Consider the following 56,359-nt stretch of genomic DNA (forward strand, 5'->3'; position numbering starts at 1 on the left):
TCGTGAACCAGCTCGGCGGCTGACGGCGGCCACCCCGCCGCACCGATCCGCCGCACAGGCCCGCGGGACCGCGCCCTCAGGGGCCCGCACCCGCGAGGCTGTGAGAGGGACCTGCGGCCACGCACGAGGGCGGGGTACGGGCTTGTTCGGCCCGTACCCCGCCCTCGTCGTCCGGCTCGTTCAGCTCGTCACGCGGCTCAGACCGCGGAGCCCGCCTTCCACTCGGCCCAGCTCATGTTCCAGCCGTTGAGCCCGTTGTCGGGCTGGACGGTCTTGTCGGGCGAGCCCTTGACCTCGACGACGTCGCCGATCATCGAGTTCTCGTAGAACCAGGCGCCGTCGGTGCCGGCGTCGTTCGCGCCGCGCTTGTCCTTCAGGCCGACGCAGCCGTGGCTGGTGTTGCCCGAACCGAAGGGCGCGCCCCAGTAGTTGCCGTGGATGAAGGTGCCGGACGTCGACAGCCGCATCGCGTGCGGGACGTCCTTGATGTCGTACCCCTCGGCGCCCTTCCGGCCGAAGCCGACCGTGTCGCCGTCCATGCGGGTCTCCTTGTGCTTCTCGGAGATCACCATCTTGCCGTTGTACGTGGGGTTCTTCGCGCTGCCCGCGGAGATCGGGATGGACTTGAGCTCCTTGCCGTCCCGCACGACCGACATCTTGTGGCTCTTGACGTCGACGGTGCTGACCTGCGAACGGCCGATGTTGAACGTCACCGTCTTGTCCTGCACTCCGGTGATGTTCTGGGCGCCCTTCACACCGTCGAGCTTGAGGTCGAGGGTGACCTTGGAACCGGACTTCCAGTACTCCTCGGGGCGGAAGTCGAGGCGCGTGTCGTCGAACCAGTGCCCGACGACCTCCTGGCCGCTGGTCGAGCTGACCTTGATCGCGGACTGGACGGCCTTCTTGTTGCTGATGGCCTTGTCGAAGTTGATCGACACCGGCATGCCGACGCCCACGGTGGCGCCGTCCTCGCCGGTGTAGGTGCCTATGAAGCTGTTGTTCGGCGAGACCGTGGTGAAGGTCGAGTTCTCCACCGACTTGCGGCCCTCGCCGTCCTCGGCCTTCGCGGTGATCTTGTACTGCGTCGCCCGCTCCAGTTGGTCGTTCGGCTTCCACGTGCGGCGGTCGCCGGACATCGTGCCCTCGACGGTCGTGCCGGACTGAACGGCGGTCAACTTCACGTCGGTGAGCTTGCCTTGACTGACGACCACCTTGCCGGCGGTGTTGATGCTCGCGCCCTCGGAGCCGTCCTTGCCGGCGATCTTTATTCGGGCCACCGAACTCTTCTTGCCGCGCGCCTCGGACTTGGCCTTCTCCGCTCCGCCACCGCCGTCCGACGTGCTGCAGCCACCCAGTGCCAGCACCCCGCCGAGCACCGCAGCAGTCACGGATATCGCTTTGCGGTGCGTACCCAGCGTCGTCACAGACTTCTCCATCGCGTCAGAATCCAAGCTCCCCGAATGACCGCGCACTCCCCCGTGCCGGACCAAGGGGACATGTGCGGACCCAGCTCTACGGAACAGAACGCACTGAGGCTGGTGACCGGTTCCACACGTGATGAAACTGTGGCCCAGCACACGTGGCCCTGGGGATGAAGCCTGCCACCACACCGCACCCAACGGCGAAACGCCTGGTCAGAGGGGGTGGAGAAGGGCGCTCCGACGCGTGTTCGGGCTCCGGCGCCGCGTTTCAGCCCCGGTGCCCGCCCGAGGCGTATCCGGCGGCGTCGACGGCCTCGCGGATTCCGCCGTCCTCGCCCGGGTCCTGCTCCGGCTCGCCGTCCACGTCGTCTTCGAGATCGCCGTCCATGTCGTCGTCGAGATCGCCGAAGGGCGGAATCGCGCCGAGCCCGTCCTGCCGGACCTCCTCGCTGCCCCAACTGGCGTGCGCCAGCTCCACTCCCGGCAGCTCGCGCACGAGGTCGAACGGGTCGACGAGGTAGGCGATGGCCTCGCCCGCGTCCCCGGCGACGGACTCCCTCGCGTGCTCCCGCTCCTCGTCCGGCATCAGCTCGTCGCCTTCCACCCGGGCGAGGGCGGACCTGGTCAGCGCGCGCGAGTCGGCGATCTCGACGACCAGGTCCACGTGGAGCCGGATGTGCGGCCCCGAGCCCGTGGGGTCGGTGCGCGGTGTCTCGTCAGCGTCCATGTACGGAGCGTAAGCGCAGCGGAGGCGCGGGTTCCGTAGGACCCGCGGCGGTCTATAACATCGGCCACCGCGCCGTCAGTTCGTGGCGTGCGCACCGCTCGTCGCTCGTCGCACCACAGCACTCGGAAGGGGCTATCCAGTGCCCGCAGCCGGACTCTCCACCGTGTCCGCACACCGCCGGTCCCTGATGACCGCGACTGCCTCCGGCGCGGTGCTCTGCGCCCTCTGGTTCGTCCCCACCGCCAAGGCGGTCCCGGACGGTACGGGCACAGACGTACGGCACGCCGGCCACTCCGCCGTGACACACGGCGCGGCCCTGGACGGCGGCCCCCACTCGGGAGCCGGCGCGATGGAGAGCACCGCGGGACGGCCCGCGGGCGTCAACTCCTCGGACCCGGGGGCCATCGGCTCCCCTTACGTGCTGGGCGGCCTGGCGCTCGCGGGGGCCGGCGGCGCGCTGGTCATCCGTTCGCGCCGCCGGGCGGCCGGTCTCCGCGCGGCGTCTCAGGCGAGTGCGCCCGTCACCGACTGAGCCGCGCCCACCAGGGCCCCCGTCCTGACGAACTCCTCGCACGCCGCCAGGTCGGGTGAGAGGAAGCGGTCGGGGCCCGGGCCCTCGACGCCCGCCCCGCGGAGCGCTCGCAGGATCGCCGTCGCGGCGCCGCCCGGGGTCAACCGGCCGCCCTCCGCCCGCAGTTCGACCGCACGCGTCGCCGCGTAGAGCTCCACGGCGACGACTCGCGTCAGGTTGTCCACAGCTGTGCGCAACTTGCGCGCCGCGGACCAGCCCATCGACACGTGGTCCTCCTGCATCGCCGAGGACGGGATGGAGTCCGCGGACGCCGGGACCGCCAGCCGCTTCATCTCGCTGACCAGGGCCGCCTGCGTGTACTGGGCGATCATCAGCCCCGAGTCGACTCCCGCGTCGTGCGCGAGGAAGGGCGGCAGGCCGTGCGAGCGGTTCTTGTCCAGCAGCCGGTCGGTGCGGCGCTCCGCGACGGAGGCGAGATCGGCCGCGGCGACGGCGAGGAAGTCCAGCACGTACGCCACGGGGGCGCCGTGGAAGTTGCCGTTGGACTCCACGCGCCCGTCGGGCAGCACGACGGGATTGTCGACGGCCGCGTCCAGTTCCCGCTGCGCGACGGTGAGGGCGTGCGCGAGGGTGTCCCGTCCGGCGCCGGCGACCTGGGGCGCGCACCGCACCGAGTAGGCGTCCTGCACGCGGGGCGCGTCGTCCTGGTGGTGCCCCGTGAGACCGGAACCCGCGAGCACCTTCCGCATGTTGGCGGCCGACGCGGCCTGCCCCGGGTGCGGACGTATGGCGTGCAGCTCGGGCGCCAGGACCTTGTCGGTGCCGAGCAGCGCCTCCAGGGTGAGGGCCGCGGTGATGTCGGCCGAGGTGAAGAGGCGCGCGAGGTCGGCCCCCGCCAGGAGCAGCATGCCGAGCATGCCGTCGGTGCCGTTGAGGAGGGCCAGTCCCTCCTTCTCGCGGAGTTCGACGGGGGCGAGGCCGTGTTCCTCCAGCAGTGCGGCGGCCGGGGCCACCGTGCCGTCGGGTCCCTCGGCGTCGCCCTCGCCCATCAGGGCCAGCGCGCAGTGCGAGAGGGGGGCGAGGTCCCCGGAGCAGCCGAGGGAGCCGTACTCGTGCACGACGGGGGTGATCCCGGCGTTCAGCAGGTCGGCGATGGCCTGCGCGACCTGCGGGCGCACACCGGTGCGGCCCGAGGCGAGCGTCTTCAGGCGCAGGAACATCAGCGCCCGCACGACCTCGCGCTCGACGCGCGGCCCCATGCCCGCCGCGTGCGAGCGGACGATGTTGCGCTGGAGCTGCGCGCGGAGTTCGGGGCTGATGTGGCGGACGGCGAGGGCACCGAAGCCGGTGGAGACGCCGTAGACGGGTTCGGGCTTCGCGGCGAGGTCCTCGATGTGGCGCCGTGCGGCCTCCAGTGCCGCCACGGCCTGCGGCGACAGCTCCACGCGTGCGCCCTCACGGGCGACGGCGATGACGTCCTCGGGGGTCGTGCCGGACTCACCGAGCACCACGGTGTGCATAGTCATATTCAGGCACCCTAGAGAGTGAATCGATTCCTGTCACGACCGGGGCCTCGAACCGCTTCCCCCGCCGGCACGCTCCCAGCCCGCCTCCGCCACAGGCCCGTGGCCCGCCCGGCGTCCCGCTCAGCGACGCCCGCCGGCCCGCCCCGGCACGTCCGGCCCGCCGGCGGCCCCCGGCTCCCCGGGCTGCGCACGGGCCTCCCCCGCGTCGTCCGGCAGCCCGTCGCGGTCGGCACGGTCTCCGTCAGCGGTGCGGGACCCGCCGTCCCTGCCCGTCCCCTCGCCCGGGGACGGCTCGTCCGCACCGCTCGGCGCGTGCCCGCGGAAGTGCCGGCGGTCGCCTGGCGGCGCCGCGGCCACGGGCGCCTCGTCTACGGCGCTCCCGGCCGCCGCCTCGTCCGCCTCGTCCGCCTCGGACGCGTCGGCGAGCCGTACGACCGGGCCGGAGACACCCCCGTCCCGCCCCGCCACCACCGGACGGCGGGCGCGCGCCGCCTTCGCCCGGTACTGCGCGGCGTCCGCGAGCCGGAAGAGGCGCGCCGCGGAGCGCACCGGCCCGATCGGGTCCCCCGTCGACGCCACGCCGCAAGCCACCCCGTCCCCCGCTTGGAGCCCGGCGGCCATGCGGCAGACCTCCTCGGCAGCCCGCACCACCCGGTCCGCGTCCGGTCCGACCGTCAGCAGGCAGAACTCGTCGCCGCCCAGCCGTGCCGCGAGTGCGCCCGGCAGGGTCGCCCCGCACAGCGAGAGCACTATCCCGAAGCGCTCCAGCAGCCGGTCGCCGGCGGCGTGCCCGAGTTCGTCGTTGACGCGTTTGAGGCCGTTGACGTCGCAGACGACGAGGCTGACGACCGTCCCGTCCTCGCGGTGCCGCTGGAGGCCGTCCTCCAGCTTCCCCTCGATGGCACGGCGGTTGGCGAGCCCGGTCAGCTGGTCCGTGAAGGCGAGCCGGCGCACCTCTTCGAGCTGCTCGTTCTGCGCGATCCCGGCGGCGATGATCTCGGCCAGTATCGTCGCGAAGTGGGCGTCCGACTGGTCGAATACGGGTTCCCCCACCCCCCTGGCGACGTACAGCTCGCCCCAGGCCCTGCCGTGCAGCACGATCGGCGCCACGACGCAGCAGCCGCGCCCCCGGCGGCGCAGGGCCTCGACCCGCGGATGGACGGGTATCGCACCGCCGGCGGGCCCGTCACCGGCGTTCCCCTCGCCCGCGGTCTCGATCCAGGCGTGCGGCTCGTCCTTGCCCTCCACCCGCCAGCGTTCGCGGAGGGACTCGGTGATCTCGGGGAAGTCGTGCACCGGATAGGACTCGGCGTCAGGGAACTCGCTCTCACCCGCGGCCAGCTTCCCGACGTTGACCAGGACGTCCAGCCGCCCGCGCGCCCTGTCCCAGGCGGATATCGCCGCGAACGCGCCGTCCATCGCCGCGCACGCCCGCACAGCGGCGGCGTGCGCGACCTCGCGGTGCGCGGAGTCGCGGGGATGCGCGTCGCAGAAGCGCTGCGCCGTCGTCATGGCCTGAGCCAGCTCGACGACCGCCCGCAACCGTGGGTCCTCTCCCATGAGTGCCAGGCTAGAAGCGTTCCGCCCGGCCCGCCGTCCGGCTTGCTCCCGGTACGGGCCCTCCGCGGGACCGCTCCGCGGCGGCCTTCCCCCGGGGGATCGCGGGCCGGGGCGGCCGTGGCGCCGCCCCGGCGCGGTGGACGTCTTTCACTCCCCTGGCCACTGCGGCTTCCGCTTCTCGTTGAACGCCGCGACGCCCTCGGCCCGGTCCCCGGAGAACGCGACGGTGCGCCAGGCGGCGTCCTCGATCTCCAGACCGGCGCTCAGGTCCAGCCCCCAGCCCGTACGGAGCGCACGCTTGGCGGCCCGCAGCCCGACCGGGGAGTTGCGTGCGATGCGGCCGCCCAGGGCGAGCGCCTCCTCGCGGTCGCGACCCTCCTCGACCAGCTCGTCGACGAGGCCGAGGCGGTGGGCCTCGGCGCCCTCGACGCGCCGGGCGGAGAAGATCAGTTCGGCGGCCCGTGCCGCTCCCACGCGGCGCGGCAGCAGCTGCGTACCGCCGCCGCCGGGGATGACGCCGACCGAGACCTCGGGCAGTCCGACGACGGCGGTGGGATCGGCGACGATCACGTCGCAGGAGAGCGCCAGCTCGAAGCCGCCCCCGAGCGCGTAGCCGTGCACGGCCGCGACGGTCGGCATCGGAAGCTCCAGGACACCGGTGTAGGCGGCGCGCGCGGTCGGCCGCTGGCGGCCGAGTTCGGCGTCGCTGAGCGAGTTGCGCTCCTTGAGGTCGGCCCCGACGCAGAAGGCCCGCTCGTGCGTGGAGGTGAGCACGGTGGCGCGTACGCCGCGGTCGGCGGCCAGGTCCGCGCACGCCTCGGCGAGACGGGCCGCCAGCTCGCTGGAGACGGCGTTCATGGCGCCGGGCCGGTCCAGGACGAGTTCGGCGACGTGGGTCTCCGCGTCCTTGCGGACGGCGATCCACTCCCCGTAACGCTCTTCGCTCACGCTGCTCATCGACGCCTCCGGTTAACGCTCGCTCACCTGTGTCCGTGGGTCACTGTACGGTCCGCCCGGAGGGCCGGGACGCCCGCCCTGTCAGACCCTTCTGCGACGCTCCCGGGCATGGAAGCGACACTGCAGCTGACCGTCGACTGCGCTGATCCGCAGCGGATGGTGGCCTTCTGGACCAGGGCTCTGGGCTACGTGCCCGAGCCTCCTCCCGGGGGCCACGCCACGTGGCGCGAGCACTGGGCTGCCATGGGTGTGCCGGAGGAGGAGCTCCCCGAGGGCGCCGGTGAGACGCCGGAGTCGATCGTCGACCCGGAGGGCCGGGGGCCGCGCCTGTGGTTCCAGAGAGTCCCCGAGGCCAAGACGGTCAAGAACCGGGTCCATCTCGACGTCCTGGTCGGCGGCGGCCGCGGCACCCCGCTTCCCGACCGGACCCGCCGGATCACATCCAAGATCGAGGAGCTGACGGAGGCGGGCGCCACGGTCATCCGGATCATGGACGAGCCGGGCATGGAGTACTACTGCGCCGTGCTGCGGGACCCGGAGGGGAACGAGTTCTGCGTCGGCTGACGCGGCCTGCTGCTGCGAGACGCACCAGCGCCGGGAGAACCAGCCGCGGCCCGCGTCCCCCGCGGCCCGGAGCCCGCTGCCGCCCGGCGGCGCGAGCAACAGGGTCAGCGGCGCGCCAGCATCCAGGGTTCGACGACGCCCAGGCCGCGGACGGGCCGCTGGTACAGCGGCTGGAGCGCGAAGCGGTAGCCGGAGAGGTCCTCGGTCTCCTTCTCCGACTCGGGGGCGTCGCCGGCGCCGACGAGCTCCGCCCGGAAGGCGCCGTCCACGAGCACCCGGTCCTTGGGAGCTATCGACGTCAGCCTGCTGGCGAGGTTGACGGTGTTGCCGAAGACGTCGCCCATGCGGGTCGTCATCGTGCCGAAGGCGATGCCGACGCGCAGCTCGGGCATCGTCGGATCGTTGGCCATGGTCTCGATCAGGCGCAGGCCGATCTCCGCGGCGGTCCCCGCGTCCTCCGCGACGTAGAGGATCTCGTCGCCGAGCGCCTTGATCAGACGTCCGCCGTTGGCGGCGACGAGGTCGGCCGCCGTGGTCTCGAAAGCCTCCACGAGTTCGCCGAGTTCGTCGTCCTCCAGGCGGCGCGTGAGCCGCGTGAAGCCGACGAGGTCGGCGAAGGCGATGGCCTGCCGCCGGTCGACGGTCTCCTCGTCGTCGAGGGCCTGGACGACGCGTCCGGTGGCCGCGGCGAGCTGCCGCCGCCACACGTAGACGAGGAACTCCTCGAGCTCCGGGAGGAGCAGCTGCACCAGCGGATAGGTGACCTCGTTGCGGGTCATGCCGGGCTCGGGGGGCTCCGTCAGCCCCATCAGGAACGAGTCGATCTGCCAGTCCGCCAGCCGCGACGTGGTCTGCCCGGTGGACCGGGCGACCTGAACGGCCGTCGCCTCGCTGAGCAGCCCGGCCTCGACGAGGCCCGCGAGGCGGCGCAGCGCCAGCACGTCCGCCTCGGTGAGCGCCCGGGCCTGGCCGACGTCGGCGAAGCCCATGGCCCGCCAGAAACGCGACGCCAGCTCCATGGAGACCCCCGCGGCCCGGGCCGCCTGGAACGGGGTGTACTGCCGGGACGAGCCGAGGATCAGCTCCTCGATGCGCAGGGCGCTGGGATCGTCGTCGCTCTCGCCGCTGCCGCCCTGCACGCGGGGCAAGGGCTGGCCTGAAGGCTGCGGCGGACCGGCGGGACCGTCGGATCCGGGTGCGGTCGCCTCGGCGGGACGGGCTGCATGAGCGGTGGGCGCCGCTCGTGGAACCGGCCGCTCCGGTGGCTGCGCCGCGTCTCCCGGCTCCGCGTCCGATGCCGGCTGCGACTCGGACGCACGTGCGGGCGTGTCCGGTTCATCGTCGGCCACTGTCCGCCCCTCGCCAGGCCCGGTCGTACCTGCGCACTGCCCTTCCGTTCTCTTGTCGAGATCTTCGGGGATCACCGGGACGCGCCGCATCCGCATCCCCTCCGCCGCGTGCCAACAATACGGCAGCAGTCCGCTGAACAGGCCCCTCTGTGGACGCTCCGGCGCACTCGTGCCACCGACTCGGCACATCGCCCGCCCGCCCGTCACCGACGGCGATCCGGCGTGCACCCACCGCCGATCCGCGCGCCTTCGCGGGGCCCGCTCCGGCAAGATCGCACGGCCCCTCGGCACGGCCGCGCCGGATCACCGCCGCCCCGCGGTCACGCCCCCGTGCCCCCGGCCCCGCGCAGATGCACGATGTCGCCCGCGGCGACGGGGCGCTGCACGCCCTCCTCCGTGCCGATGACGAGCCGCCCGTCGCTGTCGACGGCCACCGCTTCGCCGACCAGTTCCTCGCCCCCGGGAAGCTCCGCCCGCACCGGGCGTCCGAGCGTCGAGCAGCCCGCCGCGTACGCCTCCAGCAGGCCGCTGCCCAGCGGATCGCCGTCGGCGGCGCTCCAGCGCCCGTACCAGTCCTCGACCGAGCGGAGGACCGCGCGCAGCAGCGGGTCCCGGTCGGTGCACCGCGCGCCCGCGAGGACGAGCGATCCGGCGGCGGGGACGGGCAGTTCGGAGCCGCTGAGGGAGACGTTGACGCCCATGCCGAGGACGACCGCGCCCGGCCCCTCCGGCGTGCGCCCCGGGCCCCCGCCCTGCTCCACCGCGGGCAGCGAGGTGCGCTCGGCGAGGATGCCGCCGATCTTCCGCTCCGTGCCGCCGGTCCCGACGAGGATGTCGTTCGGCCACTTCAGGCCGGTGTCCACTCCCACGGTACGGGAGAGCGCGCTCGCCACGGCCACCCCGGCGAGGAGCGGCAGCCAGCCCCAGCGCTCCTGCGGGGCGGGGGGCTGGAGCAGCACCGAGACGAAGATCCCGGAGCGCGGCGGCGCGTTCCAGCTGCGGTCGAGCCGGCCGCGGCCGGCCGTCTGCTCCTCCGCGACGAGTACGGCGCCCTCCTGCGCTCGGCCGTCTCGTGCGCGCTCCACGAGGTCGGAGTTGGTGGAGCCGGTGCTCTCGACGACGTCGACCGAGGTCCACAGGCTGTCGGCCCTGGTCAGCGCACGGCGCAGCGAGGCGGCGTCGAGAGGGGGGCGGTCGAGGTCCGACCAGCGGCTGCCTGAGCTGTCGGGCGAGTTGGGCGTCATGACGTCAGCGTAGATCCGCGGGCGGGGGCGCCGCCCCCGCTGCGGGAGCGGGCCCCGGCCGGGGCGTCCCGCGGGCGGCGGAGACGCCCCGCGCCTCGCGCCCGGGGGTTCGGCCCGCCGTTCGCAGGCCGCGAGTGTGGCCAACGCCGCACCGACGATGGCCTGCTTCGCGGATAGCCTACGAACCGGTAGCCGCACGCGACGAGTAGGAGCCGCACGCTGATGTCCGAGCAGTCCGAGCAGGCGAGCCCTGACATCCACACGACCGCGGGGAAGATCGCGGATTTCGAGCGCCGGGCCACGGAGGCGACGCATGCGGGCTCGCAGCGGGCGGTCGAGAAGCAGCACGCGAAGGGCAAGCTGACGGCTCGGGAGCGGATCGACCTGCTGCTGGACGAGGGGAGCTTCACCGAGCTGGACGAGTTCGCCCGGCACCGCTCGACCAACTTCGGCCTGGAGAAGAACCGCCCGTACGGCGACGGCGTCGTCACCGGCTACGGCACCGTGGACGGACGTCCCGTCTGCGTCTACTCGCAGGACTTCACGATCTTCGGCGGTTCGCTGGGCGAGGTCTACGGCGAGAAGATCGTCAAGGTCATGGACTTCGCGCTGAAGAACGGCTGCCCGGTCATCGGCATCAACGACGGCGGCGGCGCGCGTATCCAGGAGGGCGTCGTCGCGCTGGGCCTGTTCGCGGAGATCTTCCGCCGCAACGTGCACGCCTCCGGCGTCGTGCCGCAGATCAGCCTCATCGTCGGCCCCTGCGCGGGCGGCGCCGTCTACTCCCCGGCGATCACCGACTTCACGGTGATGGTGGACCAGACGTCGCACATGTTCATCACCGGCCCGGACGTCATCAAGACGGTGACGGGCGAGGACGTCGGCTTCGAGGAGCTGGGCGGCGCCCGCACGCACAACACGACCTCCGGCGTGGCGCACCACATGTCGGGCGACGAGAAGGACGCCATCGAGTACGTCAAGGCGCTGCTGTCGTACCTGCCCTCCAACAACCTCTCCGAGCCCCCCGCCTTCCCGGAGGAGGCGGACCTGGAGACGTCGGACGAGGACCGCGAGCTGGACACGCTGATCCCCGACTCCGCGAACCAGCCGTACGACATGCACTCCGCCATCGAGCACGTGCTGGACGACGGCGAATTCCTCGAGACGCAGGCGCTGTTCGCGCCGAACATCATCACCGGCTTCGGCCGGATCGAGGGCCGGTCCGTGGGCGTCGTGGCCAACCAGCCGCTGCAGTTCGCCGGTTGCCTCAACATCGACGCCAGCGAGAAGGCCGCGCGCTTCGTGCGCACCTGCGACGCGTACAACGTGCCGGTGATCACCTTCGTGGACGTGCCGGGCTTCCTGCCGGGCACCGACCAGGAGTACGACGGCATCATCCGGCGCGGCGCCAAGCTGATCTACGCCTACGCGGAGGCGACGGTGCCGCTCATCACCGTCATCACGCGGAAGGCGTTCGGCGGCGCCTACGACGTCATGGGCTCCAAGCACCTCGGCGCCGACCTCAACTTCGCCTGGCCCACTGCCCAGATCGCCGTCATGGGTGCTCAGGGAGCGGTCAACATCCTCCACCGCCGCCGGCTCGCGGCCGTCGAGTCGGACGACGAACGCGAGGCGCTGCGCGCCGAGTTGACCCAGGAGTACGAGGACGCGCTGCTGAATCCGTATGCCGCGGCCGAACGCGGGTATGTGGATGCTGTGATCATGCCGTCGGAGACGCGCCGGCACATCACTCGTGGTCTGCGTACGCTCCGCTCGAAGCGCGAGCAGCTGCCCCCGAAGAAGCACGGCAACATCCCGCTGTAAGGAGGCCGTCGCATGCTCGACTCGACGTCAGGGGAGCACCCGCCGTTCCCGCCCATCAAGGTCGTACGGGGCAACCCGACTCCGGAGGAGCTGGCCGCCGCCCTGGCGGTGGTCAGAGCGCGCGCCGCCGCGATGGTGGAGACCGGGCCGGCCTCCGTGGCCGCCGACGAATGGTCCGACCCGGCACGCACCGTGCCGCGCAGGGTCCCGCACCCGGGGCCGAAGGCGTGGCGCACGACGTACTGGCCCGCCTGACCGCCCGCGCCGCACGCGGCGGAACGAACCGAACGAGCCGGATGAACCGGACACGGAACGCCCTGCCTGGCAGCCTCGCCCGGCAGGGCGTTCCGATGCCCGTTCGGGCACCCCTCCAAGTGCCCGATCTGCACGAATGAGTACGCGTACTCAGGTGCTCACCGCCGCTCCGCCGCACCATGGAATCCATGCTGTGGACCGACCCCCGCGACGAGCCTCCCAAGGAGATGCGCGCCACCCTGGCGATGCTGGGACGTCTCAGCTGGCTCCTGCCGATCGTGGTCGTGACCCTGCTGCTCCTCGTCAGCGTCCGCTGACGCAGGCCCCCGGGCGCCCGCAGCGGGCAGACGAGCCCTCCGGCGGCCCCTGCCGGGTCCCTACGATGGCGTCATGACCTCTGAACCCTCCCCCTCTTCCCAGCCGCCGGCCCCCGCCGGCTCCGGCGAGTCCACCGCGTCCGGCCCGGGCCGGACCGTCCGCCGGCTCGTGCTCGCCTCCGCCTCGCCAGCGCGGCTGGGGCTGCTGCGGCAGGCCGGGTTCGACCCCGAGGTGGTCGTCAGCGGCGTGGACGAGGACCTGCTGGACGCGCCCACCCCGGCCGCGCTGGCGAAGGTCCTGGCCGAGGCCAAGGCCGCTGCGGTCGCGGGCCTTCCGAAGGCGGAGGACGCTCTCGTCGTGGGCTGCGACTCGGTGCTGGAGCTGGACGGCAGGCCGCTCGGCAAGCCCGTGGACGCCGAGGAGGCGGCAGCCCGCTGGAAGGCGATGCGGGGGCGTTCCGGGGTGCTGCAGACCGGTCACTGCGTGATCGACGGCCGCACCGGTGCGCGTACTTCGGCGACGGCTTCCACGACCGTCCACTTCGGCGAGCCGTCCGACGAGGAGGTCGCCGCCTACGTGGCGTCGGGCGAACCGCTCCACGTCGCGGGCGCGTTCACCCTCGACGGCCGCTCCGCGCCGTTCGTCGAGCGCATCGAGGGCGACCACGGCAACGTCATCGGCCTGTCGCTGCCGTTGCTCCGCAAGCTGCTGGCCGAACTGGACGTGCGGATCACCGATCTGTGGACGTGAGCCGCCGAAGCCCGCAGGCGCGGCGGACGGCCCCGTCCCGAACTGCCCTGCGGGAGCAGCCGGTTCAGGAAGCGGACGGCCTGGGGTCCGGCGCCGCGGGGGCGGCGGGCCCGCCTGCCGGGCCCGGCGGAGGGCCCTCCCGCTCGGCGGCCTCCTCGACGCTGTAGGAGACGAGCGACCAGACGATGAGGCCCAGCACGACCATCATGAAGAGGAACGCGGCCCAGCCCACCAGTCCGACCGTCGCCGCGCCGAGCAGGCCGTGCACCACGGCCGCGCTGATCAGGACGATGCGCAGCAGTCCGGTGGGCGCACGGTCGCGCACGGCCGTACGCACCAACACCGCGGCGCACAGCAGCAGATAGCCGCCGAAGAGCCCCCCGGCGACGACCGCGGAGAGCGACATCGAGCGGGGTTCGAGTCCCGCCATGGACATCTGCTGCTCGTCCACGACCATGCTCAGGAAGATATGCAGCAGAACGATGCCGACCGCCTCGACAGTCAGTATCAGCGCCGCGGCCCCGGCCACCCAGCGTCTGAGCCCCACCCCGCCCACCCTCTTCCGCTCCTCTTATGTCCGCCGCCACGGCGATGCTCCCGGTTACCTGGAGTACGTCGCTATGGCACCGCGAACGCTACTTACGGGTATCACGGCGGGCAAGAGGATCGACGCGAAGCAAAGTTTCCCTCCCGCTTTCATAGGGATCCCACAAAGACCTGCCGCCGCGGCCCGCGTTGCGGGGCGGAGACCTTGCCCACATCGCCGGTTCGCCGAGCTTCCCGGGGAACCCGGCGTACCTTGGGGTGGCAAGGCACACGGAGGCCCGTGACGACCGCGGGTAACACTGCGTGTGGGCAAGCTCACGCCCGAGGGCGACTCGGCCTGGGGTGTCGTCAGTACCTAAACTTTCACCACTCAGCACATCGAATCTTGTTGCGGAGCAGCGCCAAGTAGGGAGACATCGTGCGCAAGGTGCTCATCGCCAACCGCGGCGAAATCGCTGTTCGCGTCGCCCGCGCCTGCAGGGACGCGGGAATCGCCAGCGTCGCCGTCTATGCCGAGCCGGACCGGGACGCGTTGCACGTCCGGGTGGCCGACGAGGCATTCGCCCTGGGCGGTGACACTCCGGCGGCCAGTTACCTCGACATGGACAAGGTGCTGAAGGCGGCGGCCGATTCGGACGCGGACGCCGTCCACCCCGGATACGGATTCCTCTCGGAGAACGCCGACTTCGCGCAGGCCGTCATGGACGCCGGGCTGACCTGGATCGGCCCCCCGCCGGACGCGATCCGGGGCCTCGGCGACAAGGTCGCCGCCCGGCACATCGCCCAGCGCGCCGGCGCTCCGCTCGTCGCGGGCACCAAGGACCCCGTCTCCGGCGCCGACGAGGTCGTCGCGTTCGCCGAGGAGCACGGCCTCCCCATCGCCATCAAGGCGGCGTTCGGCGGCGGCGGACGCGGCCTGAAGGTGGCCCGCTCGCTGGACGAGGTCGCGGAGCTGTACGACTCGGCGGTACGCGAGGCCGTCGCGGCGTTCGGCCGCGGCGAGTGCTTCGTGGAGCGCTACCTGGACCGCCCGCGCCACGTCGAGACCCAGTGCCTGGCGGACAAGCACGGCAACGTCGTCGTGGTCTCCACGCGTGACTGCTCCCTCCAGCGCCGCCACCAGAAGCTCGTCGAGGAGGCCCCCGCGCCGTTCCTGACCGAGGAGCAGAACGCGGAGCTGTACCGCGCGTCGAAGGCCATCCTCAAGGAGGCCGGCTATGCCGGCGCCGGCACCTGCGAGTTCCTCGTCGGGCAGGACGGCACGATCTCCTTCCTGGAGGTCAACACCCGTCTGCAGGTGGAGCACCCCGTGACCGAGGAGGTCACCGGGATCGACCTCGTCCGCGAGATGTTCCGCATCGCCGACGGCGAGGCCCTGGAGTACGACGACCCTCAACTGCGCGGCCACTCCTTCGAGTTCCGCATCAACGGCGAGGACCCGGGCCGCAACTTCCTGCCCGCGCCCGGCACCGTCACCACCTTCGCGCCGCCCTCCGGCCCCGGCGTCCGGCTCGACGCGGGCGTCGAGTCCGGCTCGGTCATCGGCCCCGCCTGGGACTCGCTGCTCGCCAAGCTCATCGTCACCGGCGCCACCCGGCAGCAGGCGCTGCAGCGGGCGGCCCGTGCCCTGGACGAGTTCACCGTCGAGGGCATGGCGACGGCGCTGCCGTTCCACCGCGTCGTCGTACGCGACGAGAAGTTCGCTCCGGAGGTCAACGGCCGCCCGGACGGCCCCTTCGACGTGCACACCCGCTGGATCGAGACGGAGTTCGTCAACGAGATCGAGCCCTTCGCCGGTGCGGGTGCCGATGCCGACGAGGACGAGTCCAGCCGCGAGACCGTCGTCGTCGAGGTCGGCGGCAAGCGCCTCGAGGTCTCCCTCCCGTCCTCGCTGGGGGTGACCGCGGCCCCGGCGGCGGGCGGCAGCAAGAAGCCCAAGCGCAAGGCGTCCAAGAAGGCGGGCAGCGCCGCCTCCGGTGACGCCCTCGCCTCCCCCATGCAGGGCACCATCGTGAAGGTGGCCGTCGAGGAGGGGCAGCACGTCGAGGAGGGCGAACTCGTCGTCGTGCTGGAGGCGATGAAGATGGAGCAGCCTCTGAACGCGCACCGCTCCGGCACGGTCAAGGACCTGCGGGCGGAGGTCGGCGGCTCGCTCTCGGCGGGCACCGTCATCTGCGAGATCAAGGACTGAACCTGACGGGCTGCCGGGGGCGTATGCGTCCGGCAGCCCGTCAGGCGAAGGAAGCGTTACGGCTGCTCGCCGTGGCGGCGCTCGTTCAACGGGCGCCCCACGGCGAGCAGTTCCACGTCCGGACAGCTCCGCGTCCGACGGGACCGCCCCGCGAACGGAGGGCCGCTCAGCGGCGCCTGGGAGCCAGATCGGCCACGCGCCCGCCGCCCTGCGCCTGGTCGGGCAGTGACGGGGCGCTGCGCAGCTGCGGCGGACCCGACGAGGCGCCCGGAGGACCCGAACCTCCCCCGCCCTGCGGGTGGTTGCGCCGCTGCCCGGGCATCGGCATCTCCCGGCGGCCCTTCTCGCCGCCGCGAGCGGGCTCACCTCCGCGGCCTCCCGGGCCGCTCCCGCCACCGCCTCCTCCATGCGCCTGCGCGGCGCCCTCGGCGCCTCCGGCCTGGGCCGTCCCGGCCACGGTGATCTGCACGCCCTGGTCCGCGAGCGCCTGCAACTCCGTGCCCGCGCGGTCGTGCTGGGGCGGGGGCTTGTCCGTCACCAGGCGCGTCATGACGTCGGCCGGAACCGTCTGGAACATCGTGTCGCGGCCCAGCTTCGTGTGGTCGGCGAGCACGACGACCTCGGCAGCGGCCTGCACCAGAGCCCGGTCGACGCTCGCCGAGAGCATGTTGGACGTCGAGAGGCCGCGTTCGGCGGTGAGGCCGCTTCCGGAGAGGAAGGCGCGGGAGACCCGCAGGCCCTGGAGCGACTGCTCCGCACCACTGCCGACGAGCGCGTAGTTCGAACCGCGCAACGTGCCGCCGGTCATCACCACTTCGACGCGGTTGGCGTGTGCCAGCGCCTGTGCGACGAGCAGGGAGTTGGTCACCACCGTCAGCCCCGGGACGCGCGCGAGTCTCCGCGCCAGCTCCTGCGTCGTCGTCCCCGCGCCGACGACGACGGCCTCGCCCTCCCCGACGAGCCCGGCGGCGATGTCGGCGATGGCCGTCTTCTCCGCACTCGCCAGGTGGGACTTCTGCGGGAACCCGGACTCGCGGGTGAATCCGCCCGGCAGGACGGCGCCGCCGTGCCGGCGGTCGAGCAGCCCTTCTGCCTCCAGCGCGCGGACGTCACGGCGCACGGTCACTTCGGAGGTCTGGACGACGCGTGCGAGCTCACGGAGCGACACGGCTCCGTTCGCGCGGACCATTTCCAGGATCAATTGGCGACGTTCTGCAGCGAACACGGAACTGACAGTAACCCCAACGACCGTCTGCTTTCAGCAGTTTTCGTCGATTATTGGAAGTTGTCCATAGCTGCACGGGCCGCATGGTATACCCACGAAGCGGACGAACCGGTCGGCCGGTTTATGCGTCCTCGGCGGTCTTCCGGGTGTGCAACTGCCGTGCCACCTCGCCGATCGAGCCGGTCAGCGACGGATAGACGGTGAAGGTGTTCGCGATCTGCCCGACCGTCAGGTTGTTGTCGACGGCGACGGAGATGGGGTGGATCAGCTCGCTCGCCCGCGGCGCGACGACCACGCCGCCCACCACGATCCCGGTGCCCGGGCGGCAGAAGAGCTTCACGAAACCGTCCCGGACGCCCTGCATCTTCGCTCGCGGATTGCGCAGCAGCGGCAGCTTCACGGACCAGGCGTCCATCCGCCCGCTGTCCACGTCGGCCTGGCTGTAGCCGACCGTGGCGATCTCCGGATCGGTGAAGACGTTCGCCGAGACCGCCTTGAGATTCAGCGGCGTGACCGTCTCCCCCAGCACGTGGTACATCGCGATGCGGCCCTGCATCGCGGCGACGGAGGCGAGGGCGAAGACGCCGGTGCAGTCGCCGGCCGCGTAGATGCCGGGAGCGGAGGTGCGGGAGACCTTGTCGGTCCAGATGTGCCCGGACTCCTTCAGCCGGACGCCGGCCTCCTCCAGGCCCATGTCCGCGGTGTTGGGCACCGCGCCGACCGCGACGAGGCAGTGGCTGCCGGTGATCGTGCGGCCGTCCTGCAGCGCCACCTCCACGCGGTCGCCGACGCGCTTGGCGGAGGCCGCGCGGGAACGGGACATGACGTTCATCCCGCGGCGCCGGAAGACGTCCTCCAGCACCGCCGCAGCGTCCGGGTCCTCTCCCGGCAGCACCCTGTCACGGGACGAGACGAGCGTGACGTTTGAGCCCAACGCCCGGTAGGCGCCCGCGAATTCGGCGCCCGTCACACCGGAACCCACGACGATGAGCTCCTCGGGCAGCTCCTCCAGGTCGTAGAGCTGCTTCCAGTTGAGGATGCGCTCGCCGTCCGGCTGGGCGTCCGGGATCTCCCGCGGGTGCCCTCCCGTCGCCACCAGCACGGCGTCGGCGGTCAGCCGCTCCTCGGCCGCAGGCTGCGCGGACGTGCCGCCGGCGCCGGAGGAGCCGTCACCCGTCGGCGTGACGACGACCTCGCGTGAGCCGCCGGGGCCCTGGCCGGGCTCCACGCGACCCCGGCCCCGCAGCACGCGCACGCCCGCGCGCGTCACCGACGCGGCGATGTCGTGCGACTGCGCCAGGGCGAGGCGCTTCACGCGGCGGTTGACCTTGCCGAGATCGACGCCGACGACGCGGGCGGGGTCGTCCGGGTCGTGCGTGCTGTCCTCGACGCGGATGCCCAGCTCCTCGTACGAGGAGTCGAAGTTCGTCATCACCTCGGCGGTCGCGATGAGCGTCTTCGAGGGGACGCAGTCGGTGAGCACCGACGCACCCCCCAGACCGTCGCAGTCGACGACGGTCACCTCCGCGCCGAGCTGCGCCGCCACGAGGGCGGCTTCGTAGCCGCCCGGTCCGCCACCGATGATCACGATCCGAGTCACATACCCCATTGTCCCGCACGTGCATGCGACCGGTCCCGCACCCCCCTCCGAGCCGCTCCGGGCAGGACGGCCGGGCCGTGCCGGGGTCCCGCCACGGTCGCTCCCGGTGGTACTCCGCGCTCCCGCCGCGGCCGTCCTCCGCCGCCCCCACTTGCCCCACGCCGGACGCCGCATCCCTCAAAGAGCCCGCTTCCGCCCCGGAGCGGGCAACCCTCCAGGCCCCCTGCGCCACCGCCGGCGCGGCGGTGGACTCCCGTACCCTCGTCGTCATGTCGCTCTACGCCGCTTATGCCGCGAACCTCGACGCGCGGCTGATGTCGCGCCGCGCCCCGCACTCCCCGCTGCGCGGCACGGGCTGGGTGACCGGCTGGCGGCTCACCTTCGGCGGCGAGCAGATGGGCTGGGAAGGCGCGCTGGCGACGGTCGTGGAGGCACCCGTCTCGCAGGTCTTCGTCGCGCTGTACGACGTCGCCCCGATGGACGAGGACTCCCTCGACCGCTGGGAGGGCGTGGGCCTCGGCATCTACCGCCGCACGCGGCTGCGCGTCCACACCCTGGACGGCGAGGCGACGGCCTGGTGCTACGTCCTCAACGGCTACGAGGGCGGCCTGCCCTCCGCCCGCTACCTCGGCGACATCGCGGACGCGGCCGAGTCCGCCGGCGCACCGCACGACTACGTGATGGAGATCCGCAAGAGGCCCTGCTGATCCGCGCCCGGCCCGGCCCCTCGCACAGCGCCTCCTCCGGCTCCCCGCCCCCACGCCTGGCCTCCCCCTCCTCTCCGTCCCGCCGCGGCGCCGTGACCAGGCCCGCAAGCCGGAGCGCGGCGGGCGCCGGCCTCCCGTCCCCGGTGTTCGAGGGACGTGTTCCGGCGCGGTACCACCCCTGTGTGGATCCCGGGTAATTCCGGGGGCCGTCTACGCGCGTAGGGCCATAACCGCTACGCTCAACGCGTGAACGCATCAGCCTCGAACACCGCCGACGATCCGTACCGTTCCGCCGACAGCGCAGCCGAGCGGCTACGCGAGTTGACCGGTGCGGACAGCCACGACGTGGTCCTCGTGATGGGCTCCGGCTGGGTGCCCGCCGCCGACGCGCTCGGAGAGCCCGACCGCGAGTTCCCGGTGACCGAGCTGCCCGGCTTCCCGCCGCCCGCAGTGGAGGGGCACGCGGGCACGGTGCGTTCCCACGAGCTGGGCGACAAGCGGGTCCTGGTCTTCCTCGGGCGCACGCACTACTACGAGGGCCGCGGAGTCGCCGCCGTCACCCACGGCGTCCGCACGGCCGTCGCGGCAGGATGCAAGACGGTCGTGCTCACCAACGGCTGCGGCGGCCTGCGCGGCGGCATGGTGCCGGGCCAGCCGGTGCTGATCAAGGACCACATCAACCTGACCGCCACCTCCCCCATCGTCGGCGCCAACTTCGTCGACCTCACCGACCTCTACTCCCCCCGGTTGCGCACCCTCTGCCAGGAAGTGGACTCCTCCCTGCAGGAGGGCGTCTACGTACAGCTCCCCGGTCCGCACTACGAGACCCCGGCCGAGATCGGCATGGTCCGGGCCATCGGCGGGGACCTCGTCGGGATGTCCACCGTGCTGGAGGCGATCGCCGCCCGCGAGGCAGGCGCCGAGGTGCTCGGCATCTCGCTCGTGACGAACCTCGCCGCCGGCATGACGGGTGAGCCCCTGAACCACGAGGAAGTCCTCCAGGCCGGCCGCGATTCGGCCGCCCGGATGGGCTCGCTGCTGGCGCAGGTGCTGAACCGGATCTGAGGGCGCAGGGTGGGCACAGGCCCGCCCGCCCCGCGGGTCGCGTACTGGGAGAGAGGCTGGAGCCGTGCAGGACGTTGTGAGTGAGCCGACCGACCGTGCCCGGGCCTGGCTGGACGAGGACCCCGACCCGGAGACCCGCGAGGAGCTCGCCAAGCTCATCGAGGCCGGGGACGGGGAGGAGCTGTCGGCCCGCTTCTCCGGCACCCTCCAGTTCGGTACGGCCGGGCTGCGGGGCGAACTCGGCGCCGGGCCCATGCGGATGAACCTCGCCGTCGTGATCCGCGCCGCCGCCGGACTGGCCGCCTACCTGCGGGACCGCGAGCAGCACGGCACTGACTCGGCCCCCGGCCTCGTCGTCGTCGGCTACGACGCCCGGTACAAGAGCTACGACTTCGCCCGCGAGACGGCGTCCGTCATGACGGGGGCCGGTCTGCGGGCGGCGCTGCTGCCCGGGCCGCTGCCCACGCCCGTGCTCGCGTTCGCGATCCGGGAGCTGGGCGCCGTCGCGGGGGTGATGGTCACCGCGAGCCACAACCCGCCCCGCGACAACGGCTACAAGGTCTACCTCGGCGGCGGCTCGCAGATCGTTCCCCCCGCAGACGCGCAGATCGCGGCCCGCATCGACGCCGTCGGCCCGCTCGCCGGCGTGCCGCGCCCCGACTCCGGCTGGGACGTGCTGGACGAGGACGTCCTCGACCGGTACCTGGCCCGCACGGGCGCGGTGCTGACGGAGGGCTCCCCGCGCGGCGTACGCGTCGTGCACACCGCCATGCACGGCGTCGGCTCCGGCACGCTGGACGCGGCGTTCCGCCGCGCGGGCTTCCCGGCTCCCGTCCAGGTGGCCGGGCAGGCCGAGCCGGATCCGGACTTCCCGACCGTGGCCTTCCCCAACCCCGAAGAGCCCGGCGCGATGGACCTCGCCTTCGCCACAGCCCGCGAGGCGTCCGCGTCCGAACCGGTGGACCTCGTCATCGCCAACGACCCGGACGCGGACCGCTGCGCCGTCGCCGTGCCCGACGCGACGTCCGCGGACGGCTGGCGGATGCTGCGCGGCGACGAGGTCGGCGCGCTCCTCGCCACCCATCTCGTGCACAAGCGGGCACGCGGCACGTTCGCTTCGACGATCGTCTCCTCGTCGCTGGTGTCCCGGATCGCGCGCGCGGCCGGCCTCCCGTACGAGGAGACGCTGACGGGCTTCAAGTGGCTGGCCCGCGTCGAGAACCTGCGCTACGGCTACGAGGAGGCTCTGGGCTACTGCGTCGACCCGGACGGCGTACGCGACAAGGACGGCGTCACGGCGGCCCTGCTCGTCGCCGAACTCGCGGCCGAACTCAAGCAGGCGGACCGGTCGTTGACGGACCTGCTGGACGACCTCGCCGTGAAGCACGGGCTGCACGCGACCGACCAGCTCTCGGTGCGTGTCGAGGACCTCTCGCTGATCAGCTCGGCCATGCGGCGCCTGAGGTCGGACCCGCCGAAGGTGCTCGCGGGGCTCTCCGTCCTCGCGGCGGAGGACCTGGCAGGGGGAAGCGAGAGCCTGCCGCCCACGGACGGACTGCGGTACCGGCTCGCGGGCGACCCGGAGGCGGGCGTGGAGCAGGCCCGCGTCGTGGTGCGCCCGAGCGGGACGGAACCGAAGCTCAAGTGCTACCTGGAGGCCGTCCTGCCGGTGCGCGACCAGGCGGCGCTCGCCGAGGTCCGCAGCCGGGCGGCCACCGTACTCGCCGCGCTGAAGGCCGACTTGGCGGCGGCCGCGGGGGTGTGAGCGCGCACCGCTCGGGACCCGGGTGACGCGACCGGCCGGCCGGTCGGCGGGCCGGACGCGTCACCGGAGCCGCGGCCGTCAGGTGCCGGCACGCTCCAGATCGGCCCGCAGCGCCCTGCCGAGCCAGGCCAGGTCGTCGTGCCGCGGTGGCCGCGGCCCGTGACCGCGGACCTCGGCCATGAGCAGCCGGAACCGCTCGGCCTCCGCGTTCAGTCCCGCCTCCAGGCTCTCCAGCAGCTCGGCCCGGTCCGTCTCCCCGAACAAGCCTGCCAGCACGGAGGACGCCTGCCCGGACTCCGGGCCGATCCCCTCCTCGCGGGCCTCCGCGACGGTCGCGGTCACGTGGCCCGCCCACCAGATGGAGCCTCCGGGACGTCCCGGCACGGTGAGTTCCAGCATCCGGCGCATCCGGGAGCGGAAGCCGGGATCCTGGATCAGCTCCGCCAACTGCAGCCAGGCGTCGACCTGTTCGACGGTGGGGTTCTCGGGCAGCCGGACCGGGGAGCGCCGCAGCTTCTCCTCCATGTCCGGGCCGTCGTCGATCCCTCCGGCCACCTCCTTCATGAAGTCCTCGATGATCTGGGCGCGTTCGTCGACCGAGAGCCGGGCGAGCCTGTTCATCAGCGCTGTCTCCTCTGCGGTGGAACCGCGTTCCGCGACGGTGGACAGGACGGCCCGGTTCAGCTTCAGGGCACGGATGCGGGCGTCGATCGCGGCCACGTGCGTGGCGGCTGTCTCCGCCAGCGTCGCCTCACTGCTCAGCACCCGCCTGATCTCCTCCTGCCCGAGACCCAACTCGCGCAGGGTGCGGAGCAGTTCGAGACGCGCGACGGCCTCGGCCCCGTACAGCCGGTAACCGCCTCCGCTCCGGCGTCCGGGCGGGAGCAGGCCGATGTCCGACCAGTAGCGGACGGTGCGTACCGCCACACCGGTGCGGTCGGCGAGCTGTCCGATCGTGAGTGGCTCCGGTTCGTCCTTCATGGGGCGAGTCTCGGCCTTCCAGCCGCTGGAGACTCAAGCCTTTGCGACGGCGGACTTGCGCAGGGCGACCGCGCAACCGGCACGAAACGGCCGGGCCCGGAAGTCCCGGACCCGGCCGTGCGGTCGTGCACCGCGGTCCCGTTCTGCTGAAGTCCCCTCGGTGACCCGGTGGTTCAGCTTTCGGACCGCTCGTCGTTCAACTGCTCACGGGCTCAGCGGCCCCAGGCGCCGCCGTCCATGGCCTGGCTGCCGACCGGGCACGTGATGCGGACGCGCTTCGCACCGGCCAGCGGGCCGACGACGTAGCGGCGGTCGTTCGTGCAGTCGGTGTAGACGTAGTACCGGGAACCCGAGCACGAGACGGCGAACGAACGGCCCGAGAGAGACGGGTTCCAGCAGCGCAGGCTGGCGGAGGCGGCCGGCGGCAGCTCGTCCGCCGTGCTCAGGGAGCGCCGTGCGATCCCGTGCTGGACGGCACCGGTGTTGAGGCTGGTCGCCGAGTAGGCGGCGTGGCCGCCCCACCGCGGAACGTCCGCCTGCGCGGCGGGCGCCATCGCTCCGCCGAACCCGAGCGCCAGCGTGGCGCTTGCCCCCAGAACTGCCAGAGACTTTCGAATCTTCACTCTGAGTTCTCGCTTTCTCTGTTCTCGGCCGGCTGGCCGATCGCCCGTTGACGGACGACGTCAGCAAGATTCGCCAGATGACGCTTCAGGGACAAGAAGATTCGACTCTCATGAAGATATGGATTCCGCTGGGAAATCTGGCGATGACCTGCGTCAACGCAGAGAGAATCGATTCGCCAGGCGGTCTTTCCCGTTCGGGGAATTCACCCGTGCGAGCCAGCGCACAATACGGCTCGTTTCTTCGCTGAACGAGCCGCGGACGGAGATCCGATTTCCCGTGCGGGAAATCGGCGGGCCTTCCCGGTCAGGCCGTCCGATCAGAAGACCGCGAGCGGAGCACCCCGTCAGAGCACCAGGGCAGAAGCCTTCGGCCGGAACGCCCCTGCCGGAACGCCGCGGTCAGAACACCCCGAGCAGGACCGCCAGGGCGATGCCGCCCGCGAGCGCCGGAACAGCGATCTCGTACGCCCACCGCACGGTCACCTCGCCCTGCGCCGCACCGCGTTCGCCGTTCTCCAGGGCGAGGGCGCGCAGTTCGTCGATCGCCTGATCGGACGGCGCCCGCTTCGACATCGCGTCGTCGTTCCCGCCGGAGACCCCGCCGAGTCCGAACAGACCGGTGGGCCGCGCCGGGGCGGAGCCCTTCGAGGCGGCGCGCTCAGCCCGCTCGACCTGCCGCGCGGCGCGCTTGCGGGCACGCAACGACACGGGAATCGACCACAGTTGGTACTTGGTGCCGTCGGCGACGACCTCGCTGGAATATCCGGACTGCAGGGACTCCACCGTCCCCCACGGGACGGTGATGGTCCGGAACGGATTGCGCACGCGCATCCGCTGCGCGTTCGCGTAGACAGCGGGCCGCAGCGTGAAGGCGACGACGAGGGGGACAGCGCAGAGGAGCCCGGAGAGGGCGATGACCCGCGTGCGGCTCACCCCGTGGAGCAGGGCGTCCGTGCCGAGCCAGGCGGCCAGCAGGAGCAGCATCACGCCGCCCGCGAGAGCGGCCGGTGAGCGGTAGCAGCGGTCGGCGTAGACGGGGCCCTCGGGCTCGCCCCCGGCGGCCGTCCCGGAAGCGGCTCCAGGAGCCGGCGCGGACTCGTCTGCCGCAGCCTTTGCCTCCGCTGACCCGGCCTCCGCAGACTCGGCCGTCGCGGACCCCGCCTCCGCAGACTCGGCCGTCGCGGACCCCGCCTCCGCGGATTCGGCCGTCGCGGACCCGGTCTCCGCGGGCTCGGCCTCCGGCTCGCGTCGCTGCTCGGGCTCGCGTTCAGGTCGGGACTCGCTACTCATGGGGGTTGATTCTGCCGGAGGGTCCGGAGGGCCGACATTGCGGCTCGGCATCGATCTGCCGCGGCGCCGCGGCGCGCGCGGAGGCGACGGCCCCGGATACGGGCGTGACCGTCGCATCCTGGCCGCTCTCTCCCCTACCGACGAAGCTACGCGTGTAGATATGCTCCTCTGGTGACCATGTCTTCTGCCTCCACCGCACCCGCCTTCGCGGACGTCACCGCGTCGGACGCCGCGTTGCGCCGCTACCTGCACGGCCTGCCCGGAGTCGACGCGGTCGGACTCGAAGCCCGCGCCGCCACTCTCGGCACACGCTCGATCAAGACCACGGCCAAGGCGTACGCCCTCGACCTGGCCATCTCGATGATCGACCTGACCACGCTCGAAGGGGCCGACACCCCCGGCAAGGTCCGGTCGCTGTGTGCCAAGGGCAGCAACCCCGACCCGACCGACCGCACCACGCCCCAGGTCGCCGCGATCTGCGTCTACCCCGACATGGCGTCGACGGCGAAGGAGGCGCTGGCCGCGAGCGGCGGCGCCGGGGTCAAGGTCGCCTCGGTGGCGACCGCCTTCCCGTCGGGGCGTGCGCCTCTCTCCGTCAAGCTGGCCGACACCCGGGAGGCCGTCGCCGCCGGCGCCGACGAGATCGACATGGTGATCGACCGCGGCGCGTTCCTGGCCGGCCGGTACGGCAAGGTCTTCGAGGAGATCCAGGCGGTGAAGGAGGCGTGCCGTCGTCCCGTCGGCTCCGGGGACGGAGGGTCCGCCCACCTCAAGGTGATCTTCGAGAACGGCGAGCTGTCGACGTACGACAACATCCGGCGCGCGTCCTGGCTCGCCATGCTCGCCGGGGCGGACTTCATCAAGACCTCGACGGGCAAGGTGGCCGTGAACGCCACGCTCCCCAACACGCTGCTGATGCTCGAGGCGGTGCGCGACTTCCGCGCGGCCACCGGCACGCAGATCGGCGTGAAGCCCGCCGGCGGCATCCGCAACGCGAAGGACGCCCTGCGCTACCTCGTGGTCGTCAACGAGACCGTGGGCCCCGACTGGCTGAGCCCCGACTGGTTCCGCTTCGGCGCCTCCAGCCTCCTGAACGACCTGCTCATGCAGCGCCAGAAGCTGAACACCGGCCGCTACTCCGGTCCCGACTACGTGACGGTGGACTGAGGCAGAGATGACAGACCAGATTTTCGAGTACGCCCCCGCTCCCGAGTCCCGCGCGATCGTCGACATCGCCCCGTCCTACGGGCTGTTCATCGACGGCGAGTTCCGCGAGGCGGCGGAGGGCAAGGTCTTCAAGACCGTCTCCCCCTCGACCGAGGAGGTCCTCTCCGAGGTCGCGCAGGCGGGCGCGGCGGACGTCGAGGACGCGGTACGCGCGGCGCGTGCCGCCTTCACCGGCTGGTCCGCGCTGCCGGGCACCGAGCGGGCGAAGTACATCTTCCGCATCGCCCGCATCCTCCAGGAGCGCGCCCGCGAGCTGGCCGTCCTGGAGACGCTGGACAACGGAAAGCCGATCCGTGAGACGCGGGACGCCGACCTGCCGCTGGTCGCGGCCCACTTCTTCTACTACGCGGGCTGGGCGGACAAGCTGGAGCACGCCGGGTTCGGGCCCGCGCCGCGGCCTCTCGGAGTCGCCGGGCAGGTCATCCCGTGGAACTTCCCGCTGCTGATGCTGGCCTGGAAGATCGCCCCGGCGCTGGCGGCGGGCAACACCGTGGTGCTCAAGCCCGCCGAGACGACCCCCCTGTCCGCCCTGTTCTTCGCGGACGTCTGCCGGCAGGCGGGCCTGCCCAAGGGCGTCGTCAACATCCTCACCGGGGACGGCGCGACGGGCGCCGGACTCGTCGCGCACCCCGGCATCGACAAGGTCGCCTTCACCGGCTCCACCGCCGTCGGCAAGGAGATCGCCCGCACGGTCGCCGGCACGCGGAAGAAGGTCACCCTCGAACTCGGCGGCAAGGGCGCCAACATCGTCTTCGACGACGCCCCGATCGACCAGGCCGTCGAGGGCATCGTCAACGGGATCTACTTCAACCAGGGGCAGGTCTGCTGCGCCGGCTCGCGACTGCTGGTGCAGGAGTCCGTGCAGGACGAACTGCTGGACGCGCTGAAGCGGAGGCTCGGCACGCTGCGCGTCGGCGACCCGATGGACAAGAACACGGACGTCGGCGCGATCAACTCCGCCGAACAGCTCGCCCGCATCACCGAGTTGGCCGACTCCGGTGAGGCGGAGGGCGCCGAGCGCTGGTCCGCTCCCTGCGAACTCCCGTCGAACGGCTACTGGTTCGCGCCGACCGTCTTCACCGGTGTCAGCCAGGCGCATCGCATCGCGCGCGAGGAGATCTTCGGACCGGTGCTGTCCGTGCTGACCTTCCGCACCCCGGACGAGGCGGTGGCGAAGGCCAACAACACGCCGTACGGCCTCTCCGCCGGGATCTGGACGGAGAAGGGCTCGCGCATCCTGGCGATGGCGAGCAGGCTCCGGGCGGGCGTCGTCTGGGCCAACACGTTCAACAAGTTCGACCCGACCTCGCCGTTCGGCGGCTACCAGGAGTCGGGTTACGGCCGTGAGGGCGGTCGTCACGGTCTGGAGGCGTACCTCGATGTCTGACGAGTCCCGGAAGAAGGCGGACAAGACCGCGGCGGCGCAGAAGGCGGCCGGTTCCAGGAAGCCCGCGGCCTCGCGTACGCGCAAGCCCGCGTCGCAGGCGGCCGGCGCGTCGCGTATCCCGGCGCGCGTCGACGTGCTGAAGACCTACAAGCTCTTCGTCGGGGGCAAGTTCCCGCGCAGCGAGAGCGGACGGGTGTACGAGGTGACCGACTCCCAGGGCCGCTGGCTGGCCAACGCCCCGCAGTCCTCCCGCAAGGACGCCCGCGACGCGGTCGTCGCCGCCCGCAAGGCGTTCGGCGGCTGGTCGGGCGCCACCGCCTACAACCGCGGCCAGATCCTCTACCGCGTCGCGGAGATGCTGGAGGGCCGGCGCGCGCAGTTCACGGCCGAGATCGCCGCCGCGGAGGGGCTGACGGAGGCGGCCGCGGCAGCCCAGGCCGACGCCGCCGTCGACCGCTGGGTCTGGTACGCGGGCTGGTCCGACAAGGTGGCCCAGGTCGCCGGCGGCGCCAACCCCGTGGCGGGGCCCTTCTTCAACCTCTCGACGCCCGAACCGACGGGTGTGGTGGCGGTGCTGGCACCGCAGGAGTCGTCCTTCCTGGGCCTGGTGTCCGTGCTCGCGCCGGTGATCGTCACCGGTAACACGGCCGTGCTGGTCCCGTCCGAGAAGGCGCCGCTGCCGGCGCTGTCACTGGCGGAGGTGCTGGCGACGTCCGACGTGCCCGGCGGCGTGGTCAACGTCCTCTCCGGACGTACCCGCGAGGTCGGCTCGACGCTCGCCGCGCACCAGGACGTCAACGCGATCGACCTGACGGGTGCGGCGGGCGATCCCGACCTGGCGAAGGAGCTGGAGATCGCCGCGGCGGACAACCTCAAGCGGGTGCGCCGCCCGGAGGAGGCGGAGACGGACTGGTCCGCCGACCCGGGCACGTCCAGGCTGCTGTCCTACCTGGAGACGAAGACCGTCTGGCACCCGATGGGCGTCTGACGGGCTGAGAAACCCAGCTGACGGGCCGCTGTGTGCATCCCCCGCCCCGTGCGGGACGCACACAGCGGCCTCGCGCTGAGCGCAGTCGTGCACGCTTCCAGACATGAGCGACGCCTCTTGTCCCCTGAGTGAAGCCCGTGCCCAGTTCGGCACCCTGGTACGTCGTGCAGCTCACGGCGGCCGATGCCCGGTGCCCGCCGAGCGCATCACACTCCCCGCCGGGTTACGCCGGCGGCGGGATGACCGACAATGGTTCCTCGTGACCGACCCCCACGACATATCCCGCTCGCCTCGCGTCATCCTGCTGACCGGACCGTCCGGCGCGGGCAAGTCCCGCCTCTCCGCGCGCAGCGGCCTGCCCGTCATGCGTCTCGACGACTTCTACAAGGAGGCCGGGGACCCGACCCTGCCGATGCTGCCGCACGGCACGGGCGTGGACTGGGACTCGGCACGCTCATGGGACGCGGAGGCGGCCGTCGCCGCCGTGCAGGAGCTGTGCGTGAAGGGGCGCACCACGGTGCCGCTCTACGACATCTCCCTCAGCGCCCGCGTCGGGACGGAGACGCTCGACCTCGACGGTGCGCGGCTGTTCATCGCCGAGGGGATCTTCGCCGCGGACATCGTCGCCCGCTGCCGCGAACTGGACCTGCTCGCCGACGCGATCTGCCTGCGCGGCCGCCCCACGACGACGTTCCGCAGGCGTCTCCTGCGCGACCTGCGCGAAGGACGGAAGTCGCCGCCGTTCCTGCTGCGCCGCGGCTGGCGGCTCATGCGGAGCGAGGGCGCGATCGTGCAGCGGCACCGGGCGCTGGGCGCCCACCCCTGCGGACGGGACGAGGCGGCCGAGCGGATCAGGCTGCTGTCCGCGGCGGGTGAGGCCCGTACGGCCCGGTGACGGCCCGTCGTCCCCGTGAACGAGCGGCAGGACGGGCTGAGACGGCGGGCTGAGAAGCAGACCGGCACGGGGCCGGTCCGGAGTGGAAGCGGAGCGGGAAAAGGGAGAGCGGGTCAGGCAGACCCCCCGGTTGCCCGAACCCGCTCTCCCGGCCCCGTCCCCCCGGACGGGTCCCCGTTCCCCCGTGTTCCCCCGTTCCCGTTTCCCCCTGATCCCCCCGTATTTCCCCCGCACCCGGGACGACCCGTGTCCCGTCCTGCGGCCCCCGCCGAGGGCCCCCAGCCCTCGCCTCAGGCTTCTGTGAAACTCCGTGCTCGTGAACTCGGTGCTCGTGAACTCCGTGCTCGTGAGAGGCCGTCAGGCGACCAGTTCGCCGAAGGACTCCTCCTGGTCCCTGCCGAAGCTGAGCACCTCGTCGTCGCGCAGCCGGCGCAGCGAGCGCCAGATGCTGCTCTTCACGGTGCCGACGCTTATGCCGAGGACCTCCGCGATCTCGGGGTCGGTACGTCCCTCGTAGTAGCGCAGCACCAGCATCGTGCGCTGCAGTTCGGGGAGCCGGGCGAGCGCCTGCCAGAGAACCGTGCGCAGTTCGGTGCCGCGCATCGCGTCCTGGTCGCCGGCGGTCTCCGGCAGCTCCTCCGTCGGGTACTCGTTCAGCTTGCGGCGGCGCCACGCGCTGATGTGCAGATTCGTCATCGTCCGGCGCAGGTAGCCGCCGACCGCTGCCTTGTCGCTGATGCGGTGCCAGGCGCGGTAGGTGGAGAACAGCGCGCTCTGCAGCAGGTCTTCCGCTTCGAAGCGGTCGCCCGTGAGGTGGTAGGCGGTGGCGTACAGGGAGGCGCGGCGCTCACGTACGTAGGCGGTGAACTCAGCCTCGGCTGAGGCTGAAACAACTGCCTCGGCTGAGGCTGAATCAGCTGCCTCGGCTGAGGCTGAAACAACCGCCTCGGACATGCCCTCGTGCCGCGCTCCCGGCTTCTCCCTGTACTCACCGTCCCCCGTGCGGGCCTCCCCTCGAAGGCCCTCAACCGCAGCGATGTGCTGCGGACGCACGCGCCCCGCGCTTCCCCCTCGGCCGGCCGTGTGGCCGGTGCCACCGGCGCACCCCCGGCCGCCGGCGGCGCTCGTCTTGCTCTGGCCCTTGGTGAAGGCGCCGGGCATTTCAGCGTGACCGGACGGAACCGCCGGGGTGTGCAGACGCGTGTGAATGACTGCGCTGACGTTGCTGCTGTGCAGTGTGTTCATCCCGCGCCCCCCTCGGGCCGACCTGTCGCCTGCTGATGACGTACACACTGCACGGCCAGTTTCATCGCCGCGTCCCCCGTCTGTCACAGCGGTGTCACAAGGGTCGGGCAGGGCGTGTCCTCCCCTTTGAGCTGCGGCCGAGCACTACGGGGAGCGCCCCGCGAGGCCCGCCCGGACCGCTCTCCGCGGCCGGTGGCGCGCGACGAGCGTGCAGGGCGGCCGGGCACCGTGACGCGCAGCACGGTCGAAGTAGAAGGGGGGCATGGGACAGAATGGCCGGTGTGGCTTTCCTGTTGCTGATCGAGGACGACGACGCTGTACGTACAGCCCTGGAGATGGGTCTCACCCGCCAGGGCCACCGCGTGGTGACCGCCGCGTCCGGCGAGGACGGTCTCAAACTGCTGCGCGAGCAACGGCCGGACCTGATCGTGCTGGACGTGATGCTGCCGGGCATCGACGGCTTCGAGGTGTGCCGCCGCATCCGGCGCACGGACCAGTTGCCGATCATCCTGCTCACCGCCCGCAGTGACGACATCGACGTGGTCGTGGGGCTGGAGTCGGGCGCCGACGACTACGTGGTGAAGCCCGTGCAGGGACGGGTCCTGGACGCCCGCATCCGCGCGGTGATGCGGCGCGGCGAGCGCGAGTCCAACGACGCGGCGACGTTCGGCTCACTCGTCATCGACCGTTCCGCGATGACCGTCACGAAGAACGGCGGGGACCTCCAACTGACGCCCACCGAGCTGCGGTTGCTGCTGGAACTGAGCAGGCGCCCCGGACAGGCCCTGTCCCGGCAGCAGTTGCTGCGGCTGGTGTGGGAGCACGACTACCTCGGCGACTCCCGGCTCGTGGACGCCTGCGTCCAGCGGCTGCGCGCGAAGGTCGAGGACGTGCCGTCGTCGCCCACGCTGATCCGCACGGTACGCGGCGTCGGATACAGGCTGGACGCTCCGCAGTGAACGACCCGGCGCAGCCGAGGTCGCGGGAGGGCGGGGGCAGCGGGGTGCGTGGAACGCGTCACGACGAGGGCGACGCGCCGCACCGGGCCGCGCAGGGCGGCGCCCCGGACAAGGGCCCCAACCGCCAGCAGAAGGCGCGGAGTTGGTTCGCAGGCGTGCTGCCGACGCTCCGTCTGCGGCTGGTCGTCGTGTTCGCGCTGGTGGCGCTGACGGCGGCCGTCTCGGCGTCCGGCATCGCGTACTGGCTCAACAGGGACGCCGTGCTCACCCGCACCCAGAACGCCGCGCTCAACGACTTCCGCAAGTCGATGGAGGACAACGCCGGCAGCCTGCCCCGGCGTTACGACTGCCGCCAACTGCGGGACGCGGCCGAGAAGATGGCCAGCACCTCGCAGAACTACGAGGTGATCCTCACCGGTGAGGACGCGCGGGGCCTGATCTGCACCGCGACGTCCGACCAGGACGCCTTCACCACGTCGGACGTCCCCGCCGAGCTGCGCAACGCCGTCGCCAAGCGGCGGCCGGTCGACGACGGCAACAGCCATCCGTACCACCTCTACTGGCAGCGGACGTCCGAAGGCGGCGGCAGCGAGCCGTTCCTGGTGGGCGGCGCGAAGATGATCGGTGAGGGGCCCACGCCGTCGGGCTTCATGCGCAAGTCCCTGGGCCCCGAGCGGGACGATCTGAACTCCCTGGCCTGGTCGTTGGGCATCGCCACGGGGCTCGCCCTCGTCGGCGCCATGCTTCTCGCGCAGGCCGCGGCGACCACTGTGCTGCGCCCCGTGAGGCGGCTCGGGGACGCGGCACGGCGGCTGGGCGAGGGGAAGCTCGACACCCGTCTGAAGGTCTCCGGCACGGACGAACTGGCCGAACTTTCCCGCACGTTCAACAGGGCGGCGGAGTCCCTGGAGAACCGTGTCGCGGACCTCAGCGCCAGGGAGGAGTCCTCGCGCCGGTTCGTCGCCGACATGTCGCACGAGCTGCGGACCCCGATGACGGCGATCTCCGCCGTGACGGAGGTGCTGGAGGAGGAGCAGGACAACCTCGACCCCATGATCGCGCCGGCGGTGCAGCTGGTCGTCAGCGAGACCCGGCGGCTGAACGACCTGGTCGAGAACCTGATGGAGGTCACCCGCTTCGACGCGGGCACGGCGAAGCTCGTCCTTGACGACGTCGACGTCGCCGACCAGGTCACCGCCTGCATCGACGCGCGTGCCTGGCTCGACGCCGTCGAACTCGACGCGGACCGCGGCCTGATGGTGCGCCTCGACCCCCGCCGGCTCGACGTCATCCTGGCCAACCTCATCGGCAACGCGCTCAAGCACGGGGGTTCGCCCGTGCGGGTCTCCGTACGGACGGAGGAGACGGCGGACGGCAGGGGCGAGCTGGTCATCGAGGTCTCCGACCGCGGCCCGGGCATCCCTGAGGAGAAACTGCCGCACGTCTTCGAGCGGTTCTTCAAGGCCAGTGCCTCCCGGCCCCGTTCGGAGGGCAGCGGGCTGGGCCTGTCCATCGCCCAGGAGAACGCCCACATCCACGGCGGCTCCATCTCGGCCCGGAACGACCCCTCGCCGGAGGGCGGAGCGGTCTTCACCCTCCGCCTTCCGCGCGACACCGACGCCCGGCGACCCGGGGAGGCGGACGGCGGGACGGCGGAGAGCGGCGGGAACGGAACGGCCGGCGGAGAAGACGACGGCAGGAAGGACGGGCGGTGAAGCGCGCGCAGTTCCTCGCGGCGCCCCGGCGGAAGCAGGGCGACCGTACGGACCGTCCGCGGCGTCCCGGCACCTCGCGGCACCGCCAGGACCGGCGGCTGCGGCTGCCCGCGTCCCTGCTCAGGCGGCTGCGCGCGGCCTCGGGGGCCTTCGTCGGGCTGGCCGTCCTCGGCGGCCTCGCCGCCGGCTGCGGCATCCGCTCCACCTCCGTACCCGTCGACGCCGGAGCCGCGCCGTCCCGGGTCGGCTGCGTACTGCCGGGCGACGGGGAGACGGCCGGACGCGGCGGCAAGGGGAACCTGCCGGTGCGGGTCTACCTCGCCTGCGGCAAGAGGGTCTCCCCCGTGGAACGCCATGTGGCGCTGCCCGACGGGGACGACTCGGAGAAGCTGCCCGTGGCCCGCGGCCTGCTCAACGCGCTGCAGGCGGAGCCCGACTCCGAAGAGGAGTCGGCCGGGTTCCGGACCGCCGTTCCCCGCGACCTGAAGGTCGAGGGCCCCGCCGAGGGCGATCCCCCCGGCGCGCTGCGGCTGAGTTCGCCTCTGAAGGATCTGCCGTCGTTCGCGCTGGCGCAGATCGTCTGCACGTACGCCGACACCGCCGCGAGCGGCAGCGACCGCTCGGTGATCCTCGGGGGCCCCGCGCGCGGCGCCGGGGACGGGGAGCAGCTGCGGCGGTACGAGTGCGGGCCGGCGCTGCGGACCAGTCCGGAAGCCGCCGAGACGGCGGGAACACCGGCCTGACCCGGTACGCGGCGTGCCGTCCGGAACCGCCGGACCCTGCCGTCGCGTCCGTGCTGGTGTGCAGCACCATGGCCGCGGCGGCGGAACCGCCGCTCCCACATCCCGCTTCCGCGTCGCAGGAGCCGTCCTGCTGACCGCGTATCTGGCGTTCGCCGGATGGGTCTCGCTGCGCCCGCTGTCGGTGCCGTGGGTCGCGCCGGCCAATCTGCAGCCCTTCGCGACGATCCGTCCCGCTCTCGTCAGCGGCTCGCCCGGCGCCTTGGCGGGGCTCGCCGAGGGGCTGCTGCTGCTCGCACCCCTCGGGGTGCTGATGCCGCTGGCGGCGGGACGTCTGCACCGCTCCCTGCCGGGGACCTTCGCCCGCACCGTCGCCGGCGGGGCGCTCCTCTCGTCCCTGCTGGTGGTGCTCCAGTCGGGCGCGCCGGGCCACGTGGCGGACGTCGACTCGGTGCTGCTGAACACCGCGGGGGTCGCGCTCGCGTCGCTTCTGGTCTTCCCGCCGGTACGCGCCGCGCTCCTCAGGCGCTGCGAGGAGGCGCCGGCGCTTCTCCTGGAGGTCCCGGCGGGGCCGGGAACCTACGAGGCCCTCCACCGACGGGAGGAGACGGGTCAGGGTCCGACCCCGAGGACAGCGGGGGTCGGAATCGCCCCGTAGCCCGAGGCCGGGAGTGTGAAGGGCCCCTAGCCTGGAAACACGAGACGTCGTAACGATCCGGAGTGAAGGAGTCGCGTCATGGCTGCACTTGCCCGTCCGCGTCAGGAACGGATGATCGGCGGTGTGTGTGCCGGGCTGGCACGCCGCTTCGGAATGAAGCCCAACACCATGCGACTGATCTTCGTGGTGTCCTGCCTGCTGCCCGGACCGCAGTTCCTGGTCTATCTCGCGCTGTGGATCCTGCTTCCGAACGAGGGCGAGCGGACGGCCTGGTAGCGGAGCCGTCCGGGAACGGGACGCGAAGACGGCGGGCCCGCGCATCGAGTCGATGCGCGGGCCCGCCGTTTCGGGGTCCTGTCAGAGACCCAGCCCGGAGGTGAGCGGGGAGCTGATCGGAAGGCCCAGCGGGCCCTTCTGGCTCTGCGGCTTCTGCGGGGCCTGAGGCGACTGCGGGTTCTGCGGCTTCTGCTGGAGCGCCCCCGCCGGGTTCTGCGCCTGCGGCCGGCCCTGCTGACCCTGCGGCTGCGCTGCCTGTCCCTGCGGCTGGGCCTGCTGTCCCTGCGGCTGGGCCTGCTCGCCCTGCGGCTGGGCCGTCTTCCCCTGCGACTGCACCGCCTGGGTCTGCGGCTGGCCCTGGCCCGGGCCCGAGGGGGTGCCGGAGGTGTCGGCGGAAGCGACGCCCATCCCGGCGACGACGACGGCGGCGCTGATCACAGCGACGCTGAGGAGCTTCCTGGTTACCTGCTGCATGAGTTTCCGTCCTCATCGTTGGGGCTTGTTCAGCTCGGCGAACGTAGCGATCACCGCAGAACGCCACAAACACCCAGGGATGCGCGGAAGTCGGGCAGGTGATCCGATGAGCTTCTGTCACCGGCGCCGTGCCCGAACCCCCGCGACCGGCCGCCCCGGCGGCTACAGCGGAAGACTTCGCAGGTCATACCCTCCGCGAGGTCAGTTGCTGAAGAGCCACTCGGACTTCAGCTCGGCATAGCCGGGCTTGATCACCTCATTGATCATGGGGAGACGTTCATCAAAAGGAATGAACGCTGACTTCATCGCATTGACGGTGAACCACTGCATGTCGTCGAGCGTGTAGCGGAACGTCTCCACGAGGTGCTCGAACTCCTGGCTCATGCTGGTGCCGCTCATGAGCCGGTTGTCGGTGTTGACCGTCGCCCTGAAGTGGAGCCTGCGCAGCAGACCGATGGGGTGCTCGGCGTACGAAGCGGCCGCCCCCGTCTGCAGGTTGGACGAGGGGCACAGCTCCAGCGGGATCCGCTTGTCCCGGACGTACGAGGCGAGGCGGCCCAGCTTCACCGACCCGTCGTCGTCGGCCTGGATGTCGTCGATGATGCGCACCCCGTGGCCGAGCCGGTCCGCGCCGCACCACTGGAGGGCCTGCCAGATCGACGGCAGCCCGAAGGCCTCCCCCGCGTGGATCGTGAAGTGGTTGTTCTCCCGCTTCAGGTACTCGAAGGCGTCGAGGTGCCGGGTGGGAGGGTGGCCCGCCTCCGCGCCGGCGATGTCGAACCCGACGACGCCCACGTCGCGGTACCTGTTGGCGAGTTCGGCGATCTCCAGGGCACGCGCCGCGTGCCGCATCGCGGTGAGCAGCGCGCCGACGCGGATGCGGCCGCCCGCGGCACGGGCCCGGCGCTCGCCCTCGCGGAAGCCCTCGTTGACGGCCTCCACGACCTCTTCGAGCGTGAGGCCCTTCTCCAGGTGCTGTTCGGGCGCGAAGCGGACCTCCGCGTAGACGACGCCGTCCGCCGCCAGGTCCTCGGCGCACTCGGCCGCGACGCGGAAGAGCGCGTCACGTGTCTGCATGACGCCGACCGTGTGCGAGAACGTCTCCAGGTAGCGCTCCAGCGAACCGGAGTCGGCGGAGGCGCGGAACCAGCTCTCCAGCTTGGCCGCGTCGGTCTCGGGGAGGGCTTCGTACCCCGTCTCCCGGGCCAGTTCGACGATGGTGGCGGGCCGCAGGCCACCGTCGAGGTGGTCGTGCAGCAGCACCTTCGGGGCCCGGCGGATCTGCTCGGGTGTGGGAACGGTGTTGAGGGTCTGGCTCGTCATCTGCGTACTGTAGCTCCTACGCGCGTAGATGGCATCTGCACCACAACTCCCTTTTCGCCGCCCCGGGTTGTGGCCGCGGGAAGCCGTTCGATACCCAATGGTGATCCAGTAGCGCCGTTCGTCCACTCGCGCTTCTGCCATCGTCTTCCCCATGGCTCAGCAAGCTTTGCCCGAGCGGGAGGCCCGACTGGGGCGGGCGATGGGCGCGGACGAGGACGGCACGGCGCCGCACGCCGTGGTGGTGCTGCTGCCCGGGAGCGGGCTACCTCGCAGCACCCGGCGGCCGTCGGCGTTCGCCGCGGCGGCGTTACGGCCTTTCGCGCGGCGGCTGGTACGCGCCGCACAGCAGGGCGAGCCGGACTCCTCCCTGGTGGTCCACACCCTGCACTACCGCTACCGCGGCTGGAACGGGCAGGCGGCGCACCCCGCGCACGACGCGGAATGGGCCGTCGCCGAAGTGGTGCGCCGCTACGGGGACGTTCCCGTCTGCCTGGCCGGTTTCGACGTCGGCGCGCGTGCGGCGCTGCGGGCCGCCGGACACCCGACGGTGGAGTCCGTGCTGGCCGTCTCCCCCTGGCTGCCGGAGACGGAGGACGGACCGCCCGGCGGGACGAAGGAGCCCGGAGTCCGGACGGCGCCCTGCGGTACCGGTGCCGAGAGTCCCGTCGGGGAGGCGGGGCCCGCCGGCCAGGGGGCCGCGGAGCGGCCCGGGAACGTCGCGGCGGACGGCGCCGGCGCGGAGCCGGACGGCCCACCGCTCGGCCCCCGGACCACGGACCGGGCCGCGTGCGAGTCCGAGCCGGTCAGGCAACTGATCGGCAGGCACGTGCTGATGGTGCACGGCTCGGACGACGAGCACACGGCTCCGGAGCTGTCGTACAGGCTGGCGGAGCGGGCGAAGAAGTCGAACGCGAACGTGTGCCGCTTCGAAGTCCACACGGACGGCCACAGGTTGCGCCACCACCAGGCCGAAGTCGCCGCCCTGGCCGAGAACTTCGTACTCGGCACGCTGTGCGGCAGGGAGTTCGCCCGGCCGCTCGTCGACGCTCTGGCGGCGCCGCCCCCGCTCGGCCTGCGGATGCCGCTCGCCACGGGCTTCGGGCGCAGCCTCCGCCGCTGACGGACCCGGCGGGACAGCCGGAGCGAGCAGCACCGGTCCGTCCGGCAGGTCCCGGCCGCGGCCCGGACCTGCCGTCAGGACGGCCGCGTTGCACGGATCAGGACGCGCGGCCCGTATGGACGGTGGTCGCCGTCAGGTAGAAGGCGTCCGGGCGGTGCATGATCCCGGTCGGGGCCTCCTCGTCGAGCAGGGCGTCCAGGGTGCGCCTGTCCTCGTCGTCCAACTCCTCCTCGAAGGAGGCGCGTTCGCGCGACAGCTTCGCGTGCAGATGGCTGCGGGCGGCCTTGCCGAGCGGGGCGGGCAGCTCCGTGAGGAAGCTGCGGGTGCCCGCGGGGGTGAGACCGGCGCGGGCCAGCATCGCGGGCCAGTCCTCGACGCTCCGCGTGTGGTCCGGCAGATCGGCGCGCATCGCACTGAACCAGTCCTCGGTCAGCGCCTCCAGGCGTGCCGGCAGTCCCGGGCGTCCGAAGCCGAGGTCCCGGGGCAGGTAGCGCGGTGCGAGCCCGCGCTCGACGACGGCCAGCAGCCCGCCGGGGCGCAGGGAGGCCGCCAGCGCGTCCAGCGCCGCCTGCTGGTCGCCGATGTGGTGCACGACGTGGCTGGTCCAGATGACGTCCGCACTGCCCAACCGGCCGAAGTCCTCGGGAAGTTGCGCCTCCAGCGTCGTCACGCGGCTGCCCACGCCCTCGTGTTCGGCGCGGACGCGCGCCCGCTCCAGCAGGGCCGGGGTGCCGTCCACGGCGACGACCTCCGCCTGCGGGAACTCACGGGCGAGCAGCGCCGTGTAGACGCCGGGGCCGCTGCCCACGTCCAGCAGCCGCCGGGCGATCTCGGGCCCGCACCCGCCCTCCAGCAGCAGGCCGCGCAGCCAGGCCGCGGCCTCCTCGGCGAAGGGGATGCGCATCTCCCCTTCCTGCTCGATGTAGTCGGCCATCGCCTCCCAGTCGATGTCCTCCTCGCCGTGTCCGTGCCCCTCGGCGTGCCCGTGCCCGTGCCCTGCGTGTGTCCCGGTTCCCACGTCGTCCTCCTCGTCGCTGCGGCTCCGTTCGGCTGCACTGTTGCGGAGGGTGCGGCGTGCCGCCCGTCGGTGACAACTCGTGTTGCCGTTTCCGGGAAATAGAGCGATGAGATGACGGCCCCGGCCCCGTGACGGAGCCGGACCTCGGCCCCGCCGCTCGGGCCCCCGGCCACGGGACGCCAGGGCCGCCTCAGCCCGAGAGCAGCCGGCCCCGCCGGCTCAGCAGGAAGTCCCTGAACGCCGCGACCGGGGGCGTGTCCGGCCGCCCCGCGGCCCAGGCGAGCCCGATCTCGCGGACGGCACGCGGTGCCGAGACGGCCAGCTCCCGCACCCCCGGACGCGGGACCGCCGGCGGCGGAAGCAGGGCGACGCCCAGGCCCGCCGCGACGAGACCCCGGATCGTCTCCGCCTCCTCCCCCTCGAAGGCGACCCGGGGCGTGAACCCGGCCTGCGCGCACAGGGTTTCGAGGATGCGCCGCATCCCGTACCCCTTCTCCAGGGTCACGAAGTGCTCGTCGGCCGCCTCGGCGAGCCGGATGCGGCGCCGCGAGGCCAGCGGATGGTCCTCCGGTACGACCAGGCGCAGCCGCTGCTCGTCCAGGCGGCGGGCGACGAGGTCGGGGGCGTCGGGGACGGGCGAGGTGAGGCACAGGTCGAGGTCGCCCGCGCGCAGCCGCTCCAGCATGGCCTCGCCGTAGTTCTGGACGAGAGCGAACCGCACTCCCGGATGGTCGGCGCGGAAGGCCCGGATGAGGCCGGGGACGGTCTCCCAGCCGAGCGTGTGCAGGAACCCGAAGGCGACCTTGCCCTTCGACGGGTCGGCGTCGGCCCGTACCGACTCCGCCGCCTGCTCGACTGCGGCGAGCGCCCGCTCCGCGGACGCCAGGAAGGTCCGGCCCGCGGGCGTGAGGGCGAGCGCGCGGCCGCGGCGGGCGAACAACGCGACGCCGAGGTCGCTCTCCAGGCGGGCGATGCCGCGGCTCAACGTGGACTGCGGTACGCCGAGTTCGGCCGCCGCCCGGGTCAGGTGCTCGTGCCGTGCCACGGCGGCGAACTGCGCCAGGCGCGGGGTGAGATGCGCACCCCAGTCGGATGTGACCGGGATGTCTTTCTCGTTACGTGCTGGTGACATGTCCCGTCCTAGCTGCTGTGATGCATGAGGGGAACGATTATCGCCGTTCTGTGCATTGGACGCATCAACGCCCCCGTACGTAGCTTCGAAGCATGCCCACTGCCGATACCGGGGCGCTCACCAGGGTGAGCGCCTCCTCCGAGACCGCCGCGGCCACCCCCGCACCGGTCACCCACGACCCCGACGCGACGAAACTCAGCCCCGGAGACCCCGGGCACAGCCGCATGCGCCTCGCCCTCTTCGCCGCCGGCCTGGCCACCTTCGCGCTGCTGTACTCCACGCAGGCGCTGCTCCCCGAGATCTCCCGCGACCTGCACGCCGACCCCGGCCTCGCGAGCTGGACGGTCTCGGGCGCGACCATCGGCCTCGCCGTGGCGGTGCTCCCCCTCGCCGCGCTGTCGGAACGGTTCGGGCGCCGCCGCCTGCTGACGATCTCGATGGCCGTGGCCGTCGCGCTCGCGCTGGTGATCCCCTTCGCGCCGGACCTCGGCACCCTGATCGCGCTCCGCACGCTCCAGGGCGCCGCCGTCGCGGGCGTCCCCGCGTCCGCGATGGCCTTCCTCTCCGACGAGGTGCGCGGAAAGTACCTCGTCGGCGCGACGGGGCTCTTCGTGGCGGGCAACAGCGTGGGCGGCATGAGCGGCCGCGTCCTCAGCGGCTGGGTGACGGAGGCGTGGGGCTGGCGCGCGGGTCTGGCGTCGGTGGCACTCGCCTCGCTGCTGTGCGCGGTGGCGTTCCTGCTGCTCGTCCCGGAGGCCCGGCACTTCCGCCCCTCGCCCCTGAACGCGCGGGGTCTCGCCCGTACGGTCTCGGCGCATCTGCGCAACCCGCTGCTCGTGCGGCTCTACGCCATCGGCATGCTGTTCATGATCGTCTTCGGCGCGGTCTACACGGTGATCGGCTACCGGCTCGTCGCGGGACCCTTCGGGCTCTCGCAGGGCCTCGTCGGCTCGGTCTTCGTCATCTACCTGGTGGGGACGGCCACTTCGGCCGCCGCGGGCAGGATGAACGCCCGGCTGGGACGGCGCGGCATGCTGTACGTCGGCATCGGCACGGCCTCGACGGGCCTGCTGCTGAGTCTGGCGGACAACCTGGGTGCGGTGGCCGCGGGGCTCGTCCTGATCACCGCGGGGTTCTTCGCCGGGCACGCCGTCGCGTCCGGCTCGGTCAGCCACACCGCGACCGAGGGACGCGCCCAGGCGTCGGCGCTCTACCAGATGGCGTACTACACGGGCAGCTCGCTGGGCGGGGCACTCGGCGCGATCGCGTTCGCCGCGGGCGGCTGGAGCGCAACCGTCGCACTGACCCTGACCGCGATGGTGCTGGCGGGCGCGGTGACGCTCTACGGTTCGCGGGCAGCCGCCGTACAGCGCCGCCGCCCGGTCGCCGCGCGGGCCTGACCCGGGCCTCGTCCGGTCGGGGCCGACCGGGCCCGGCCGTCAGTCCAGCGGGAAGTCCGCCGTCTCCAGGGTGAGTTCGAAGGGGGCCGGAAGACGGACGTCCTCGCCGGCCTTCACCGCCGTGTGGACGCGGTAGACGTCGCCCGTCGGCTCCCCGTACACGGTGACGGTCGGACCGGCCGGGGCGTGCCCGTCCACCAGCAGGTAGAGCGGGACGCCGGCCTGGGCGTAGCCCGCGGGCTTGCTGATGCGGTCGTGCCCCGCGTTGGAGGGCGAGGTGATCTCGACGATCAGCTCGGCCGCGGCGGCGGGGATGTAGTTGCCGGGTTCGCTGAGAACAGCCCTGGGAGCCACCACCAGGTCCGGGATGTAGAGGCCGCTCCGCGACGGGACGGCTACCCCCAGCGTCTGGTAGATGCCCCAGTCCTCCGGAATGACTGTGTAGAGACGGCGCTGGACCAGGTCGGCGATGCTGTTGTGGTTGTTGGCGGGTGGCGGCGACACGGTGACGATCCCCTCGATGATCTCCACCCTGCTGCCCTCGGGCCCGTCGGTCCGGTCCCAGATCCGGACCAGATCGTCCCAGTCCCGGCCGTCAGCCGGGCCGTGGTCGACGGTGAGTGCGCTCATGGCGGTCTCCTTCTCGGTACGTCACCGACTCCAGCATGCCCAAGAGCTCCGCCACGGCGCTACGGACAAGCCGTCACCCGAAAGGGGTTGCGAGGCCAGCGGGGTCACACCACTCGTTCCAGCACGATCGGGGTGACCGCGAACTCCGTGCCCTGCGGGGCGATGTCGTACGCCCCCTCCAGCGCCTGCAGCGCGTAGGCGAACCTCTCCGGGGTGTCCGTGTGCAGCGTCATCAGCGGGCGGCCCGCCGTGACCGGGTCGCCGGGCTTGGCGTGCATCTCGATGCCCGCCCCCGCCTGCACGGGGTCCTCCTTGCGGGCCCGGCCCGCGCCGAGCCGCCAGGCCGCGAGGCCCACGGCGTAGGCGTCGAGCCTGGTGACGATTCCCGACGCGGGCACCGTGACGGTGTGCTGCTCGCGGGCGGTGGGCAGCTCCGCGTCGGGGTCGCCGCCCTGCGCGGTGATCATCCGCCGCCAGTGGTCCATGGCGCGGCCGTCGGCCAGGGCCTTCGCCGGATCCGCGTCGGGGAAGCCGGCGGCCGTGAGCATCTCCCTCGCCAGGGAGAGCGTCAGCTCGACGACGTCCGCGGGGCCGCCGCCCGCCAGCACCTCGACCGACTCGCGGACCTCCAGGGCGTTGCCCGCCGTGCCTCCCAGCGGGGTGGCCATGTCGGTGATCAGCGCGCGGGTGCGCACGCCGTGGTCGTTGCCCAGCCCGACCATGGTGGAGGCCAGCTCGCGGGCGTCGTCCAGCGACTTCATGAAAGCGCCCGATCCGACCTTCACGTCGAGGACCAGCGAGCCCGTGCCCTCCGCGATCTTCTTGCTCATGATGGAGCTGGCGATCAGCGGGATCGACTCGACGGTCCCGGTGACGTCGCGCAGCGCGTACAGCTTCCGGTCGGCGGGGGCCAGCCCGTCCCCGGCGGCGCAGATGACGGCCCCGGTGTCGCGGAGCACGCCGAGCATCTCCTCGTTGCTGAGCGCCGCCCGCCACCCCGGGATCGACTCCAGCTTGTCGAGGGTGCCGCCGGTGTGGCCGAGTCCGCGGCCGGAGAGCTGCGGTACGGCCGCGCCGCAGGCGGCGACGAGCGGGGCGAGCGGCAGGGTGATCTTGTCGCCGACGCCGCCCGTCGAGTGCTTGTCGGCCGTGGGCATGCTGAGGGAGGTGAAGTCCATCCGCTCGCCGGAGGCGATCATCGCCCCGGTCCAGCGGGCGATCTCGTCCCGCGACATGCCGTTGAGCAGGATCGCCATCGCGAGCGCCGACATCTGCTCGTCGGCGACCTCGCCACGCGTGTACGCGTCGATCACCCAGTCGATCTGCTCGCTGCTGAGCGTTCCGCGGTCGCGCTTCGTACGGATGACGGAGATGACGTCCATGGACATATAGCGGGAGTCTCCTTCACGCGGGGGCGGGAAACCGGACGGGGGCGAATGTCACGGACGTGGGCGTGGCGGGCGTCCGTTGCGAAAGGGATGGGGGAGGCGAGCCCGCGGGCCGGCCGGATCCCTGGGTGGGGCGGCCGGCCCGCGGGCGTCGCGTCAGCGTTTCAGATCGGAGGCGCCGAAGGCGCCGGGCAGCAGGTCGGCCAGCGTGCGGATGCCGTCCTCCGTCTCCATGAGGAGCTCCGGGCCGCCGTGCTCCCACAGCAGCTGACGGCACCGCCCGCACGGCATCAGCACGTCCCCGTGCCTGTCGACGCAGGTGAAGGCGGTCAGCCGGCCGCCGCCCGAGGCCATCAGCGACGAGATCAGCCCGCACTCCGCGCAGAGGGCCACGCCGAAGGCGGCGTTCTCCACGTTGCAGCCGGCGACCGTACGGCCGTCGTCGGCCAGAGCCGCCGCCCCGACGGGGAAGCCGGAGTAGGGGGCGTAGGCCCGGGACATCATGTCCCGGGCCGAGGCACGCAGCGCGGCCCAGTCGACGTCCGTACCGCCGGCCGGGTCGTGCGTCATGTGCCCTGCCCCCGGCGGTAGGAGCGTCCGATGGCCTTGGGCGGCCTGAGCCGCTGCGCGGCCAGCGAGAGCACCAGCAGTGTGGTGATGTACGGGCTCATCTCGACGAACTCCAGGGGGACGGTGTCCGTCACCAGATACCACACGAGCAGGCCCGCGGCGGCCACCCCGGAGAGCGCCGCCTGGATCACGCCGCCCTTGCGCAGCTTCCACAGCGCGAGTGCCGCGAGCAGCACCGCCACGAGCAGGAGCAGCGCGTGCACGGTCGGGCCGCCGCCGCGGAGCTGGAGCGCGTCCATGAAGCCGAAGAGACCGGCGCCCATGGCGACGCCGCCGGGCCGCCAGTTGCCGAAGATCATGGTGGCCAGGCCGATGTAGCCGCGGCCGCCGGTCTGCTGGTCCTGGTAGATGTGCACGCCGATCGCCAGGAAGGCGCCGCCCAGGCCCGCGAGCGCGCCGGAGACGACGACGGCCGCGTACTTGTAGCGCAGCACGTTGACCCCGAGGGTCTCCGCGGCGACGGGGCTCTCGCCGCAGGAGCGCAGCCGGAGCCCGAAGGACGAGCGCCACAGCGCGAAGAAGCTGCCCACGAAGAGCCCGACGGCCAGCAGCGCGAGCCACGAGACGTTGCTCACCAGGGCGCCGAGGATGCCCGCCAGGTCGGAGACGAGGAACAGGTGCTGCTTCTCGACGGCCTGAAGTCCGTCGGCCAGGCCGGGCACGCTGAACGTCGGCATGTCCGCCATGGGCGGCGACTGCTTGTCGTTGCCGCCCGCCTGCGCCGCCGCGCTGCCCTCCGCGCCGAACCACAGCTTGGCCAGGAACTGCACGACGCCGAGCGCCAGGATGTTCACCGCGACACCGGAGACGATGTGGTCGACGCCGAACGTCACCGTCGCGACGGCGTGGATGAGCCCGCCGAGCGCGCCGCCGACGATCCCGGCGAGGGCCGCGACCCACGGGCCGTGCTGCCAGCCCATCCAGCCCGCGGCGAAGGCGCCGAGCATCATCATGCCTTCCAGGCCGATGTTGATGACGCCCGCGCGTTCCGACCACAGCCCGCCGAGGCCGGCCAGCCCGATGGGGATGGCGGCGCCCAGCGCGGCCGAGTACTGGCCGCTGGAGGTGACCTCGTTCGAGCCTGTGACGATGCGCAGCAGGGAGAGCGTGACGAGCCCGACCGCGATGATCAGCAGGACCACCGGATAGGACAGCTTCCGGCCGCCGGTGAGCTTCTTCTTCAGCGAGGGGCCGTCGCTCTTCCCGCCGCCCCGGCCGCTCCGCTGCTTCTGCGTGCCGGGGGCCGATCCCTCTGCCTCGGCAGTGATGTTCGTGCTCATGCGGACACCTCCGCCTTCTTCTCGCGCTTACGGGCCTGCTTGGCGAGCTGCTCGCCGACTTGACGCTGCTGCATGCGGAGCCCGTAGCGGCGCACCACCTCGTAGGCGATGACGACGCAGAGGACGATGACGCCCTGCATCACGCCGACGATCTCCTGCGCGTACTCCTCGAACTCCAGCTGCGTGCCCGTACGTTCGAGGAAGCCCCAGAGCAGCGCGCCGAGCGCCATGCCGATCGGGTGGTTGCGCCCCAGCAGCGCGATGGCGATGCCGGTGAAGCCGATGCCCGCGGGGAAGTCGGTGCCGTAGTTGAAGGACTTGTTCAGCAGGGTGGGCATTCCGACGAGGCCCGCGACCAGGCCGGAGAGCACCATCGACGTGACGACCATCCGCTTCACGCTGACGCCGCTCGCGGAGGCCGCCGACTCCGAACGCCCCACCGCCCGCAGGTCGAAGCCGAAGCGGGTGCGGCCCAGCACGAACCAGTACGCGGCGCCCGTGACGACGGCGAGGATCAGGGTGCCGTCGATCGGGTCGGGCGTCGTCGGGATCGTGAAGAAGTGGCTGGACGCCGGGATGTCCGGCGTGTGGAAGAGGTTGCCGTCCTTCACGGCCAGCCTGCCGTCCTGCAGGAAGTAGCCGATCGTCGAGGCGGCGATGAAGTTCAGCATGATCGTCGTGACGACCTCGCTGACCCCGCGGTTCGTCTTCAGCAGACCCGCGATCCCCGACCACACGGCGCCCACCGCCATCGCGACCAGGAGGATCAGCGGGATCTGGACGAAGCCGGGAAGGGTGAGCGCCCCGCCGAGGACCGCCGCGCAGAACGCGGCGATGCGGTACTGGCCGTCGACGCCGATGTTGAACAGGTTCATGCGGAAGCCGATGGCCACCGCGACGGCCGCCAGGTAGTACGGGATCGCCTTGTTGATGATCCAGACCTGGCTGTCGCTCTTGATGCCGAAGTCGAGCATCACGTAGAAGGCGTGGAACGGGTCCTTGCCGGTGACGCCGATGACGCCGGAGGTGATGACGAGCGCGGCGACGAGTGCGAGCAGGGGCGCGCCGATCGCCAGGATCACCCGGTCCTTGTCGAACTTCTTCACCGCGCGTCGCCTCCTTCCGGTGCGTCGGAGCCCTCGGAGGCGTCCGCGGACGCCTTCCGGGTCCCGTCGGGTATGGCGTCCTGCCGGGGAACGGCGGCCTCGGCGGCCGGCCGGGGGGCGTCCTGCGCCGCGCCCGCGCCGTCCCCGCCGTGTTCGAGGTGGCCGCTGGCCGCGCCGGTCATGGCGGAGCCCAGCTCCTCGGGGGTGACGGTCGCGGGGTCCGCGTCGGCGACGAGCCGTCCGCGGTACATCACGCGCAGCGTGTCGGACAGGCCGATCAGCTCGTCCAGGTCCGCGGAGATCAGCAGGACCGCCAGGCCCTCACGCCGGGCGTCGCGGATCTGGTCCCAGATCTGCGCCTGCGCGCCGACGTCGACACCGCGGGTGGGGTGCGCGGCGATCAGCAGCTTCGGGTGGTGGCTCATCTCCCGGCCGAAGATCAGCTTCTGCTGGTTGCCGCCGGAGAGCGAGGCGGCCGTGACCTCGATGCCGGGCGTACGCACGTCGTACTCGTGGACGATGCGCTGCGTGTCGTTGCGGGCGCCGCGGAGGTCGAGCAACTGGCCCTTGCTGTTGGGGTGTTCGCTGACATGCCCCAGGATGCGGTTCTCCCAGAGGGTGCCCTCCAGGAGCAGCCCGTGCCGGTGCCGGTCCTCGGGGATGTAGCCGATGCCGCCCTCGCGGCGGGCCCGGGTGGACAGCGCCGTGATGTCCTCGGCGTCGAGCGTGACCGAACCGCTCTCCAGCTCGCGCATCCCCATGACGGCCTCGACGAGTTCGGCCTGCCCGTTGCCCTCGACGCCGGCGACGCCCAGGACCTCGCCCTTGTGGATGGTGAACGTGATGCCGTCCAGCACGGCACGTTCCGCCCCGTCGGTGTCGGTCGCGGTGAGACGCAGGTCCTTCACACGCAGCACGGGCGTCGACGTCACCGTCGACTCGCGGGTCTCCGGCGACGGCAGTTCGCTGCCGACCATGAGCTCGGCCAGCTGCTTCGGCGAGGTCTCCGCGGGCTTCACCGACGCGACGGTCGTGCCGCGCCGGATGACGGTGATGTCGTCGGCGACGGAGAGGACCTCGCCCAGCTTGTGCGAGATGAACAGCACCGTCAGGCCCTCGGCCTTCAGCTCCCGCAGGTTCTCGAAGAGCGCGTCCACCTCCTGCGGCACCAGGACGGCCGTCGGCTCGTCGAGGATGAGGGTCCGCGCGCCCCGGTAGAGGACCTTGAGGATCTCCACGCGCTGCCGGTCGGCGACGCCGAGCTCCTCGACGAGGACGTCCGGGCGTATCCCCAGCCGGTAGGCGTCCGAGAGCTCCATGATCCGGTCGCGGGCGCGGCCGCTGATCCCGTACAGGCCCTCGGCCCCCAGCACGGTGTTCTCCAGCACCGTCAGGTTGTCCGCGAGCATGAAGTGCTGGTGCACCATGCCGATCCCGCGGGCGATGGCGTCACCGGGAGTGGAGAAGGAGACCTGCTCGCCGCCGACGGCGATGGTGCCCTCGTCCGGCTTCTGCATGCCGTAGAGGATCTTCATCAGGGTCGACTTGCCGGCGCCGTTCTCACCGACGAGGGCGTGCACGGTGCCGCGCCGGACGGTGATGTCGATGTCGTGGTTCGCCACGACGCCCGGGAACCGCTTGGTGATGCGGCGCAGTTCGACCGCGGGAGCGGAATCCGTGCCCTTCGCCGGGTCCGCCGCCGCGCCGGCCGCCGGTGGGCTGCTGCTGGACGTTGAAATGACGCACTCTCCTGAAACGCCGCTGCTCGGTGGGGGGTTCGGCGGGCCTCGGACACGCCGGGCCGGCCTCGGAGTCGGTTCCTCGTGCCCGGGCCCGGCGCCGCGGCCGGGCCGTGGGACGTGATCGGGCGCATCCGCAGGCTGCCGCCTGTGAACGCGCCCGGTCACGGACTCCCGGCCGGCCCTCCCGCGGACGGGGGCCGCAGCCGACGGCCGGTCCCCGCCCTCGGACGGGGACCGCCGGCGGTCCTGGTCACTTCTTCGGGGAATCCGCGACCTTGATCTTGCCGTCGACGATCTCCTTCTTGGCCTTGTCGATGTCCTTCTGGATGTCGTCGATGAAGCCGCCGGACGTCGCGAGCGAGACGCCGTCCTCCTTCAGGTCGAAGGAGGTGGTGCCGTCCATCGGCTTGCCGTCCTTGACGCTCTTGACGAGGTCGTAGACCGCGACGTCGACGTTCTTCACGGCCGAAGTGAGGATCGCGTCCTTGTACTTGGCGAGGCCGGGCTGCTGGTACTGGTCGGAGTCGACGCCGATCGCCCAGGTGCCCTTCTTCTTGCTGATGACCTCGATGGAGCCCACGCCCGACTGGCCGGCCGCGGAGTAGATCACGTCGTTGTCCGCGTCGAGCATGCCCTTGGCCTTGGCCTTGGCCGCGGCGGGGTCGTTGAAGCCCTTGGTGTTGGTCGGGTACAGGTACTGCGAAGTGACCTTGACCTTGGGGTCGGTGTCCTTCACGCCCTGCGCGAAGCCGGCCTCGAACTTCTGGATGAGGGCGTTGTTGACGCCGCCGATGAAGCCGACCTTCTTGGTCTTCGTCTTCTTCGCGGCGGCGACGCCCGCCAGGTAGGACGCCTCGTGCTCGGCGAACACCAGGCCGGCGACGTTCTTCTGCTTCGACGGGGAGTCCACGACGCCGAAGGTGGTCTTCGGGAACTTCGCGGCGACCTTGTTGATCGACTTGCCGTAGTCGAAGCCGACGCCGATGACGGGGTTGAAGCCCGCCTCGGCCAGCGAGGTCAGCCGCTGCTCGCGGTCCGCCTCGGTCTCGTCGTTCCCGGCGGTCATCTCCTTGGACTTGACCCCGAGTTCCTTCTCGGCCTTGTCCACGCCGCGGGCCGCAGCCTCGTTGAAGGAGTGGTCGTCACGGCCGCCGACGTCGAAGGCCAGGCCGACACCCTTGTCCTTCTTGCCGGCGGAATCAGTTGAACTCTCACCGCACGCGGTGGCGGTCAGGGCGAGGGCCGCGGTGGTGGTGACCGCGGCAGCAAGCTTGGTTACCCGACGCAAGAGGACGTCCCCTTCGGCTCTTGGAAGCGCCTCTTCCGGCGCTGGTTTCCGGCACACATTAACGCGCGTAGATTTCACGTAAAGACTTGCCGGAATGCTGTTATCGGATCGGTGCCAAGGGGCGCTTCACACCCGCCTCCGGACGGGCTCCTCGCTGCTCAGCGTGTACGCGCACGCGCCCCGTGTGACAGTCGCGGGGGCGTCGACGGCGGGCCTCAGCACGTCCGGCGGGCGGGACGATCGGAAGGCGGCGCGTAGGGCAGGCGGCACGTAGGGCAGGCGGCGCGTGCGGCCCGCGGGAGGTTCGGCGGTGCGGCCCGTCCGCGACGCACCGCACCCGGCGAGATCTGGGCGCCCGGCTGGGGGACCGGGCGCCGGAGCGGGCGGGGGTGCGGCCGGTCAGCGGCCGGCGCGGTGCGGCTCCGGAGTGTCGAGCAGGGCCGCCGCGGTGAAGAGTTCGACGCCGACCTTGATCGCGTGCTCGTCCGCGTCGAAGTCGCCCTGGTGCAGGTCGCGCGCATGACGCTCGCCGGGCGTACGCACGCCGAGCCGCGCCATCGCACCGGGAACGTGCTCCAGGTACCAGCTGAAGTCCTCGCCGCCCAGGCTCTGTTCGGTGTCCTCGACGGCGGGGGTGCCGCGGCGGGCCGTCATCGCCGTGCGCAGCAGTTCGGTGGAGCTCTGCTCGTTGACGACGGGCGGAACGCCACGCACGTAGGTGATCTCGGACTTCGCCCGGTGCAGCGTGGCCGTCTCGTCGATGGCGGCGTGCACCAGGTCCGGTGCCTCACGCCAGGTGTCCAGCTCCAGGCAGCGCAGGGTGCCGGAGAGTTCCGCCCGCTGCGGGATGACGTTGCAGGCGTGACCGGACTCGATGCGCCCCCAGGTGAGGGCGAGCCCGGCGCGGGCGTCCACCCGGCGGGACAGCAGGGCAGGCACCTCGGTGACGAGCTTCGCCGCGGCGGTGACCAGGTCCGTGGTCAGGTGCGGGCGGGCGGTGTGGCCACCGGCTCCGTTGAGAGTGACCTCGACGCGGTCGCAGGCCGAGGTGATCGGACCGGGTCGCAGTCCGATTCGGCCCGCGTCGACGCGGGGGTCGCAGTGGACGGCCAGGATGCGGCCGACGCCGTCGAGGGCGCCGCCGTCGATGGCATCGGTGGCGCCTCCGGGCAGCACCTCCTCGGCGGGCTGGAAGAGGAGCCTCACGGAGCGCGTGAGATGTCCGCCGCGGGCCAGGTCCGCGAGCACGAGCCCGGCGCCGAGCACGGCCGTGGTGTGCACGTCGTGTCCGCAGGCGTGGGCGCGGTCGGGGACGGTCGAGCGGTAGGGCACCGTCTTGGTGTCGGGGATGGGCAGCGCGTCGATGTCCGCGCGAAGGGCCAGCATGGGACGTACGCCGTCCCACCGCTCCGCGAGTCCGGGGTGGACGTCGCAGACGAGGCCGGTGCCCATGGGCAGGATGCGGGGTTGAAGTCCAGCCTTCTCCAAACGTGACTTGATCGCGGCTGTCGTACGGAACTCCTGGTTGCCGAGTTCCGGGTGCATGTGCAGGTCGCGTCTGAACGCGACCAGCTCCTCGCGAAGCTCTTCGGGCAGTCTGCCGGGCAGCTCAGGTACCACACCCAGCAGGGCGGCCTCGACTGCTGCTTCGCCGGTCGGGTCCACCTCCGGCTCGGGGGACAGGACTCTGTTCATATGCGCAGGGTAGGCGCATTCAGGCCACCGCAGACAGCGGATCCCGCAAAGTTCAGCCCCTCAGGCGACCAGAAATCTCGTGAGGCGGAGATTATGTCAGTTTGCGGGTGGGTATAACTGTGCGCTCGCTCTGCCGGCTGGGCCCGCGCCCGGAGAGACGGCGGGACGCGGAGGCGTACGGGCCCCGCCCCCCGGGGCGCTCTCCCCGTGCCCGCCGGAGACGGATGACGAGGCAGAGGGGGCAGAGGGGGCAGAGGCGGAGGGTGCGGCGGAGTCGGAGGGGCCGGAGTCGGAGGGGCCGGATTCGGAGGGGTCTGCGGACGGGGCAGAGGCGGCCGGTCCCAGCCGGCGTACGTGCCGGGCGCTGCCGGTCACCCCCGAGAGGAACCCCTCGGCGCGAGGAGAGGCGCCCGCCGTCAGCCACGTCCGGTCCACGTCGCACACCGCCACCGTGACCGGCGTGCCCGCGAGAGCGAGCGGCAGCGTGTGCACCACGGTCGACGGAAAGCTCAGGATCGTACGGCCGATGGGGCCCCTGCGTGCCACCAGCTCCAGTGGAAGGTCGGGCCGGACGATCTCCAGGCCCGTCACGGCGGCGACCCGGGCGAGCTTCTCGCCGCTCTCGCGCCGGTGGGCGAAGTAGCGGGCGGCCCCGTGCTCGCGCGCCAGCTCGGCGACGCCTTCGAGGTACCGCTCCAGGTCGACGACGCCGGTCTCCACGAGGGACGTCCCGACGAGGTCGGTGCCGCGGGTGAGCCGGGGCGGACCGAATCTGGACCGGGTCCAGGCGAAGTCGTTGGCCCTGACGGTCACGCCCGTCTCACGGAGCCGGCCGGCCGAGGCGTCGACCGGCATGGAGCTGAAGATCTCGACGCTGTGACGCGCTTCCTGGGCGCTTCCCCCGTCCCCGCCGGCCGGCGGGCCGGGCGTGAGACGGGAGCGGGCCCGCCGCGCGAAAGGCGCGAAGAGCACGTCCTGCGCTCCCCTCGCTCCCTTGCGGTGCCAGCGCACCAGGCGCTCCCCCTGGGCGAGTTGGGAGACGAACTCCATCGTCGCCGTGCCGTCGTCGACGACCACGACGCCGCGGGCGGCCGTCAGCGTGAGCATGAGCTGCACATAGCGGGAGAAGGGGTCGCCGACGACGACGCGGCGCGCGCGGCGCAGCTCCCCCGCCAGCGAGCCGACGGTCTTCAGCGGCGCCGCCGGACCGCCGCGGGCCTCCTCCCAGCGCACGGCGATCCCCTCGTCCCGGGCCAGCTCCGCCACGCGGCGGAGCTGGCCGCGAGTCATCGGGTCGCGGGGTGAGAGGACGACGACGGTCAGCCGGAACCCGTCCCCCGCCTCTTCCGGTGCGGGCGCCGGCGTCGGGGCGGCGGGCGGCGGGGAACCCGCGTCCTGATGCGCCCACTCCAGGACGTTGAGCAGCTGGACGGGGCTCTCCACGAAGGCGAGCGTGCCGCCCTGCCCTCTCCGGGGCAGGCCCCGGAGGCGGCGTGGCGCGGCGTCCCGCTTCGCCGCCGTCGCCGCCGCCGCCTTCTCCGCGGCTTTCTCCGCCACCGGTTCGCCGTGCGCCGGCGCGTGCGCGCCCGGACTCGCGTCCAGGTGCACGTCCCGGTGCACGGACTCGGGCAGCTGCCCCTCGGGTGGGCTCACGGCACGGCTCCGTACTCCCCCGGTCAGACGGAGACCGGCTCGCGGCGGACGGACCCGGTCCCGGCTTCCGCCTCGGCGACGACGCCCTTCACGCGGCGGAGCTTCTGCATCGGCTTCAGCTCGCTCTCGTACACCTTCTTGACGCCGTCACCCAGCGACTCCTCGATCGTGCGTATGTCGCGCACCAGCCGCTGGAGGCCGCCCGGTTCGACGGACGCGGCCTGGTCGGAGCCCCACATGGCGCGGTCGAGGGTGATGTGCCGCTCGACGAAGCAGGCGCCGAGCGCCACGGCGGCGAGACTGGTCTGCAGCCCGGTCTCGTGGCCGCTGTAGCCGACCGGGACGTTGGGGAACTCGTTCTGCAGCGTGTGGATCATCCGCAGGTTGAGCTCGGCCGCCTTCGCCGGGTAGGTCGAAGTGGCGTGGCAGAGAACGATGTTCTCGCTGCCCAGCACCTCCACGGCGTGGCGGATCTGCTTCGGCGTCGACATGCCGGTGGAGAGGACCACCGTGCGGCCGGTGGCGCGTACGGCCCGCAGCAGTTCGTCGTCCGTCAGCGAGGCGGAGGCCACCTTGTAGCAGGGGACGCCGAACTTCTCGAGGAACGCGACGGACTCCACGTCCCACGGCGAGGCGAACCAGTCGATGCCGCGCTCGGCGCAGTGCTCGGAGATGGCCCGGTAGCCGTCCTCGTCGAACTCGACGCGGTGCCGGTAGTCGATGTAGGTCATCCGCCCCCAGGGGGTGTCCCGTTCGACGTCCCACTGGTCGCGCGGGGTGCAGACCTCGGGGGTGCGCTTCTGGAACTTCACGGCGTCGCAGCCGGCTTCGGCCGCCGCGTCGATCAGCGCGAAGGCGTTCTCCAGCTCGCCGTTGTGGTTGATGCCGATCTCGCCGGTGACGTACACGGGGTGGCCGGGGCCCACGGTCTTCGTGCCGAGGGTGCGCAGACGGTCGGTGCTCATCTGTCTGTATCTCTTTCTGTTCGGGTTCTCTTCGGGTTCTCTTCGGATCGCTTCGGATCGCGTGGGGTCGCTTGGGGTCGGATTGCGGGTTTCGGTGGACGGGCCGTGCGCGGCCGGTGCCGCGACGGCACGGGTCAGAGGGAGGGTCCGAGCAGCCAGGCGGCGATCTCGCGGATCGCGCCCGCTCCCCCGGGCGCCGTAGTGACGGCTCGCGCCGCCTCGCGTACGGCGTCGTGTGCGTTCCCGACCGCGACGGGCCAGCCGACGAGGCCGAAGCAGGGCAGGTCGTTGGCGTCGTTGCCGGCGTAGAGCACGCGCTCGGGGGCGATGCCCTTCTCCTCGCACCACTGCTTGAGCGCGAGGTCCTTCCGGTCGATGCCGTGCAGCACGGGGACGCCGAGCTTCCTGGCCCGCGCGGCGACGACCGGGTTCGTCTCGGTGGAGAGGATCAGCAGTTCCAGTCCGTCGCGCCGGAGAGCGGCGATGCCGAGGCCGTCGCCGCGGTGCACGGCGACCAGCTCCCGCCCCTCGGAGTCGATCAGCACCCTGTCGTCGGTCTGGGTGCCGTCGAAGTCGAGTACGACCGCGTCCACGTCGTCGCGGGACGGCAGCGCGTGCGGCCGCGCCGCGTCGAGGAGCGGCGCCAGGGCCCGGGCGCGGGCCAGGTCGTGCGGGTCGTCGATCTCCAGGACCCGTGCGGGGTCCGTGCGCACGAGCTCCGTACGCCCGAAGAAGCGGTGCCCGCACCTGCGGAAACCGGCGGCGTCCATGGCGTATGCGGCGCCCGTCTCCAGCAAGTCCTGGGGGCGGTCCTGGCGGCGCGGACGGAAGGCCTTGTCGTGGTTGACGCCCACTCCGCCCGAGGGAGCGGGCGCGGAGGACGGCCGGGCGCGGCCGGCGTCCGCTGCGTCTCCGGCGTCTCCGGACTCGCGCCAGACGAAGCCGTGGAAGGGGGCGACGGTCAGTGCGCTGTCGGCGCCTCCCCCGGCGATCGCGCCCGCCACCCCGTCCACGTCCTCCCGCGTGACGAAGGGGCTGGTGCACTGCACGAGCAGGACCACGTCGGCGGCACGTCCCGAGCGGGCCTCCCATACGTCGACGGCGTGCAGCACGGCCGCCTCGCTGGACGCGGTGTCGCCGGCGATCTCCGCCGGACGCTCGACGACCTGGGCCCCCGCCGCACGCGCCGCCGCGGCGATGCCGGAGTCGTCGGTGGATACGACGACGTCCGTCACGAGCCGTGCCGCCAGGCACTCGCGCGCCGCCCGCGTCACCAGCGGCGCGCCGCCCACCGTGGCGAGGTTCTTGGCCGGGACTCCCTTGGACCCTCCGCGGGCCGGGATGACGGCCACCACGCGAGGAGCAGCTCCGGCCCCGGCGCTGGCCGCCACGGGCGTCCCCTGATCGAACGACTCGGTCATGCCGGCTCCTCGGCGGTGCGGTTCTGGGCTGGTCGGTTCTGGGCCGGTCGGGTACGGGCCGGGCAGTTCTCGGCCGTGGGGTCCTCGGGGGCGCGGTCCTCGGGGGCGCGGCGCTCGGCGCCGGAAGGCGCCGGCGTGCCGGGGAAGGCACCGGATGCCGCGCCGCCGGCGCGCTGCGGGCGCGTGCTCACAGCTCCCCCATGCGGCGGATGACGGGGGCCACGCGCTGGACCCCGTGGCGGTAGGCACCGCGCGCCGCCTCCCGGACGGCGCCGCGTACCGCCGCGCGCAAGCCGCTCGTGCCCTCGCCGCCCGCGGCCTCCGCCCCGGGCAGAGGGGCGCCGCCGGAGTCGAAGCCGTAGCGGGCGAGGATCCCGGGCAGGTAGCCGGGGGCTGTCGCCCGCGTGTAGTACGGGGCGATCCCGGGGAGACGGTCGCGCGCGGCGAGTTCGGCGACGCGTTCGCGTGCGGCGTCGAAGGCGTGCTCGTACGGCCCGCCCGGCAGTACGCCCTGGCGCGCGGTCCACTCCGGGGACGCCTCCGGCAGGAACCCGGCGTCGAGCTGGTCCCACGAGGCGAGGCAGCCCGACCCGAGGAAGTGGTGGTTTCCCAGCGCCTCCCGCACGCCCAGATCGGTCAGGACCGCGGTCGGCACGCCCCGGTGCAGCGCTTCGAGGGCGGCCGTGGAGCTGACCGTCACCAGCAGGTCCGTGCGGTCGAGCACCTCCCCCATGTGCCCGTACACGAGGCGGCAGTTGGCGGGGAGGCCGCCGGGAAGTCGTCCGGCGAGCCTCTGGTAGGGCTGCTCCTCGATGTGCGTGGTGTGCTCACCCGGCCGGCTGCGCAGCTTGACGAGGACTTCGCGCCGGGGGTGCGCGCGGGCGTGCTCGGCGGCCCGCCTCAGCAGGTACGCACGGTCCGTACGGCTCGCCGGCACGGAAGGCTGCGCGGCGAAGACGACGGTGAACGGCCGTTCCGCGCCCG

General features: G+C 72.4%; 51 protein-coding genes and 1 pseudogene (2 of these 52 only partly in view). 22 read left to right on the forward strand and 30 right to left on the reverse strand.

The annotated features are described in order from the left end of the window. On the forward strand, positions 1-23 hold the end of the coding sequence (locus H181DRAFT_RS04775; RefSeq protein WP_045862899.1) for a type 1 glutamine amidotransferase domain-containing protein. It extends 511 nt beyond the left edge of the window; only the last 23 of its 534 coding nucleotides appear in the window; the start codon falls outside the window, past its left edge; it ends in the stop codon at positions 21-23. 174 nt (positions 24-197) lie between these two features. Here the strand turns inward: H181DRAFT_RS04775 and H181DRAFT_RS04780 are convergent, their stop codons facing one another. Together H181DRAFT_RS04780 and H181DRAFT_RS04785 are read right to left on the reverse strand one after the other, a co-directional pair. Continuing rightward, a complete protein-coding gene (locus H181DRAFT_RS04780) occupies positions 198-1,436 on the reverse strand; it encodes a L,D-transpeptidase (protein ID WP_045862900.1) in 1,239 nt (412 codons plus the stop codon). Between the two features lie 253 nt (positions 1,437-1,689). After that, complete coding sequence (locus H181DRAFT_RS04785; protein WP_254666695.1) at positions 1,690-2,148, reverse strand: hypothetical protein; 459 nt, start codon at positions 2,146-2,148, stop codon at positions 1,690-1,692. Between the two features lie 139 nt (positions 2,149-2,287). On the opposite strand from H181DRAFT_RS04785, the gene H181DRAFT_RS04790 reads away from it, so the two are divergent. Continuing rightward, positions 2,288-2,680: a hypothetical protein gene (locus tag H181DRAFT_RS04790; protein WP_052708448.1), complete on the forward strand. Its 393-nt coding sequence runs from the start codon at positions 2,288-2,290 to the stop codon at positions 2,678-2,680. Here the strand turns inward: H181DRAFT_RS04790 and hutH are convergent. The 3 genes and pseudogenes from hutH to H181DRAFT_RS04805 all read right to left on the reverse strand — a co-directional run bounded on the left by hutH (position 2,653) and on the right by H181DRAFT_RS04805 (position 6,723). Further along, on the reverse strand, positions 2,653-4,200 hold the full coding sequence (gene hutH / locus H181DRAFT_RS04795) for a histidine ammonia-lyase (protein WP_045862904.1): 1,548 nt from the start codon (positions 4,198-4,200) through the stop codon (positions 2,653-2,655). The genes H181DRAFT_RS04790 and hutH overlap by 28 nt on opposite strands. Positions 4,201-4,620: 420 nt before the next feature. Next, positions 4,621-5,766, reverse strand: a pseudogene (locus H181DRAFT_RS04800) (diguanylate cyclase); the annotation flags it as partial. Between the two features lie 147 nt (positions 5,767-5,913). After that, complete coding sequence (locus H181DRAFT_RS04805) at positions 5,914-6,723, reverse strand: enoyl-CoA hydratase/isomerase family protein (RefSeq protein ID WP_045862905.1); 810 nt, start codon at positions 6,721-6,723, stop codon at positions 5,914-5,916. A gap of 108 nt (positions 6,724-6,831) precedes the next feature. On the opposite strand from H181DRAFT_RS04805, the gene H181DRAFT_RS04810 reads away from it, so the two are divergent. Then, entirely contained in the window at positions 6,832-7,287 is a 456-nt protein-coding gene (locus tag H181DRAFT_RS04810; RefSeq protein ID WP_045862906.1) for a VOC family protein, read from the forward strand. A 104-nt stretch (positions 7,288-7,391) separates the two neighbouring features. Here H181DRAFT_RS04810 and H181DRAFT_RS04815 read toward each other — a convergent pair whose 3' ends face one another. Together H181DRAFT_RS04815 and H181DRAFT_RS04820 are read right to left on the reverse strand one after the other, a co-directional pair. Next, complete coding sequence (locus H181DRAFT_RS04815) at positions 7,392-8,435, reverse strand: adenylate/guanylate cyclase domain-containing protein (RefSeq protein WP_254666696.1); 1,044 nt, start codon at positions 8,433-8,435, stop codon at positions 7,392-7,394. A gap of 521 nt (positions 8,436-8,956) precedes the next feature. Continuing rightward, positions 8,957-9,880, reverse strand: a complete 924-nt coding sequence (locus tag H181DRAFT_RS04820) for a biotin--[acetyl-CoA-carboxylase] ligase (protein ID WP_045862907.1) — start codon at positions 9,878-9,880, stop codon at positions 8,957-8,959. Positions 9,881-10,102: 222 nt separating this feature from the next. On the opposite strand from H181DRAFT_RS04820, the gene H181DRAFT_RS04825 reads away from it, so the two are divergent. The 4 genes from H181DRAFT_RS04825 to H181DRAFT_RS04835 all read left to right on the forward strand — a co-directional run bounded on the left by H181DRAFT_RS04825 (position 10,103) and on the right by H181DRAFT_RS04835 (position 13,027). Continuing rightward, the gene (locus H181DRAFT_RS04825; RefSeq protein ID WP_045862908.1) at positions 10,103-11,704 is read left to right on the forward strand and encodes an acyl-CoA carboxylase subunit beta; all 1,602 of its coding nucleotides are present in this window, start codon (positions 10,103-10,105) and stop codon (positions 11,702-11,704) included. Positions 11,705-11,716: 12 nt separating this feature from the next. Continuing rightward, positions 11,717-11,959, forward strand: coding sequence for an acyl-CoA carboxylase subunit epsilon (locus tag H181DRAFT_RS04830; protein WP_045862909.1), 243 nt, complete (start codon positions 11,717-11,719; stop codon positions 11,957-11,959). 188 nt (positions 11,960-12,147) lie between these two features. After that, on the forward strand, positions 12,148-12,276 hold the full coding sequence (gene mmpB, locus H181DRAFT_RS30120; protein WP_302622627.1) for a morphogenic membrane protein MmpB: 129 nt from the start codon (positions 12,148-12,150) through the stop codon (positions 12,274-12,276). Positions 12,277-12,349: 73 nt separating this feature from the next. Beyond that, on the forward strand, positions 12,350-13,027 hold the full coding sequence (locus H181DRAFT_RS04835) for a Maf family protein (RefSeq protein ID WP_078895489.1): 678 nt from the start codon (positions 12,350-12,352) through the stop codon (positions 13,025-13,027). Positions 13,028-13,091: 64 nt separating this feature from the next. On the opposite strand, the gene H181DRAFT_RS04840 is transcribed toward H181DRAFT_RS04835, so the two are convergent. Next, the gene (locus H181DRAFT_RS04840; RefSeq protein ID WP_045863095.1) at positions 13,092-13,556 is read right to left on the reverse strand and encodes a hypothetical protein; all 465 of its coding nucleotides are present in this window, start codon (positions 13,554-13,556) and stop codon (positions 13,092-13,094) included. Between the two features lie 435 nt (positions 13,557-13,991). On the opposite strand from H181DRAFT_RS04840, the gene H181DRAFT_RS04845 reads away from it, so the two are divergent. Next, positions 13,992-15,764 carry an acetyl/propionyl/methylcrotonyl-CoA carboxylase subunit alpha gene (locus H181DRAFT_RS04845; RefSeq protein WP_045862910.1) on the forward strand — a complete coding sequence of 591 codons (1,773 nt, stop codon included), beginning with the start codon at positions 13,992-13,994 and terminating at the stop codon, positions 15,762-15,764. 166 nt (positions 15,765-15,930) lie between these two features. Here the strand turns inward: H181DRAFT_RS04845 and H181DRAFT_RS04850 are convergent, their stop codons facing one another. Both H181DRAFT_RS04850 and H181DRAFT_RS04855 read right to left on the reverse strand, forming a co-directional pair. Next, positions 15,931-16,989, reverse strand: coding sequence for a DeoR/GlpR family DNA-binding transcription regulator (locus H181DRAFT_RS04850; protein ID WP_074467709.1), 1,059 nt, complete (start codon positions 16,987-16,989; stop codon positions 15,931-15,933). 121 nt (positions 16,990-17,110) lie between these two features. Further along, the gene (locus H181DRAFT_RS04855; protein ID WP_045862912.1) at positions 17,111-18,598 is read right to left on the reverse strand and encodes an NAD(P)H-quinone dehydrogenase; all 1,488 of its coding nucleotides are present in this window, start codon (positions 18,596-18,598) and stop codon (positions 17,111-17,113) included. Between the two features lie 260 nt (positions 18,599-18,858). Between H181DRAFT_RS04855 and H181DRAFT_RS04860 the strand changes: the two genes are divergently transcribed. From H181DRAFT_RS04860 to H181DRAFT_RS04870, 3 genes are all read left to right on the forward strand, one after another. Then, complete coding sequence (locus tag H181DRAFT_RS04860) at positions 18,859-19,296, forward strand: gamma-glutamylcyclotransferase family protein (protein ID WP_045863096.1); 438 nt, start codon at positions 18,859-18,861, stop codon at positions 19,294-19,296. Positions 19,297-19,542: 246 nt separating this feature from the next. Beyond that, positions 19,543-20,361 (forward strand): purine-nucleoside phosphorylase, encoded by an 819-nt coding sequence (locus tag H181DRAFT_RS04865; RefSeq protein ID WP_045862913.1) that lies wholly within the window; start codon positions 19,543-19,545, stop codon positions 20,359-20,361. A 64-nt stretch (positions 20,362-20,425) separates the two neighbouring features. Next, complete coding sequence (locus tag H181DRAFT_RS04870; RefSeq protein ID WP_045862914.1) at positions 20,426-22,126, forward strand: phospho-sugar mutase; 1,701 nt, start codon at positions 20,426-20,428, stop codon at positions 22,124-22,126. Between the two features lie 78 nt (positions 22,127-22,204). On the opposite strand, the gene H181DRAFT_RS04875 is transcribed toward H181DRAFT_RS04870, so the two are convergent. The 3 genes from H181DRAFT_RS04875 to H181DRAFT_RS04885 all read right to left on the reverse strand — a co-directional run bounded on the left by H181DRAFT_RS04875 (position 22,205) and on the right by H181DRAFT_RS04885 (position 25,020). Further along, on the reverse strand, positions 22,205-23,107 hold the full coding sequence (locus tag H181DRAFT_RS04875) for a helix-turn-helix domain-containing protein (protein WP_045862915.1): 903 nt from the start codon (positions 23,105-23,107) through the stop codon (positions 22,205-22,207). 212 nt (positions 23,108-23,319) lie between these two features. Next, positions 23,320-23,730 (reverse strand): hypothetical protein, encoded by a 411-nt coding sequence (locus H181DRAFT_RS04880; protein ID WP_045862916.1) that lies wholly within the window; start codon positions 23,728-23,730, stop codon positions 23,320-23,322. 399 nt (positions 23,731-24,129) lie between these two features. Beyond that, positions 24,130-25,020, reverse strand: coding sequence for a PH domain-containing protein (locus H181DRAFT_RS04885; protein ID WP_368073248.1), 891 nt, complete (start codon positions 25,018-25,020; stop codon positions 24,130-24,132). A gap of 177 nt (positions 25,021-25,197) precedes the next feature. Between H181DRAFT_RS04885 and deoC the strand changes: the two genes are divergently transcribed. The 4 genes from deoC to H181DRAFT_RS04905 all read left to right on the forward strand — a co-directional run bounded on the left by deoC (position 25,198) and on the right by H181DRAFT_RS04905 (position 29,517). Further along, positions 25,198-26,187 carry a deoxyribose-phosphate aldolase gene (gene deoC, locus H181DRAFT_RS04890; protein ID WP_045862917.1) on the forward strand — a complete coding sequence of 330 codons (990 nt, stop codon included), beginning with the start codon at positions 25,198-25,200 and terminating at the stop codon, positions 26,185-26,187. A 7-nt stretch (positions 26,188-26,194) separates the two neighbouring features. Then, positions 26,195-27,634: an aldehyde dehydrogenase family protein gene (locus H181DRAFT_RS04895; protein ID WP_045862918.1), complete on the forward strand. Its 1,440-nt coding sequence runs from the start codon at positions 26,195-26,197 to the stop codon at positions 27,632-27,634. A 115-nt stretch (positions 27,635-27,749) separates the two neighbouring features. Next, on the forward strand, positions 27,750-28,622 hold the full coding sequence (locus H181DRAFT_RS04900; RefSeq protein WP_045863098.1) for an aldehyde dehydrogenase family protein: 873 nt from the start codon (positions 27,750-27,752) through the stop codon (positions 28,620-28,622). Between the two features lie 259 nt (positions 28,623-28,881). Then, a complete protein-coding gene (locus H181DRAFT_RS04905) occupies positions 28,882-29,517 on the forward strand; it encodes a hypothetical protein (protein ID WP_045862919.1) in 636 nt (211 codons plus the stop codon). Positions 29,518-29,874: 357 nt separating this feature from the next. Here H181DRAFT_RS04905 and H181DRAFT_RS04910 read toward each other — a convergent pair whose 3' ends face one another. Beyond that, positions 29,875-30,762 (reverse strand): SigE family RNA polymerase sigma factor, encoded by an 888-nt coding sequence (locus H181DRAFT_RS04910; protein ID WP_045862920.1) that lies wholly within the window; start codon positions 30,760-30,762, stop codon positions 29,875-29,877. A gap of 281 nt (positions 30,763-31,043) precedes the next feature. Between H181DRAFT_RS04910 and afsQ1 the strand changes: the two genes are divergently transcribed. From afsQ1 to H181DRAFT_RS04935, 5 genes are all read left to right on the forward strand, one after another. Further along, positions 31,044-31,721, forward strand: coding sequence for a two-component system response regulator AfsQ1 (gene afsQ1 / locus H181DRAFT_RS04915; protein WP_074467710.1), 678 nt, complete (start codon positions 31,044-31,046; stop codon positions 31,719-31,721). A gap of 155 nt (positions 31,722-31,876) precedes the next feature. Continuing rightward, positions 31,877-33,436: a sensor histidine kinase gene (locus H181DRAFT_RS04920; protein WP_045863099.1), complete on the forward strand. Its 1,560-nt coding sequence runs from the start codon at positions 31,877-31,879 to the stop codon at positions 33,434-33,436. Further along, the gene (locus H181DRAFT_RS04925; RefSeq protein WP_254666697.1) at positions 33,433-34,179 is read left to right on the forward strand and encodes a hypothetical protein; all 747 of its coding nucleotides are present in this window, start codon (positions 33,433-33,435) and stop codon (positions 34,177-34,179) included. The genes H181DRAFT_RS04920 and H181DRAFT_RS04925 overlap by 4 nt, the downstream gene beginning before the upstream one ends. A 58-nt stretch (positions 34,180-34,237) precedes the next feature. Then, a complete protein-coding gene (locus H181DRAFT_RS04930; protein WP_045862922.1) occupies positions 34,238-34,834 on the forward strand; it encodes a VanZ family protein in 597 nt (198 codons plus the stop codon). Positions 34,835-34,912: 78 nt separating this feature from the next. Further along, positions 34,913-35,110, forward strand: coding sequence for a PspC domain-containing protein (locus tag H181DRAFT_RS04935; protein ID WP_045862923.1), 198 nt, complete (start codon positions 34,913-34,915; stop codon positions 35,108-35,110). A gap of 81 nt (positions 35,111-35,191) precedes the next feature. On the opposite strand, the gene H181DRAFT_RS04940 is transcribed toward H181DRAFT_RS04935, so the two are convergent. After that, positions 35,192-35,584, reverse strand: coding sequence for a hypothetical protein (locus H181DRAFT_RS04940; RefSeq protein WP_052708450.1), 393 nt, complete (start codon positions 35,582-35,584; stop codon positions 35,192-35,194). Between the two features lie 201 nt (positions 35,585-35,785). Continuing rightward, complete coding sequence (locus H181DRAFT_RS04945) at positions 35,786-36,907, reverse strand: adenosine deaminase (protein WP_045862924.1); 1,122 nt, start codon at positions 36,905-36,907, stop codon at positions 35,786-35,788. A 199-nt stretch (positions 36,908-37,106) separates the two neighbouring features. Here H181DRAFT_RS04945 and H181DRAFT_RS04950 point away from each other — a divergent pair, with 199 nt between their 5' ends. After that, entirely contained in the window at positions 37,107-38,027 is a 921-nt protein-coding gene (locus H181DRAFT_RS04950; RefSeq protein WP_045862925.1) for an alpha/beta hydrolase, read from the forward strand. A 97-nt stretch (positions 38,028-38,124) separates the two neighbouring features. On the opposite strand, the gene H181DRAFT_RS04955 is transcribed toward H181DRAFT_RS04950, so the two are convergent. Both H181DRAFT_RS04955 and H181DRAFT_RS04960 read right to left on the reverse strand, forming a co-directional pair. After that, a complete protein-coding gene (locus H181DRAFT_RS04955) occupies positions 38,125-39,045 on the reverse strand; it encodes a class I SAM-dependent methyltransferase (RefSeq protein ID WP_045862926.1) in 921 nt (306 codons plus the stop codon). Positions 39,046-39,235: 190 nt separating this feature from the next. Further along, complete coding sequence (locus H181DRAFT_RS04960; protein ID WP_045862927.1) at positions 39,236-40,177, reverse strand: LysR family transcriptional regulator; 942 nt, start codon at positions 40,175-40,177, stop codon at positions 39,236-39,238. Between the two features lie 92 nt (positions 40,178-40,269). Between H181DRAFT_RS04960 and H181DRAFT_RS04965 the strand changes: the two genes are divergently transcribed. Then, a complete protein-coding gene (locus tag H181DRAFT_RS04965) occupies positions 40,270-41,577 on the forward strand; it encodes an MFS transporter (RefSeq protein ID WP_045862928.1) in 1,308 nt (435 codons plus the stop codon). A gap of 39 nt (positions 41,578-41,616) precedes the next feature. Here H181DRAFT_RS04965 and H181DRAFT_RS04970 read toward each other — a convergent pair whose 3' ends face one another. From H181DRAFT_RS04970 to H181DRAFT_RS05030, 12 genes are all read right to left on the reverse strand, one after another. Then, positions 41,617-42,207 (reverse strand): Uma2 family endonuclease, encoded by a 591-nt coding sequence (locus H181DRAFT_RS04970; protein WP_045862929.1) that lies wholly within the window; start codon positions 42,205-42,207, stop codon positions 41,617-41,619. A gap of 104 nt (positions 42,208-42,311) precedes the next feature. Beyond that, complete coding sequence (locus tag H181DRAFT_RS04975; protein ID WP_045863102.1) at positions 42,312-43,589, reverse strand: thymidine phosphorylase; 1,278 nt, start codon at positions 43,587-43,589, stop codon at positions 42,312-42,314. Positions 43,590-43,751: 162 nt separating this feature from the next. Next, complete coding sequence (locus tag H181DRAFT_RS04980) at positions 43,752-44,165, reverse strand: cytidine deaminase (RefSeq protein ID WP_045862930.1); 414 nt, start codon at positions 44,163-44,165, stop codon at positions 43,752-43,754. Further along, on the reverse strand, positions 44,162-45,505 hold the full coding sequence (locus H181DRAFT_RS04985; RefSeq protein ID WP_078895490.1) for an ABC transporter permease: 1,344 nt from the start codon (positions 45,503-45,505) through the stop codon (positions 44,162-44,164). Before H181DRAFT_RS04985 ends, H181DRAFT_RS04980 begins: the two co-directional genes overlap by 4 nt. After that, positions 45,502-46,611: an ABC transporter permease gene (locus tag H181DRAFT_RS04990; protein WP_045862931.1), complete on the reverse strand. Its 1,110-nt coding sequence runs from the start codon at positions 46,609-46,611 to the stop codon at positions 45,502-45,504. The genes H181DRAFT_RS04985 and H181DRAFT_RS04990 overlap by 4 nt, the downstream gene beginning before the upstream one ends. After that, on the reverse strand, positions 46,608-48,266 hold the full coding sequence (locus tag H181DRAFT_RS04995; protein ID WP_368073252.1) for an ATP-binding cassette domain-containing protein: 1,659 nt from the start codon (positions 48,264-48,266) through the stop codon (positions 46,608-46,610). Before H181DRAFT_RS04995 ends, H181DRAFT_RS04990 begins: the two co-directional genes overlap by 4 nt. 337 nt (positions 48,267-48,603) lie before the next feature. After that, entirely contained in the window at positions 48,604-49,641 is a 1,038-nt protein-coding gene (locus H181DRAFT_RS05000) for a BMP family lipoprotein (RefSeq protein WP_045862933.1), read from the reverse strand. 399 nt (positions 49,642-50,040) lie between these two features. Next, positions 50,041-51,336: an amidohydrolase gene (locus H181DRAFT_RS05005; protein WP_045862934.1), complete on the reverse strand. Its 1,296-nt coding sequence runs from the start codon at positions 51,334-51,336 to the stop codon at positions 50,041-50,043. 96 nt (positions 51,337-51,432) lie between these two features. After that, positions 51,433-52,815, reverse strand: a complete 1,383-nt coding sequence (locus H181DRAFT_RS05010) for a hypothetical protein (protein WP_045863104.1) — start codon at positions 52,813-52,815, stop codon at positions 51,433-51,435. Positions 52,816-53,012: 197 nt separating this feature from the next. Then, positions 53,013-53,954, reverse strand: coding sequence for an N-acetylneuraminate synthase family protein (locus H181DRAFT_RS05015; RefSeq protein WP_045862935.1), 942 nt, complete (start codon positions 53,952-53,954; stop codon positions 53,013-53,015). A gap of 134 nt (positions 53,955-54,088) precedes the next feature. After that, positions 54,089-55,375 carry an acylneuraminate cytidylyltransferase gene (locus H181DRAFT_RS05020; RefSeq protein WP_045862936.1) on the reverse strand — a complete coding sequence of 429 codons (1,287 nt, stop codon included), beginning with the start codon at positions 55,373-55,375 and terminating at the stop codon, positions 54,089-54,091. A gap of 187 nt (positions 55,376-55,562) precedes the next feature. After that, positions 55,563-56,359 carry the 3' portion of a DUF6716 putative glycosyltransferase gene (locus tag H181DRAFT_RS05030; RefSeq protein ID WP_045863105.1) on the reverse strand. 577 nt of this gene lie beyond the right edge of the window, so the window shows 797 of its 1,374 coding nt (coding positions 578-1,374); its start codon lies off the right edge, out of view — the gene reads right to left on this strand; its stop codon occupies positions 55,563-55,565.

The organism is Streptomyces sp. WMMB 714 (genome assembly GCF_900090125.1).
In the GTDB taxonomy this organism is placed as follows: domain Bacteria; phylum Actinomycetota; class Actinomycetes; order Streptomycetales; family Streptomycetaceae; genus Streptomyces; species Streptomyces daqingensis.

What these genes read in the sequence shown, in the direction of transcription:
- H181DRAFT_RS04945 (WP_045862924.1), bottom strand. Translation starts at nt 36,907, where the DNA reads ATGACGAGCCAGACCCTCAACACCGTTCCCACACCCGAGCAGATCCGC.
- H181DRAFT_RS04975 (WP_045863102.1), bottom strand. Translation starts at nt 43,589, where the DNA reads ATGGACGTCATCTCCGTCATCCGTACGAAGCGCGACCGCGGAACGCTC.
- H181DRAFT_RS04820 (WP_045862907.1), bottom strand. Translation starts at nt 9,880, where the DNA reads ATGACGCCCAACTCGCCCGACAGCTCAGGCAGCCGCTGGTCGGACCTC.
- H181DRAFT_RS04855 (WP_045862912.1), bottom strand. Translation starts at nt 18,598, where the DNA reads ATGGGGTATGTGACTCGGATCGTGATCATCGGTGGCGGACCGGGCGGC.
- H181DRAFT_RS04985 (WP_078895490.1), bottom strand. Translation starts at nt 45,505, where the DNA reads ATGAGCACGAACATCACTGCCGAGGCAGAGGGATCGGCCCCCGGCACG.
- H181DRAFT_RS04940 (WP_052708450.1), bottom strand. Translation starts at nt 35,584, where the DNA reads ATGCAGCAGGTAACCAGGAAGCTCCTCAGCGTCGCTGTGATCAGCGCC.
- H181DRAFT_RS04935 (WP_045862923.1), top strand. Translation starts at nt 34,913, where the DNA reads ATGGCTGCACTTGCCCGTCCGCGTCAGGAACGGATGATCGGCGGTGTG.
- deoC (WP_045862917.1), top strand. Translation starts at nt 25,198, where the DNA reads ATGTCTTCTGCCTCCACCGCACCCGCCTTCGCGGACGTCACCGCGTCG.
- H181DRAFT_RS04785 (WP_254666695.1), bottom strand. Translation starts at nt 2,148, where the DNA reads ATGGACGCTGACGAGACACCGCGCACCGACCCCACGGGCTCGGGGCCG.
- H181DRAFT_RS05005 (WP_045862934.1), bottom strand. Translation starts at nt 51,336, where the DNA reads ATGAACAGAGTCCTGTCCCCCGAGCCGGAGGTGGACCCGACCGGCGAA.
- H181DRAFT_RS05015 (WP_045862935.1), bottom strand. Translation starts at nt 53,954, where the DNA reads ATGAGCACCGACCGTCTGCGCACCCTCGGCACGAAGACCGTGGGCCCC.
- H181DRAFT_RS04780 (WP_045862900.1), bottom strand. Translation starts at nt 1,436, where the DNA reads ATGGAGAAGTCTGTGACGACGCTGGGTACGCACCGCAAAGCGATATCC.
- hutH (WP_045862904.1), bottom strand. Translation starts at nt 4,200, where the DNA reads ATGCACACCGTGGTGCTCGGTGAGTCCGGCACGACCCCCGAGGACGTC.
- H181DRAFT_RS04910 (WP_045862920.1), bottom strand. Translation starts at nt 30,762, where the DNA reads ATGAACACACTGCACAGCAGCAACGTCAGCGCAGTCATTCACACGCGT.
- H181DRAFT_RS04825 (WP_045862908.1), top strand. Translation starts at nt 10,103, where the DNA reads ATGTCCGAGCAGTCCGAGCAGGCGAGCCCTGACATCCACACGACCGCG.
- H181DRAFT_RS04885 (WP_368073248.1), bottom strand. Translation starts at nt 25,020, where the DNA reads ATGAGTAGCGAGTCCCGACCTGAACGCGAGCCCGAGCAGCGACGCGAG.
- H181DRAFT_RS04835 (WP_078895489.1), top strand. Translation starts at nt 12,350, where the DNA reads ATGACCTCTGAACCCTCCCCCTCTTCCCAGCCGCCGGCCCCCGCCGGC.
- H181DRAFT_RS04960 (WP_045862927.1), bottom strand. Translation starts at nt 40,177, where the DNA reads ATGTCACCAGCACGTAACGAGAAAGACATCCCGGTCACATCCGACTGG.
- H181DRAFT_RS04830 (WP_045862909.1), top strand. Translation starts at nt 11,717, where the DNA reads ATGCTCGACTCGACGTCAGGGGAGCACCCGCCGTTCCCGCCCATCAAG.
- mmpB (WP_302622627.1), top strand. Translation starts at nt 12,148, where the DNA reads ATGCTGTGGACCGACCCCCGCGACGAGCCTCCCAAGGAGATGCGCGCC.
- H181DRAFT_RS04895 (WP_045862918.1), top strand. Translation starts at nt 26,195, where the DNA reads ATGACAGACCAGATTTTCGAGTACGCCCCCGCTCCCGAGTCCCGCGCG.
- H181DRAFT_RS04860 (WP_045863096.1), top strand. Translation starts at nt 18,859, where the DNA reads ATGTCGCTCTACGCCGCTTATGCCGCGAACCTCGACGCGCGGCTGATG.
- H181DRAFT_RS04875 (WP_045862915.1), bottom strand. Translation starts at nt 23,107, where the DNA reads ATGAAGGACGAACCGGAGCCACTCACGATCGGACAGCTCGCCGACCGC.
- H181DRAFT_RS04970 (WP_045862929.1), bottom strand. Translation starts at nt 42,207, where the DNA reads ATGAGCGCACTCACCGTCGACCACGGCCCGGCTGACGGCCGGGACTGG.
- H181DRAFT_RS04980 (WP_045862930.1), bottom strand. Translation starts at nt 44,165, where the DNA reads ATGACGCACGACCCGGCCGGCGGTACGGACGTCGACTGGGCCGCGCTG.
- H181DRAFT_RS04965 (WP_045862928.1), top strand. Translation starts at nt 40,270, where the DNA reads ATGCCCACTGCCGATACCGGGGCGCTCACCAGGGTGAGCGCCTCCTCC.
- H181DRAFT_RS04950 (WP_045862925.1), top strand. Translation starts at nt 37,107, where the DNA reads ATGGGCGCGGACGAGGACGGCACGGCGCCGCACGCCGTGGTGGTGCTG.
- H181DRAFT_RS04805 (WP_045862905.1), bottom strand. Translation starts at nt 6,723, where the DNA reads ATGAGCAGCGTGAGCGAAGAGCGTTACGGGGAGTGGATCGCCGTCCGC.
- H181DRAFT_RS04810 (WP_045862906.1), top strand. Translation starts at nt 6,832, where the DNA reads ATGGAAGCGACACTGCAGCTGACCGTCGACTGCGCTGATCCGCAGCGG.
- H181DRAFT_RS05020 (WP_045862936.1), bottom strand. Translation starts at nt 55,375, where the DNA reads ATGACCGAGTCGTTCGATCAGGGGACGCCCGTGGCGGCCAGCGCCGGG.